This window comes from Rhizobium sp. 1399, from assembly GCF_031455475.1.
Classification (GTDB): Bacteria; Pseudomonadota; Alphaproteobacteria; order Rhizobiales; family Rhizobiaceae; genus Rhizobium.
Genome location: NZ_JAVDSU010000003.1, coordinates 1 through 56416, shown reverse-complemented (window position 1 = coordinate 56416; position 56416 = coordinate 1). Strand labels below are relative to the sequence as shown.

The 56416-nt window shown below is 60.0% G+C and carries 55 protein-coding genes (1 of these 55 cut by a window edge); 32 read left to right on the top strand and 23 right to left on the bottom strand.

All coding sequences use genetic code 11. From position 1 onward, the window contains the following. On the bottom strand, positions 1-558 hold the start of the coding sequence (locus J2X71_RS11640; protein ID WP_310382247.1) for an ABC transporter substrate-binding protein. 1530 nt of this gene lie to the left of the window's left edge; only the first 558 of its 2088 coding nucleotides appear in the window; the start codon lies at positions 556-558; its stop codon lies off the left edge, out of view. Positions 559-683: 125 nt separating this feature from the next. Then, positions 684-2150: an alpha-glucosidase/alpha-galactosidase gene (locus J2X71_RS11635; RefSeq protein ID WP_310382246.1), complete on the bottom strand. Its 1467-nt coding sequence runs from the start codon at positions 2148-2150 to the stop codon at positions 684-686. Positions 2151-2364: 214 nt separating this feature from the next. Here J2X71_RS11635 and J2X71_RS11630 point away from each other — a divergent pair, with 214 nt between their 5' ends. Then, positions 2365-3240 (top strand): AraC family transcriptional regulator, encoded by an 876-nt coding sequence (locus J2X71_RS11630; protein WP_310382245.1) that lies wholly within the window; start codon positions 2365-2367, stop codon positions 3238-3240. A gap of 209 nt (positions 3241-3449) precedes the next feature. After that, positions 3450-4478: a zinc transporter ZntB gene (locus J2X71_RS11625; protein WP_310382244.1), complete on the top strand. Its 1029-nt coding sequence runs from the start codon at positions 3450-3452 to the stop codon at positions 4476-4478. An 82-nt stretch (positions 4479-4560) separates the two neighbouring features. Here the strand turns inward: J2X71_RS11625 and J2X71_RS11620 are convergent, their stop codons facing one another. The 5 genes from J2X71_RS11620 to flgD form a co-directional block, all read right to left on the bottom strand. Further along, positions 4561-5340: a molybdopterin-binding protein gene (locus tag J2X71_RS11620; protein WP_310382243.1), complete on the bottom strand. Its 780-nt coding sequence runs from the start codon at positions 5338-5340 to the stop codon at positions 4561-4563. Beyond that, positions 5337-6191, bottom strand: coding sequence for a cytochrome b/b6 domain-containing protein (locus J2X71_RS11615; protein ID WP_310382242.1), 855 nt, complete (start codon positions 6189-6191; stop codon positions 5337-5339). The genes J2X71_RS11620 and J2X71_RS11615 overlap by 4 nt, the downstream gene beginning before the upstream one ends. Positions 6192-6293: 102 nt before the next feature. Further along, positions 6294-6896, bottom strand: coding sequence for a hypothetical protein (locus J2X71_RS11610; protein WP_405049712.1), 603 nt, complete (start codon positions 6894-6896; stop codon positions 6294-6296). A gap of 121 nt (positions 6897-7017) precedes the next feature. After that, positions 7018-7599, bottom strand: coding sequence for a TetR/AcrR family transcriptional regulator (locus J2X71_RS11605; protein WP_310382240.1), 582 nt, complete (start codon positions 7597-7599; stop codon positions 7018-7020). 320 nt (positions 7600-7919) lie between these two features. Further along, the gene (flgD, locus tag J2X71_RS11600; protein WP_310382239.1) at positions 7920-8354 is read right to left on the bottom strand and encodes a flagellar hook assembly protein FlgD; all 435 of its coding nucleotides are present in this window, start codon (positions 8352-8354) and stop codon (positions 7920-7922) included. Between the two features lie 79 nt (positions 8355-8433). Between flgD and J2X71_RS11595 the strand changes: the two genes are divergently transcribed. Beyond that, positions 8434-8622, top strand: a complete 189-nt coding sequence (locus J2X71_RS11595) for a hypothetical protein (protein ID WP_310382238.1) — start codon at positions 8434-8436, stop codon at positions 8620-8622. Positions 8623-8796: 174 nt separating this feature from the next. Here the strand turns inward: J2X71_RS11595 and J2X71_RS11590 are convergent, their stop codons facing one another. The 3 genes from J2X71_RS11590 to J2X71_RS11580 all read right to left on the bottom strand — a co-directional run bounded on the left by J2X71_RS11590 (position 8797) and on the right by J2X71_RS11580 (position 11441). Beyond that, positions 8797-9090 carry a DUF2934 domain-containing protein gene (locus tag J2X71_RS11590; protein WP_310382237.1) on the bottom strand — a complete coding sequence of 98 codons (294 nt, stop codon included), beginning with the start codon at positions 9088-9090 and terminating at the stop codon, positions 8797-8799. A gap of 298 nt (positions 9091-9388) precedes the next feature. Next, positions 9389-10699, bottom strand: coding sequence for an ATP-binding protein (locus J2X71_RS11585; protein ID WP_310382236.1), 1311 nt, complete (start codon positions 10697-10699; stop codon positions 9389-9391). After that, entirely contained in the window at positions 10692-11441 is a 750-nt protein-coding gene (locus J2X71_RS11580; protein WP_310382235.1) for a response regulator transcription factor, read from the bottom strand. The genes J2X71_RS11585 and J2X71_RS11580 overlap by 8 nt, the downstream gene beginning before the upstream one ends. 35 nt (positions 11442-11476) lie before the next feature. On the opposite strand from J2X71_RS11580, the gene J2X71_RS11575 reads away from it, so the two are divergent. From J2X71_RS11575 to J2X71_RS11565, 3 genes are all read left to right on the top strand, one after another. After that, complete coding sequence (locus J2X71_RS11575) at positions 11477-12523, top strand: MipA/OmpV family protein (RefSeq protein WP_310382234.1); 1047 nt, start codon at positions 11477-11479, stop codon at positions 12521-12523. 109 nt (positions 12524-12632) lie between these two features. Beyond that, positions 12633-13877, top strand: a complete 1245-nt coding sequence (locus J2X71_RS11570; protein ID WP_310382233.1) for an efflux RND transporter periplasmic adaptor subunit — start codon at positions 12633-12635, stop codon at positions 13875-13877. A gap of 9 nt (positions 13878-13886) precedes the next feature. Then, positions 13887-16988, top strand: coding sequence for an efflux RND transporter permease subunit (locus J2X71_RS11565; RefSeq protein ID WP_310382232.1), 3102 nt, complete (start codon positions 13887-13889; stop codon positions 16986-16988). A 190-nt stretch (positions 16989-17178) separates the two neighbouring features. Here J2X71_RS11565 and J2X71_RS11560 read toward each other — a convergent pair whose 3' ends face one another. From J2X71_RS11560 to J2X71_RS11545, 4 genes are all read right to left on the bottom strand, one after another. Next, a complete protein-coding gene (locus J2X71_RS11560) occupies positions 17179-18462 on the bottom strand; it encodes a cystathionine gamma-synthase family protein (protein WP_310382231.1) in 1284 nt (427 codons plus the stop codon). A gap of 172 nt (positions 18463-18634) precedes the next feature. Further along, the gene (locus tag J2X71_RS11555) at positions 18635-19321 is read right to left on the bottom strand and encodes a dimethylsulfonioproprionate lyase family protein (RefSeq protein ID WP_310382230.1); all 687 of its coding nucleotides are present in this window, start codon (positions 19319-19321) and stop codon (positions 18635-18637) included. Between the two features lie 209 nt (positions 19322-19530). Beyond that, complete coding sequence (locus J2X71_RS11550; RefSeq protein WP_310382229.1) at positions 19531-20214, bottom strand: SDR family NAD(P)-dependent oxidoreductase; 684 nt, start codon at positions 20212-20214, stop codon at positions 19531-19533. A 19-nt stretch (positions 20215-20233) separates the two neighbouring features. After that, positions 20234-20911, bottom strand: coding sequence for an SDR family NAD(P)-dependent oxidoreductase (locus tag J2X71_RS11545; protein ID WP_310382228.1), 678 nt, complete (start codon positions 20909-20911; stop codon positions 20234-20236). Positions 20912-21070: 159 nt separating this feature from the next. On the opposite strand from J2X71_RS11545, the gene J2X71_RS11540 reads away from it, so the two are divergent. Continuing rightward, a complete protein-coding gene (locus J2X71_RS11540; protein WP_310382227.1) occupies positions 21071-22000 on the top strand; it encodes a dihydrodipicolinate synthase family protein in 930 nt (309 codons plus the stop codon). Positions 22001-22007: 7 nt separating this feature from the next. Here J2X71_RS11540 and J2X71_RS11535 read toward each other — a convergent pair whose 3' ends face one another. Next, positions 22008-22703: a GntR family transcriptional regulator gene (locus J2X71_RS11535; protein WP_310382226.1), complete on the bottom strand. Its 696-nt coding sequence runs from the start codon at positions 22701-22703 to the stop codon at positions 22008-22010. Positions 22704-22864: 161 nt separating this feature from the next. Here J2X71_RS11535 and J2X71_RS11530 point away from each other — a divergent pair, with 161 nt between their 5' ends. From J2X71_RS11530 to J2X71_RS11510, 5 genes are all read left to right on the top strand, one after another. Beyond that, complete coding sequence (locus tag J2X71_RS11530) at positions 22865-23896, top strand: nitrilase-related carbon-nitrogen hydrolase (protein WP_310382225.1); 1032 nt, start codon at positions 22865-22867, stop codon at positions 23894-23896. Positions 23897-24198: 302 nt separating this feature from the next. Beyond that, positions 24199-25191: an ABC transporter substrate-binding protein gene (locus tag J2X71_RS11525; RefSeq protein ID WP_310382224.1), complete on the top strand. Its 993-nt coding sequence runs from the start codon at positions 24199-24201 to the stop codon at positions 25189-25191. Between the two features lie 68 nt (positions 25192-25259). Further along, on the top strand, positions 25260-26045 hold the full coding sequence (locus J2X71_RS11520; RefSeq protein WP_310382223.1) for an SDR family NAD(P)-dependent oxidoreductase: 786 nt from the start codon (positions 25260-25262) through the stop codon (positions 26043-26045). Positions 26046-26118: 73 nt separating this feature from the next. Next, positions 26119-26937: an ABC transporter ATP-binding protein gene (locus tag J2X71_RS11515; RefSeq protein WP_310382222.1), complete on the top strand. Its 819-nt coding sequence runs from the start codon at positions 26119-26121 to the stop codon at positions 26935-26937. 2 nt (positions 26938-26939) lie between these two features. Further along, complete coding sequence (locus J2X71_RS11510; protein WP_310382221.1) at positions 26940-27758, top strand: ABC transporter permease; 819 nt, start codon at positions 26940-26942, stop codon at positions 27756-27758. Positions 27759-27914: 156 nt separating this feature from the next. Here the strand turns inward: J2X71_RS11510 and J2X71_RS11505 are convergent, their stop codons facing one another. From J2X71_RS11505 to J2X71_RS11495, 3 genes are all read right to left on the bottom strand, one after another. Then, the gene (locus J2X71_RS11505) at positions 27915-28874 is read right to left on the bottom strand and encodes a PDR/VanB family oxidoreductase (protein ID WP_310382220.1); all 960 of its coding nucleotides are present in this window, start codon (positions 28872-28874) and stop codon (positions 27915-27917) included. 92 nt (positions 28875-28966) lie between these two features. Then, positions 28967-30295 (bottom strand): Rieske 2Fe-2S domain-containing protein, encoded by a 1329-nt coding sequence (locus J2X71_RS11500; RefSeq protein WP_310382219.1) that lies wholly within the window; start codon positions 30293-30295, stop codon positions 28967-28969. A gap of 16 nt (positions 30296-30311) precedes the next feature. Next, positions 30312-31355 (bottom strand): nitrilase-related carbon-nitrogen hydrolase, encoded by a 1044-nt coding sequence (locus J2X71_RS11495; protein ID WP_310382218.1) that lies wholly within the window; start codon positions 31353-31355, stop codon positions 30312-30314. A gap of 231 nt (positions 31356-31586) precedes the next feature. On the opposite strand from J2X71_RS11495, the gene J2X71_RS11490 reads away from it, so the two are divergent. Beyond that, positions 31587-32270, top strand: a complete 684-nt coding sequence (locus tag J2X71_RS11490) for a GntR family transcriptional regulator (RefSeq protein WP_310382217.1) — start codon at positions 31587-31589, stop codon at positions 32268-32270. 40 nt (positions 32271-32310) lie between these two features. Here J2X71_RS11490 and J2X71_RS11485 read toward each other — a convergent pair whose 3' ends face one another. Further along, positions 32311-33660 carry an amidohydrolase family protein gene (locus J2X71_RS11485; RefSeq protein ID WP_310382216.1) on the bottom strand — a complete coding sequence of 450 codons (1350 nt, stop codon included), beginning with the start codon at positions 33658-33660 and terminating at the stop codon, positions 32311-32313. A 127-nt stretch (positions 33661-33787) separates the two neighbouring features. On the opposite strand from J2X71_RS11485, the gene J2X71_RS11480 reads away from it, so the two are divergent. From J2X71_RS11480 to J2X71_RS11445, 8 genes are all read left to right on the top strand, one after another. Further along, positions 33788-34402: an NIPSNAP family protein gene (locus J2X71_RS11480; protein ID WP_310382215.1), complete on the top strand. Its 615-nt coding sequence runs from the start codon at positions 33788-33790 to the stop codon at positions 34400-34402. Positions 34403-34404: 2 nt separating this feature from the next. Then, a complete protein-coding gene (locus tag J2X71_RS11475) occupies positions 34405-34884 on the top strand; it encodes a RidA family protein (protein ID WP_310382214.1) in 480 nt (159 codons plus the stop codon). Positions 34885-35237: 353 nt separating this feature from the next. Further along, positions 35238-35669 (top strand): helix-turn-helix transcriptional regulator, encoded by a 432-nt coding sequence (locus J2X71_RS11470; protein ID WP_310382213.1) that lies wholly within the window; start codon positions 35238-35240, stop codon positions 35667-35669. 8 nt (positions 35670-35677) lie between these two features. Beyond that, positions 35678-37519, top strand: coding sequence for a peptide antibiotic resistance protein (locus J2X71_RS11465; RefSeq protein WP_310382212.1), 1842 nt, complete (start codon positions 35678-35680; stop codon positions 37517-37519). Between the two features lie 11 nt (positions 37520-37530). Next, complete coding sequence (locus J2X71_RS11460; RefSeq protein WP_310382211.1) at positions 37531-37749, top strand: hypothetical protein; 219 nt, start codon at positions 37531-37533, stop codon at positions 37747-37749. A 48-nt stretch (positions 37750-37797) separates the two neighbouring features. Continuing rightward, positions 37798-38955 (top strand): YcaO-like family protein, encoded by a 1158-nt coding sequence (locus J2X71_RS11455; protein ID WP_310382718.1) that lies wholly within the window; start codon positions 37798-37800, stop codon positions 38953-38955. Further along, positions 38952-39689: a TfuA-like protein gene (locus J2X71_RS11450; protein WP_310382210.1), complete on the top strand. Its 738-nt coding sequence runs from the start codon at positions 38952-38954 to the stop codon at positions 39687-39689. Before J2X71_RS11455 ends, J2X71_RS11450 begins: the two co-directional genes overlap by 4 nt. 75 nt (positions 39690-39764) lie before the next feature. After that, positions 39765-40016, top strand: a complete 252-nt coding sequence (locus J2X71_RS11445) for a hypothetical protein (RefSeq protein ID WP_310382209.1) — start codon at positions 39765-39767, stop codon at positions 40014-40016. A gap of 194 nt (positions 40017-40210) precedes the next feature. Here the strand turns inward: J2X71_RS11445 and J2X71_RS11440 are convergent, their stop codons facing one another. After that, the gene (locus J2X71_RS11440) at positions 40211-41290 is read right to left on the bottom strand and encodes a LacI family DNA-binding transcriptional regulator (RefSeq protein ID WP_310382717.1); all 1080 of its coding nucleotides are present in this window, start codon (positions 41288-41290) and stop codon (positions 40211-40213) included. A gap of 233 nt (positions 41291-41523) precedes the next feature. On the opposite strand from J2X71_RS11440, the gene J2X71_RS11435 reads away from it, so the two are divergent. The 6 genes from J2X71_RS11435 to J2X71_RS11410 all read left to right on the top strand — a co-directional run bounded on the left by J2X71_RS11435 (position 41524) and on the right by J2X71_RS11410 (position 48447). Then, positions 41524-42477 carry a sugar phosphate isomerase/epimerase gene (locus J2X71_RS11435; RefSeq protein WP_310382208.1) on the top strand — a complete coding sequence of 318 codons (954 nt, stop codon included), beginning with the start codon at positions 41524-41526 and terminating at the stop codon, positions 42475-42477. A 55-nt stretch (positions 42478-42532) separates the two neighbouring features. Next, on the top strand, positions 42533-43762 hold the full coding sequence (locus J2X71_RS11430; RefSeq protein ID WP_310382207.1) for an ABC transporter substrate-binding protein: 1230 nt from the start codon (positions 42533-42535) through the stop codon (positions 43760-43762). 74 nt (positions 43763-43836) lie between these two features. Beyond that, entirely contained in the window at positions 43837-44727 is an 891-nt protein-coding gene (locus J2X71_RS11425; protein WP_310382206.1) for a sugar ABC transporter permease, read from the top strand. Then, positions 44724-45602 carry a carbohydrate ABC transporter permease gene (locus tag J2X71_RS11420; RefSeq protein ID WP_310382205.1) on the top strand — a complete coding sequence of 293 codons (879 nt, stop codon included), beginning with the start codon at positions 44724-44726 and terminating at the stop codon, positions 45600-45602. Before J2X71_RS11425 ends, J2X71_RS11420 begins: the two co-directional genes overlap by 4 nt. 6 nt (positions 45603-45608) lie before the next feature. Next, complete coding sequence (locus tag J2X71_RS11415) at positions 45609-46688, top strand: sn-glycerol-3-phosphate ABC transporter ATP-binding protein UgpC (protein ID WP_310382204.1); 1080 nt, start codon at positions 45609-45611, stop codon at positions 46686-46688. A gap of 73 nt (positions 46689-46761) precedes the next feature. Further along, entirely contained in the window at positions 46762-48447 is a 1686-nt protein-coding gene (locus J2X71_RS11410; RefSeq protein WP_310382203.1) for a GMC family oxidoreductase, read from the top strand. Positions 48448-48465: 18 nt separating this feature from the next. Here the strand turns inward: J2X71_RS11410 and J2X71_RS11405 are convergent, their stop codons facing one another. Beyond that, the gene (locus tag J2X71_RS11405) at positions 48466-49794 is read right to left on the bottom strand and encodes an aminotransferase class I/II-fold pyridoxal phosphate-dependent enzyme (RefSeq protein WP_310382202.1); all 1329 of its coding nucleotides are present in this window, start codon (positions 49792-49794) and stop codon (positions 48466-48468) included. A gap of 100 nt (positions 49795-49894) precedes the next feature. Between J2X71_RS11405 and J2X71_RS11400 the strand changes: the two genes are divergently transcribed. The 5 genes from J2X71_RS11400 to J2X71_RS11380 all read left to right on the top strand — a co-directional run bounded on the left by J2X71_RS11400 (position 49895) and on the right by J2X71_RS11380 (position 54787). Next, on the top strand, positions 49895-50866 hold the full coding sequence (locus tag J2X71_RS11400) for a nitrate ABC transporter substrate-binding protein (RefSeq protein ID WP_310382201.1): 972 nt from the start codon (positions 49895-49897) through the stop codon (positions 50864-50866). Between the two features lie 47 nt (positions 50867-50913). Then, on the top strand, positions 50914-51804 hold the full coding sequence (locus J2X71_RS11395; protein ID WP_310382200.1) for an ABC transporter substrate-binding protein: 891 nt from the start codon (positions 50914-50916) through the stop codon (positions 51802-51804). Continuing rightward, positions 51801-52742 carry an amino acid ABC transporter permease gene (locus tag J2X71_RS11390; RefSeq protein ID WP_310382199.1) on the top strand — a complete coding sequence of 314 codons (942 nt, stop codon included), beginning with the start codon at positions 51801-51803 and terminating at the stop codon, positions 52740-52742. The genes J2X71_RS11395 and J2X71_RS11390 overlap by 4 nt, the downstream gene beginning before the upstream one ends. Beyond that, positions 52739-53518, top strand: coding sequence for an amino acid ABC transporter ATP-binding protein (locus J2X71_RS11385; RefSeq protein ID WP_310382198.1), 780 nt, complete (start codon positions 52739-52741; stop codon positions 53516-53518). Before J2X71_RS11390 ends, J2X71_RS11385 begins: the two co-directional genes overlap by 4 nt. 87 nt (positions 53519-53605) lie before the next feature. Next, positions 53606-54787: a M20 aminoacylase family protein gene (locus tag J2X71_RS11380; protein ID WP_310382197.1), complete on the top strand. Its 1182-nt coding sequence runs from the start codon at positions 53606-53608 to the stop codon at positions 54785-54787. A 73-nt stretch (positions 54788-54860) separates the two neighbouring features. Here the strand turns inward: J2X71_RS11380 and J2X71_RS11375 are convergent, their stop codons facing one another. Both J2X71_RS11375 and J2X71_RS11370 read right to left on the bottom strand, forming a co-directional pair. Beyond that, positions 54861-56045, bottom strand: coding sequence for a GTP-binding protein (locus tag J2X71_RS11375; RefSeq protein ID WP_310382196.1), 1185 nt, complete (start codon positions 56043-56045; stop codon positions 54861-54863). Between the two features lie 92 nt (positions 56046-56137). Further along, a partial coding sequence (locus J2X71_RS11370) for a DUF4082 domain-containing protein (RefSeq protein WP_310382195.1) occupies positions 56138-56416 on the bottom strand: 279 nt, incomplete at its 5' end.

Below are 56416 nucleotides of genomic sequence, written 5' to 3'. Positions count from 1 at the left end.
CGCGCCGTCGGACCACTTGGCGCCTTCGATCAGATGCATGGTCAGCTTGTGACCGTCCTGCGACCATTCCCAACCCTTGGCGAGGTTCGGCAGCGGCTCGGTATCCTTTGCTTCCACCTGGAAGAGCGGCGCCGTGCGTGTCAGGCATTCGGAGAGGCCGATATCGATGCCACCCCAGCCCTGCGTCTGGCCGGCGCCATAATTCCAGCCTTCCGGCCGACCGCCGATGACATGGCGCATCACGTCGCCATAGCCGCCGATACCGTCAGGCATGTTTTCGGTCTTGAAGACCAGCGGCTCCTTGGGCAGGCGATCCTTGACCGCCGGCAGCTTGCCGCTGTCGACGAAATTCTTCGTGACCCAGTCCGGCTCGTGATATTCCGGCAGCGCCTTGAACTCCAGGATGGAGTCGCGGGATACATATTTAATCTTGCCTTCCGCCGGGAAAGCCGGCGGTGCCGGCGGCACTATCGGCTCGGACGCATAGGCATTCAGGGCCGCGACTGAAACGCCAAGCGCCAGTCCTGCCAGGATGCCGATCTTACGGAAATTCGTCATCGTCTCTCCCTCTTGTTCCGGAGCGCTTGTACGCGTCTCCGCTTCTCCTCAAACGACGATGAAGGAAGCTTGTGTGCGGGCGACCTTCCTCCCGAAGAGCCGCCGCAGCCTCCCTCATCCTGATTTTAGACGGCCTGCTTCAGCGCCGCCTTTTCAACACGAAGCTCCTCGATTGAGCGGACATTGCGGCGCGCGGCCCCTTCCCACTCTCTCGTTTTGACCTTGGAATTGGCGAGCCGCTCCTTGGCGGCTGGCACGGCATGCGCATATTGCGGCAGCCAGCGGGCCTGGGCAACGACCATCTCGTCGACCATCTGCCAGACCTCTTCCGGCGTCGAGACGGCACCGACCAGCGGATCGTGCAGCACGGCGAGCTTCAGGAGATCGATATCGCCGGAAATCGCTGCATGCACCGACATGCGTTGGACATTGATCGACGAGATACAGGTCGCAGCACAGGCTTCCGGAATGGTGATGCCGGAGACCATGTTGATGCCGAAGCGATCGACGAAGCCGGGCGACTCGATGATGGCATCGGATGGCAGGTTGGTGATAACGCCTGTATTCTTGACGTTGAAGTGACCGCGATAGACGCGACCGGTTTCCAGCGCCTCGAGAATGTGGCTCGCGTGCTCGTTGGAGCGCTTGGCCGGATCGATCGGCTTTTCGGCCGAAGCGAGGAATTGCGGGAATTCGGTCTCGAACCAGTTGCGGGTCTCGGTCGAGTGACGCAGATAGCCGCCAGTTTCGCCGTGGATCCAGTCGGACATGTCGATCCAGCGGGTAATTTCCTCCGGCCGCTTGCGGTACCAGGGCAGGTATTCGGAGAGATGGCCGTTGCTCTCGGTCGAATAGACGCCGAAACGTTTCAGCACGTCGATGCGCAGCTTCTCTTGTTGCGAATAGACGGGATGGGCCTCGAAGGCGGCGATCAGTTCGTCCTTGCCGATCTTGCGGCCGTTGAGACGCAGATCGACGAACCAGGTTTGATGATTGATGCCCGAGCAGATGTAGTCGAGTTCGCTCTGCGACTTGGCGCCGAGCACTTCGGCAATCTGTTCGGCGCCATGCTGGACCCCGTGGCAGAGGCCGACCGTATCGACCTTTCCATATTCGATAGCCGCCCAGGTGTTCATCGCCATCGGGTTGGCATAGTTCAGGAACTTCGCACCCGGTGCAGCGACCTCACGGATATCCTTGCAGAAGTCGAGAATGACGGGGATGTTGCGCTGGCCGTAGAGAATGCCGCCGGCGCAGATCGTATCGCCGACACACTGGTCGATGCCGTATTTCAGGGGAATTCTGATATCATCGGCATAGGCTTCTAGGCCGCCGACACGTACGCAGCTGATGACATAACGCGCGCCTTCCAGCGCCTTGCGACGATCTGTCGTCGCCGTCACCTTCGTCGGCAGCTTGTTTGCCTCGACGATCTTGTCGAGAATTGCCTTGATCATCTGGAGGTTATGTTCGCTGAGGTCGGTCAGCGCGAATTCAATGTCCTTGAATTCCGGCACACAGAGAATGTCCGTGAACAGCTTTTTGGTGAAGCCGACGCTGCCTGCTCCGATAATAGCGATTTTGAAACTCATATCCTTCACCTCGATCCGATCAAATGCTAGGTAGAAAGACAGCTAAGGAGGGCCAGGCGGCGTGCTTGCGCATACCGTCTGAAAATACCGGAAAATGGTACCTGTATTCCTCCCGGCCGTTCTTTCGACCGCGATCTCTTCCTCTTGTGGAAAAGGATTATGCGCATATTCGCAGGAGCGGCCAGAGAAGGATTATGCTTTCGAGGGTAATTTTGTGCTGCAGGATTTGATCGCCAACGGCCAGTCGATGAGAACCGTTTCGCTGCCGCGCGGACGCCAGCGCCTGCATGCGATGCCGACAAGCGCCGGTTACGAGGTGCGTGAAAACGAGACCTATGATTGGGATGGCAGAAAGCGCGGCCTGACGCCGTTCACGGTGATGCAGCATACGATCAGCGGCACCGGCCGCCTGCGCTACCAGAATCGCAACTACAAGCTCCAGAGCGGAGACACGATGATGGTGCTCGTGCCGCACAATCACCGCTACTGGCTGGAAAAGGGCGAGCGCTGGGAATATTTCTGGATCTCAATGAACGGCGAAGAAACGCTGCGCATCCACAAAATGGTGCTGGCCCTGGCGGGCCCGGTCTTTAAGCTACAGCAATCGACCATCGATCATCTGGCGGACTGCAGCCTGCGCCTCGTCAAAGGTGCAAACACGCCAGGGTCAGCCTCGGCGGTCGCCTATGAAGCCGCCATGGCGCTCTATGATGACATCTTCGGTGCTTCCGCCTCCATGGCCGAACAAAGCGCCATGCAACCGGTGACAGACCATATCAACGCCAATCTGGAAAAACCGCTGCCGGTCAGCGAGCTTGCAGCGATCGTGGGCCTCAGCCGCGCCCATTTCTCGCGCAGCTTTGCCGAAAGCGAAGGCGTGCCGCCCGCCGAATATGTCCTGCAGCAGCGCCTGCAGCGCGCCGCAAAATTGTTGACCAAGGCGGATTTCCTGCCGGTCAAGGAAGTCTCAATCATGTGCGGCTTCGAGGATGCAAACTATTTCGCCAAGGTCTTCCGGCGCGTCTACGGCATCACGCCGACCGAATTTCGCACGACCGGCATGTATGCGAGCATCAGCCGCGGCCGGTAAGAGATCGGTTGAAGATAGAATGTATCCGGCGACAGACCCAGTCACCATGACCGGTCACGGAAGAGATCGCACCGATCCGACCGGCCCGAAATTTTGTGATGCCGGCAGCTTGTTCTCAAGACACTGGACCGTCTTGCCGCCCGGCAGCAACTCGCTAAGCTGTTGCTCTGCGCTTACGGGAGGTGGGCTTTGGCAGCTGGAGGTTACTCATGCACGAGCAGGTCGTGAGCGTTGCAAGTTACGGCGCCGAGCCGGGTTTGCGTTTTGCCGTGCTTCTTGACGGCAACGGCGGCTGTCGCACCCTTGATATGGAAGCAGTGCGTCGGTGGACGCCGGATGACGGCGTCGTCTGGTTGCATTTCGAGCGGGATCATCCGGCCGCTGCCGAATGGGTCACGACGAGAGGCGGCTTCGATCCGCTGGTCGCCGACGCCTTGCTGCAGGAGGAGTCACGCCCGCGCGTCGAAAATATCGATGACGGACTCATGATCATTCTTCGCGGCGTCTGTGCTGCGCCGCCGGAAGAAGCGAAAGCCGGGCCCGCCGAAATCGATCTCGTTCCCCTTCATATATGGGCCGACGAACGCAGGCTGGTGACCCTGCGCGACAGCGGCCACTATATAACTGCCTTGCGCGATATTCGCCTTGCCCTGGACAAAGGCAAAGGCCCAAAACAGACGGGCGAACTTCTTGCTCTCGTCAGCGAAAAGCTGGTCCGCGACCTCGAGCCGGTGCTCGACACGATGGACGAAGAGGTCGACGAGTTGGATGAATTGATCTTTCACGGCGAAGCGAGCGAAGTACGCGAGCGGCTGAAACAGCTTCGCCGCCGCTCCGTTCAGCTTCGCCGCTACCTTGCCCCTCAGCGCGACGCCTTGAACCGTATCGAACATGACGACGCGCCGTGGCTGAAGGAGCGTGATAAGCTGCGTTTCCGCGAGGTCATCGACAAGCTGATGCGCTTCATCGAGTATCTCGACGCCATCCGTGACCGTACCGGCATTCTTCATGACGATCTGTCCACGGTCATCAGTGAGCGCATTGCCCGCAATTCCAATCGTCTCGCCGCGCTCGCCGCTCTGCTGCTACCGCCAAGCGTGGTGGCCGGCCTTTTCGGAATGAATGTTGGCGGTATCCCTGGCGTCAACGACACCTGGGCTTTCATCATCATCGTTGCCTTCGTCGCGATCACTTCCGCCGCAACGCTGATGGTCCTCAAGCGGATCAACTGGCTTTGAGTGGCTGAAGGCAAAGATCCAACGTCCGCCCTTCCGGACGGCTTCAACACAAGGCGATCATCGTATGAGCGTAATGGATCGCTCAAATCCCTGCGTACCACTCATAGCCGCGGTCTTCCCAGAAACCGCCATTGCCGCCCCACAGACCGGCAAAGCTGTCGACGATCTCAATGCGCATGATGTATTTGGCCTGCTTGTAGCCGAGTTGCCGTTCGACTCGCAGACGCAGGGGCGCGCCATGTCCGACGGACAGATCCTTCCCGTTCATTTCATAGGCAAGGATGGTCTGCGGATGGAACGCATCGATGAGGTCGATGCTCTCATAGTAGCGGCCACTTCCATCGAGTGTCTTCTCCAACTCGTCGGCGCAGTGAAAGACAGCAAATCGCGCGTTGGGCCTCAGTCCTGCCGAGCTTAAGACAGCCCCAAGCGGTACGCCCGTCCATTTCCCGATCGCGCTCCAACCCTCGACACAGTCGTGACGGGTGATCTGAGTGCGGGCCGGAAGCCTCTTGAGGTCAATGAGAGAGAATTCCTGGGGCCGATCGACGAGGCCGTCGATCTTCAATCGCCAGTTTGCGAATTTGCCTTCGACGAGTTCGGCATAGTCCTCACCATCCGGCGCGCTCGTGCCGTTCACCCTGAAAGACGGAGAAATATCCGTCTCGGCAAATTCGCGGGCGAGAGCATCGCGCCCCTGCAGCAGCCTTTGCGCCTTCATCGTCAGATTTTCAGCCGAGCGGATAACGCTACTCACAGCCGTATTCTGTTCCAGTATGTCGCAGCCCGAGAGCGTAAGTGCAGAGGCGCCGAGCGTGCTGCCGATCAGAAAACGCCTGCGGGTAAGGAAGCTACGCGTCATGAATGCGGACCTTTCTCTCTGATGGCATAGCGACCCGTGATCATCGAGCGCATGTTGTTCCAGGTTCCCGACAGCACGACCATCGCCACATGCACGAGCACGAAGAGAACGAGAAGCGTTGCGGTCATGAAGTGGATCGTGCGCGCCGACTGGCGCCCACCGAAAATATCCACCAGGCTCGGCACGATGGCATCGAAGCCGGGGGACATTGTCAGGCCGGTCAGCAACATCGTCGGCAGCAGGATGACGATCACAGCGAGATAGGTGAGCTTTTGGAGCACGTTATAGTGCTTTGCTTGTTCCCCTTCCGGGAAACGCAGACGCGCGTGGTCGAGGATTTCGTGCCACAGATGACGCGGGGAAAGGTCCCTGCGCGCTGGGGCCAGGTCACGTCGAAAATGGCCGGTCAGCACGCCGAAGCTGAGATAAAAAATGCCGTTGACGAGAAATAGCCAGGCAAAGAAGAAATGCCAACGGCGGCCGGTTGCGAGATCCTGAAACGACGGGATGGTCACCCAGACCGGAAACGCCCGCGGCGTCGGATCTCCCTCAAAGGTCGAGACGCCCAGGACACCGGTCGTCGGCACCTCGACACCTGCGATCCGGACGAAACCGCGCATATCCTCGCCCTGTCCGCTCGAGCCGATCGTCAGGACAGATGGATCCCCGTCTGCACCATAGTGCCCCCAGTAAAGTTCGGGATGAGCGTTGAAAATCTGCAATCCGCTCAAGAGCAGGACGCTCACGCAGATCACGTTCAGCCAATGCGTCAGCCGCGTGACCAGGGAATGACGATGGATCATCAGGGTCCGGGGATATTGCATATTGTCGATGTCGGGACTGTCGCTCATGGATGCTGCCCTCCGGTCGGGCTGAATTGTTGGGGTTTTGCGATGAACAGCTGGATGCCGCCGGTCGGCCAATGGGCGGAAGCTGACCGGCGGCGACGTGGCTCACATAGGGGGCACCACGCCATTCTTGCCAACGATAACGCGATGCGCGACTGTCCCGCTCGAAGCCTTCTCGGCCGGGATGAACACGACCGCTCCTGCGACCAGGTCCTCCTTGGTTGCCGGGGCGATGGTCACGACCGGCGTACCGTCCGGAATGGAGATCTTCTTTTCCTTGCCGTGGTAGGACACGGTAACGGTCCGCCCGTCGACGTCCTTGACCGCATCGGCGACAGTGGCATTGGTCATGCTGCTGTTCGGCTTGAGGTCCCAGCCGAAGCTTCCCTCGCCGGCTCCCCTGAGTGCAGGTGGAAAGATCAGAACTTCAAGAGCGCCGTCTCCACCCTGCTCCTTCGGCAGGGAGGCGATGCCCACATAGTCTCCGGGCTTAATATCGGAGACCTTCGCGTTGGCGACACTGGCGACCTGCCAGTCGTCGGCAAGAGCGACGTCAACGGTTTCTCCCTCGCGCGTCTTCACCTTCAGGGTAGAACCGGCGAGGTTGACAACACTGCCCCGGATGTTGAGTACGGCCTTTTTTTCTTCTGCCTGGGCAGACGCCGGCGAAACAAGCGTTACTGGAACGCCAGCCAAGCCAGCGACCATGATGACTGGAAGAAGTCTGCGCAACATTTGAGGTTCCTTACCTACTAGTTGGGAGTTTCGACGACGCTGTTTTACCATGCATTTTTCCCATCGACGCGCCGCCCCGTCGCCGGGAATTAGATCACCGCGGCCGCAGCCGTTGAAGACTTGGCTCAAGAATCAGCTCAAAGATAGCAGGCGTTCCATAGGCTCGGGCCGACAGCATTGCGCCATGAACAGTGGCCATGAAAGCCTCTGCCTCTACGCGCGCCGGGCAAGAGATCACCAGGGCTCCTTGCTGATCACCACGCTCGATGACCGATGTCAGCCATCCTGAGAGATGGTGGAAATAGGCACGCACTTCGACCGCGACCTCCAAAGGAAGGGCCGGCAGCTCGCTTGCAAGAAGCGCGCAGACACAAAAGGGACGGCTTGCATCCTCGATGCATTGGGCCCAAAAACCTGCATAGGTCTTCAGCAGTTCGAGCGGATCGCTAAACTTGTTTTCGACCTCGGCCAAGCCAGTCTCGGCGTTTACGCGGTAGCGGGCAACGAGAGCACGCACCAGATCGACCTTGCTTGGAAAATGATGATGGATGCTGGCCTTACGGATGCCAACAACGGCAGCGATGTCGGCATAGCTGAACCCGTTGTAGCCGCCTGATACGATCAGCTTTTCCGCACTGTTCAGGATCTCGTCATAGGTATTCGAAAGACCGCTCATACGCCCTTGTCTACCTTCTAGTAGGAAGATCGTCAACCGTGCATTCTATTCTAATTTCGGAAGGTGCCCCAAAACTGATGAACGGCGGCAGAGAGCCGCTGTGGCCGCATCGATCACGGCAACAAGCATGGCTGGCCGGGTGATCTCCCGTAACCTTGGCTATCTGCTCGAGGAGGAGGCGCCCGATGAGAAAGGCCCCCATGTCTTTACCGGAGGCAACCGTTCAACGATTAACTTCGCAGATCTATCGGGCACTCCCGCAAAGGCTTGCCCGACATATTCTTCCCCCGGGGTGCAAAGAACCTCGATGACGGTCAGGATCATTCGATGGCTGCAGCGCTACTGCCGCTTGGCTGCGAGAGGCTGACACCCGGCTGGACGAGAATCTTTCCGCCCTCCGTCGTTGTGGCTATGATCCCGTCGCTATAGATTTTGACGGAAGCAATCGTACCTTTGACCGTACCGTCTGCGCTTTCGATGTAGCTGCCGATGTAGCTGCTGGCCTGGGCGAGATTGGAGCCTGTCAGCAGGGCATCCAGTTTCTGATTCGTCTGGATCGTCTGTTCGACCTGCGAGAAGCTGGCGAGCTGCGCCAGTTGTTCACTGGCATCCACGGGGTCGGTCGGATCCTGGTTTTTCAGTTGCGCGATGAGAAGTTGCAAGAAGTCGTCATAGTTCACCATCGCCTTCTGCTGCGCGGTAGCTGGGCTACCCGCCATGGAGGAGCCGAGGCCTGTGAGAGAATTTGTCGTCATAGTCGATCTCGGTTGTTTGGGTTAAGTTGGAAGTCCACTCTGCAAAGCTTGGGCACATCTGCCTACTAGTCGGTAGATAATGAAGCACGTCTTCGGCGTGAAGGCAGTGTTGGCTCAGTTCCTTCGCGCAAACGAACGACGCGCCGATGATGGGGATGACGCGCCAGATTTTGTGAAGCGCGCCATCACCTACCTTCTAGTAGGTTTTCTGTCAATGCCGATTATCGCGGCCGGATGCTCCGCGTTCCTGCCGCTGTCGAATGGCTGACAGCCACATGTGGAAGAGCTCAGGTTTCCTGGCGAATTCACTTATACACGGTGGTCGGCAACCGCATTTCGGGACCTGAGTTCACGACTTCCGACAAGTGCCGCTTATCGGAAACGATCTGTACAAACGCGTTGTACGCACTCCAGATCGGCGCATGATATCGGCCAGATCGGATCAGTGCCTGGTGACGCTCCGGGATGCCTTGGTCGGCTTTGGAGGCGGGGTTGTCGTCGGAACGCTCTGGGCACCGCCCTTAGCCTTCGTTGCGCCTTTCGGCTTCGCCGGAGTGTCAGCCGTCGTGGCTTTTCTGGAGCGAGGCTTCTTGGCAGACTGACCGTCCGTCTCAACACTCGCGGCGATTTCCTGAAACGCCAGCAGCCAATGCTTCAGATCCTCGCCGTGTGGCCGACCTTCCTGTTCCCAGATTTCGTAAGCACGTTGTCTGATGCGACCCTCGTTCGATGCCATCTGTCTCTCCTGTGAAGCTGTTGCCAGGAACAATCAGATGGCGCATCGCGCCCGAAGGACAATGGCTGCGTGCGCATTTCCCGACGCCACCGAGTGAAACTGCTGCCAGCACGTCTTTCGAAGACCAGTTCCCGTTGTGGCGTTTGTACGGAATGCTTACGAAAAAGATCGGCCATCGCCGGCCAAGGGCTCATAATGATACGCGCGGCAACAGGGTCGCCCGGAAGAGCGGCAGCGATTGCTTTCACGCCGTGGTGGAGATTTGAAGAACCTTCGATAGAAGATTACCGCTCGCCCTTCATTTCGGTATTGCCACGACAACGCTGAGACCGCGCGGGTTGCGCTGCCGCAGTTCCAATGTGCCTTGGTGGGAGTGAATGATGTCTGCGACGATCGACAGACCGAGGCCGAAACCGCCTCCAGCGCGAGACTGGTCCGACTTGAAGAAAGGCTCGAGTACCCGCTCTCGAAGCTCCTGCGGAATGCCTGGGCCGTCATCTTCGACAGTGATCAATACGGTCTCCAGTCGCTCGGCCATCGTCACGTCGACCTTGTCTCCAAATTTAACGGCGTTATCGCAAAGATTGGTGACCGCGCGCGTGATGGAAAGCGGCCGGCATCTGGCAAGAAGCCGGTTCGGCCCGGTGTATCGGACGGCGTGGCCGATATCGGCAAATTCGCTGCAGACCGTCTGCAGGATGCTTGCGACGTCGACGAGCTCGATCGTCTCGGTCGCATAGTCGTTTCGAAGATAGTTCAGGCTCTCGACGAGCAAGCTTGCGATCCGATCGATGTCGGAGAGCAGGGCGTCCTTCTGACCGCTCTCCCCCATCCGCTCCACGCGCAGCTTCAGCCGCGTCAGCGGTGTGCGCAGATCATGGCCGATGCCGCGCAGCATGCGGGTGCGGGCTTCGATCATCAGACGGATCCGCCGGCGCATGCCGTTCAATGCCCGGGCCAATGCAACGATCTCGACCGTTCCCCTCTCCTCGAAGACCGGAGAACCCGTGGTGATGTCGGAAACCGCCGCCGCTTGGGCGATGCGCTGTATGGGTTCCGTGATCGCCCTGATCGCGAACATGAAAAAAAAGACGATCAATACGAAAAAGGCGACGAAGAAATAGGGGCCGCGTCCCAAGAACGCGCTGCTCAGCATGGAATCCGGAAAACCCGCGGTGATGACGATCGAGTCGTCGTCGACGCGTGCGGCGATCACGCGCCGGTCGTCGAGAAAGGTCTGCCAGCCGCCGATTGGCGGTTCGTTGTCTGGCGGAAACAACCGGGCAGCGACGATGTCCAGAAAGCTCTGGTGGCTCGAAGACTGCGCAAACCGGCTCGCGGTCGCCGTCGGCGTGAGTTCGATGTCCCAGCCGGCGCGACGTGCGTTGGCGAGGATGATCTGTCGGTCTTCAGGAGAGGCGGGCCCGAGAAGCTCGGCGATGGCGTTCAGCTTTTCGGCGATGTTTTCGAGATCCGGGGCGGCAAGATCTTCCCTGGCCCAGCGCTCCACCGCATCGCCCATGCTGATGATGGTCACCAGCGCCACCAGAATAATGATGGTGATCTGTCCGCGGATCGTCATCGTGACACGACGCAGGCGTCTAAACATCGGCCTCTTCCACCTGCGCGGTAAAGACGTAGCCGCCGAGCCGGACCGTCTTGATGAGGAGCGGATCGCGGGGATCCTTCTCGATCTTCTGCCTGAGCCGGCTGATATGCACGTCGATGCTGCGCTCGATCGGACCGGCAAGGCCGGCATGCGTCACTGCAAGCAGCTGCTCGCGGGTCAGAACCCGGCCGGCGTTGCGGCAAAAGGCCAAGAGCAGATCGAATTCATGGGTCGTCATGGCAATCCTGGCCTGGGCCGGATCGTGGACTTGACGCCGCGCCGGATCGATCCGCCAGCCCTCGAAACGTAAAAGCCTGTGTGCGGGCCTTACCTCCCGCTGCGCAGACAAGCCCGACCGGCGCAGGAGGCCTTTGATCCGGGCCAGGAGCTCACGCAGAACGAAGGGTTTGGTGACATAGTCGTCCGCGCCGATCTCCAGCCCCACGATCCGGTCGATGTCGGTGCTCAAGGACGTCAGCATCAGGATCGGGATGCCACCGCCTGCGCGCAGGCGCCGGCAGAGACTGAGACCATCTTCGCCCGGCAGCATGACATCGAGAACAACGAGATCGCAGGGCATCATGCGCATCTTCGCGTCCATCGCTGCGCCATCGGCCGCGACCTCCGCATCCATGCCTTGCTCGACAAGACTGTCCCGCAGCATTTCGGCGATCTGACGATCATCCTCGACGATTAGTATCCTCGGCCGCTCGACGGCCGTTCGTGCGCGCTCATCAACCAATCACGCCACCTCCGTTCTTCCGTCTCACCCTTATCATGGCAGGCGAGGCCGTCCTCGCCCGCGATTATGAAGAAATGTTTCTACAGCGCAGAACGGCCGCCCAGGCAGAAACAACTCTTAACAACATCCAACACGCGGTGCCGGCCGCGCATGGCACTGCTGAGGCGTGGCGTGCTTCCAGGTCGGTCTCGGGGGATGCGCGCAAAGTTAACCTCGGAGCATTCATGTCTGCCTCTTTAAAACTGACCGCCGATCGGTCACGGCTGTTTTCCATCGCCGTGGCGTCGCTGTTCCTATCGCCCTTTGCCGCGCAAGCCGCCGACTTCACAAGCGACGGGCAGACCGCGCAGGAACCGCCACCGCCGGACCCGGAGCGTTTCGGCCCGGTTCGCCAGGCATTGCACGATTGGCACGTCGTCATCGGTGCCGGTGCTGTCTTCAAACCGAAATACGAGGGAAGCGACGAGTTTGAAGTCTCTCCCTTCCCCTTCGTATCGGCCGAATTCTTCGACCGGATCACCATCGATCCAAGCGGTATCGAAATAAAGGCCTTCGAGAAGGATGCTTTCCGGTTCGACGTCAATGTCGGCTACGACTCGGGCCGCGACGAAGACGATGCCGACGCGCTGCGCGGTATGGGCGACATCGATTTCGGCGTGACGGTCGGTGGCAAGGCCACCTACACGTTCGGGCCTGCCAGTCTCTTCGTCTCGGTCGACAAGACGATCGGCGGAAGCGAGGGCCTGCTCGCAACCGCCGGCGCGGCAATCTCGCAGCCCCTGTCGGAGCATCTCATCCTCGGCGCCGAGGCCTCCGCCACCTTCGCGGACGACAACTACATGGAAGCCTATTTCGGTGTCGACGCCGCCCAGTCGGCCCGCTCCGGTCATGCGCAGCACAAGGCTGGGGCCGGGATCAAGAGCGTCGACCTCTCCGCCTCGGCCACCTACCTGATCAACGAGAACTGGGTGGTCAGGGGCGAGCAGGGCGTGAGCTTCCTGGTCGGAGACGCTGCAGACAGCCCAATCGTCAAAGAAAAGGTTCAGGCGAAAACCATGCTGATGCTGGGCTACCGTTTCTGATCCCAGTCGGCCAAAGCATCATTGCCAGCTGTTCAAAACCAAAAGAGTCGCCAACGCGGCGGCTCTGCACATCCCGCAATTAAACAAGAATCGCGCAGGGAATGAATTGATGACCTCCTTCACGCCGCTCTCTCGCATGCGCTGCCTGCTACAGGGCGACCGCCCGTCGCCAAACGCCAGAACGGGTCGCCTTGTATCGATCTTCCTGCTGTCTGCGACCACCGGGCTCCCAATCCACGGTCTCGCCGCCGACATGGAGGGGCCGAAAGTGTCGGTTATCGCTGCCAGAAACCAGGTACTCCAACAGAGCGTGTCCGTCGTCGGCACGGTCGTTGCGAGGGAAACGACACTGGTCAACACCGATCTCTCCGGGGCCCGAATAGTCTCTATCGCCGCCGAAGAAGGCGATCTCGTCAGCCGCGGACAGCTGCTTGCGACACTGGATACGTCGAGGATCGATGTCGAGCTTCAGCAAAACGATGCGCAGGCGGCGAGCGTGGCAGCACAACTCGGACAGGCCTCAAGTGCGCTCGACAATGCCCAGATTTCAAAAGAGGAGGCCGAGGCGGATCTTACGCGCGCACAAAAGCTCGTTCCCAAGGGATTGATGTCACAGGAAGCGCTTGAGCAGAGACAAAAGACGCTCGCCCGCGCGGAGGTGAGCGTGCGGGCGAGCCGGCAGGCCGTCCAATCGGCAGAAGCTGCCGTCAAGACCGTCGCTGCGGCGCGCAAGGATATTGAATTGCGACTGAGCTATACGAGGATTGTCGCGCCGGTGGCAGGCCGGATCATCAACCGGTCCGCCAAGGTCGGCGCGACCGCCTCCTCATCCGGCGAGCAGCTCTTCATCATCGCAAATGACGACCAGTTCGAACTGGAAGCAGAAATCCCGCAGGCTCAGTTCGATGCCGTGCCCGTCGGCGCCGTCGCCCATGTTTTTCTCGGCGACGGTGGTGACGGTTTGACAAGCTCCGTTCGCTTCGTCGCACCGGCGCTCGCCGACCGGACACGGCTCGGACGCGCACGGATCACCCTCCCCCGTGGATTGATGGCCCCGATCGGTGCCTTTGCCTCGGCGCGCATCGAGATCGGCAGCAGCAAAGGCATATTCCTGCCCGCTTCGGCGATTGCCAACTCCGGTGAGGAACCATCGATCAAGATCCTCAGGGACAACCGCATCGAGCGGAAGCCGGTTTTGCTCGGTTTCCGCCAAGCCGGTTTCGTTCAGATCCGCTCTGGCGTCGACGAAGGCGATCTGGTGGTGACGAAGTCGGGCGGCTTCATGGAGGCCGGTGACCAGGCGGTCCCGGTCATGGAGCAAGCCGATGCAAGCCCGGTCTTCGAGGGCAACTGAGGTCATCCGATGAACATCTCCGCATGGGCGATCCGCACGCCGCTGCCCGTCATCCTCCTGTTCGTCATCCTCACCGGCCTCGGACTGAAGAGCTATGCAACGTTGCCGGTCACCTATTTTCCGGCCATCAACGTCCCGGCAGTCGGCGTGACCGTCGAAGAATCCGCTGCAGCACCCGACCAGATCGAAATCCAGATCACCAGGCTCGTCGAGGACAGCGTCGCGGCCCTTCCCGATATCAAGCACATCGAGTCCACAATTTCGGAAGGTCGATCGGAGACCACGGTCGAGTTTGAAATCGGCGTGCCGGTCGACCGGGCCGTCTCCGACGTCAGGGACGCGGTCACGAAGATCCGCGATCGACTGCCAGCGGCCATCGATGAACCTGTCATCGACAGGATCGATTCCGAAAACCAGCCGGTCGTCACCTATTCGGCCCACAACGGCTCGATGTCGGCCGAAGATCTGTCCTTTTTCATCAACGACGTCGTCGTGAGGAAGCTCCAGGGGCTGGCCGGTATAGGCCGCGTCGAACTCGTCGGCACCGTCAACCGGGAAATCCATGTTCTCCTGAAGGCGGAAAGGCTTGCACCTCTCGGCCTGACGGCGGCCTCCGTCAGCGACCAAATCGCCGCAAGCCAGTTCAATCTGCCATCCGGGCGGGGCAATGTCGACGCGCAGGACATGACGGTGGCGACCAAGGCAGCCGTTTCCTCCCTCGACGAGCTCAGGGCCATTCGTCTTACCCTGCCGCAGGGAAAAAGTGTTTCGGTCTCCGATGTCGCCGTGGTTGCCGACAAGACGGAGAAGCGGCAGGATTTCGCGCGTCTCGATGGCGAGCCGGCGATCGGATTTACGGTCTACAAGGCGGCGGGCGCAGGAGATGTCACCGTTGCCGAAAAGGTTGCCACGGCTCTTGAGGAAATAGCGGGCTCGAGGCCCGGAACGCAGTTCAAAATCGTCGACGACAGCGTCACGCTGACACTGGCAAACTTTCTGTCTGCCCGCAGCACGCTGATCGAAGGGGCCATCCTTGCTGTGGTCGTCGTCTTCCTGTTCCTGCGCGACTGGCGCGCCACGCTCATTGCCGCCGTCAGCCTGCCGCTTTCGGCGATCCCGACCTTCTGGGTGATGGAACTGGCCGGCTTTTCGCTCAACATGTTGAGCCTGCTTGCGATCACGCTGGTGACGGGGATTCTCGTCGACGATTCCATCGTCGAGATCGAAAACATCGTCCGTCACAAGAGGCTCGGCAAAAGCGCCTACAAGGCTGCGATCGACGCGTCCGACGAGATCGGCCTCGCTGTCATTGCGATCTCGGCCGCCATCATTGCCGTCTTCGCCCCTGTCGGGATGATGGCTGGCGAAATAGGCCAATATTTCCGCCAGTTTGGCCTGACGGTCGCGATTGCCGTCTTCTTCTCGCTCCTCGTCGCACGGCTGGTAACCCCGCTGATCGCTGCTTATTTTCTGACCTCGCCAAGCAAAGCGCACGTGGAAGGGCGACTGGTTGCGCGCTATCGCGCGCTCGTTGGCGTCGCCATCAGATGGCGGTGGATCACAGGCGGACTGGCAGCCGGCCTCTTTGCCCTGACGATCCTGCTTGCCGATTCCCTGCCGAGCGCCTTTCTGCCGGCGCAGGATACAGGCCGGATCACGGTGTCGATCGAGTTGCCGCCAGGCTCGACGCTTGCCGACAATGAGGAGGTGAGCGATCTGGTTGCCCGTCGTCTCAAGGGGATCGAGGATATCAAGACCGTGTTCGTGCGCGCCGGATCAGGGTCCGACGGCGTGCGCGACATCCGCAAGTCGACCATCGTGATGTCCATTGCAGACCGTAGCCAACGCAAGCTTCCGCTTGAGCAAATCCAGGAAAAGGCCGAGGTTCTATTGAAGGCCGTTCCCGACCTTCGCTTCGAATTCATCAACGACCGCGGCGGTCGGGATGTGTCGTTCGCAATCCTGAGTGCCAATGGTGAACAGGCGTCGAAGGCCGCCCGGGCCATCCTGACCGAAATGCGCTCCAACACGATGTTTGTCAATCCGGCTTCGTCGGAGGCAACGCGCCAGCCGGAACTGGGGGTGCTCGTGTCGCCGGAGCGGGCTGCCGATCTTGGCGTCAGTGCGAAAGAGGTCGCGACAGCAATCAGGGTCGCGACGTTGGGAGATGCCGATTCCAGGCTGCCATCATTCAAGGACAGCGGCAGACTAATCCCGATCCGCACGCTCGTCGAGGATGCCGGAATAGACCGTTCCGAGAAGCTGCGCCAGTTGCGGGTCATGACGTCGTCGCGGGTGCTTGTGCCGCTCGAGGCAGTCGCACGCCTGGAGGAAAGCGAAAGCGTGTCCGTCATCCATCGCATGGAGCGTCAGCGTCGGGTCGAAATCGGCGCGGACATTGCGGCAGGGATCCCGCAAGGCGAAGGCATCGCAGCGCTCAAGAACTTGCCGTCCGTCAGGGCGCTGCCAGCGGAGGTCGAAATGCGGGCAACCGGCGATTCCGATTCCAAGGACAGCGTTTTTACGAGTTTTGTCTTCGCCATGATCGCCGGGCTGAGCCTTGTGGTGGTCGTGCTCATCTTGCTTTTCGGCAGCCCTCTTACACCGCTGACGATCGTCACCCCTCTTCCGCTTGCGCTTTCAGGTGTCGTTGCCTCCCTCATCCTCACCGGCCATCCCGTGTCGCTGCCGGTCGTCATCGGGATCCTCATGCTGATGGGCATCGTCGTGAAGAATTCGATCATGCTTGTCGATTTTGCAATCGAGCTCGAGCGGTCGGGCCTGTCGCGCATCGAGGCGACCATCGAAGCCTGTGCCGAGCGGCTGCGCCCGATCATCATGACGACGCTAGCGATGGTAGCTGGCATGGTGCCGGCGGCATTCGGCCACGAGATCGGTGGCGAGTTCAGAGCACCCATGGCTGTGGCAGTCATTGGCGGACTGATGGTTTCAACGGTCCTCTCCCTCGTCGTCGTTCCTGCATGCCATGTCCTGATCGCCGACCTCGGTGATGCGGTCAAACGCCTGGCGCAGAAGATGCCGGGTGGCGAAGCTGCCGTCGATGGCACAGGCGACGCCTTCCTCGAAAGCCCAGACAGTTTGCGCGGCTAGTGCTGTCGGACAATTCGACAGCCGGGATTCCTCGGCGACCCGAGATCGATGGCATAGTCGATGACCGTATGCAGATGGCGGCACCATCTGCACCTCAAATTCCCGGCGCTTCAGCCAACCAATATCGGGCTCGGCACTGACGCCGCCATCGCATGGTTGCGGGGGCGACGACGAGGCTTACGCTAACGACTTACGCTGCGTCGAGTGCCAGGGTGAGATCGGCAATAAGGTCGTCTGGATGTTCGATGCCGATCGACAGCCTGATCGTTGCATCAAGGACGCCAATACGCTGGCGCACCTCGGCTGGCACGCCGGAATGCGTCATGGTTGCCGGATGCGATGCCAGGGATTCCGTTCCGCCGAGGCTGACGGCAAGCTTGAAGATTTTCAACGCGTTCAGAAACCGGAACGAGGCTGGCTGGCCGCCGTGGATATCGAAGGAGAACGTCGAACCAGCGCCGCTGCATTGGGCCGCGAATGTCCTGCCGACGGCGGAATCGGGATCGCTGTATGGAAGGTAATGGATTGTCTCGACCTTGGGATGCTGCTTCAGGAAATCCGCCACCGCCTTGGCATTGCTGTTGGCCCGCTCCATGCGGATCTGTAGCGTTTCGAGCGAACGCCCGAGCATCCAGCATGAATGTGGATCGAGCTGAGTGCCGATGGCGCCGCGAAGCGCCTTCACCTGCTTGATGAGCGCCCGGCTGCCGAGCGCGGCCCCAGCGATCAGATCCGAATGACCGCCGACATATTTGGTCAGGGAATAGAGGGAAATGTCTGCGCCGTGCTCGATCGGGCGCTGAAAGACCGGGCCGAGCAGCGTGTTATCGCAGGCGACCACAGGCTTATGGCCTTGCTTCTGACCGATCGCATCGGCAACCCGCCGGATCATCGCGACGTCGACAAGGCTATTGGTCGGGTTTGCGGGCGTCTCGATGAGGATGACCGAGACGCGGCCCCTGGCCATTGCTTCCTCGGCCGCGGCCCTTACCGAGATTTCGCTGACGCCATCGGCAAAACCGACGGCGGAAACGCCAAAATTGAGGAAGGTCTTCGCAAGCAATGTTTCCGTCCCGCCATAAAGCGGCTGTGAGTGGAGGATGGCATCTCCCGGACGGACGAAGGCAAGCAGGACCGTGGCGATGGCGGACATGCCCGATGAAAATACCGCGCCGCTCTCGGCTCGCTCGTAGACCGCCAGACGATCTTCGATGATCTCGCTGTTTGGATGATTGAAGCGCGAATAGACGAGGCCCGCCCCCTTGCCTTCCGGCGGTTCTTTCCGACCAGAGACGTAATCGAAGAAATCGCGACCGTCTTCGGCGGAGTTGAAAACGAACGTGGACGTCAGGAAGACGGGCGGCTTGACCGCGCCTTCGGAGAGTTCCGGATCATAGCCATAGTTCAGCATCTGGGTTTCCGGATGCAGGGGATGATTGCCGATATGGGTTCTTGGAGGATGCGGTGCAGTCATGGAACGTCTCCCTCAATTAGCGGCTTGCAGGCATCAATGTGCCCGCGCCTTGTTATTATCTGGAGCGCTGCGGCGACAGAGAAACACCCGTTGGCAGATGGCCAGGTAAATTTGCTGAATTGAACGGCCTGGCGCGCGAGGTGTGCAGGTTCGCAGGCGCCTGCATTCGCTATCACCTTCCGAGCTCTTCAACGTGACACCAGACCGCAAGAAGCGGGGTGGTGGTGCAACGCATGGCAAATGACTGTCCCGCTTCCGCAGCAAAGACGCCGCCTATTCCGGTCGAAAACCAGCTCTCTCCGGCTATTGAAAGTTCGCATGGAGAAAGCAGCAGGAAGGCCCGTGAAAACCGCTGTACGTGATCCGGAAAGCGGCTATAGGGTTCCATATAGGTGAGGCCGACCCGGATATCCGCCCGGTCTTCCAGGCCGCCGGGACCGACAATCACGCTGTGTGCATGGGCCCTCTCAAAGTTCAGACTGGCAAATGGTCCACTTCTGCCTCTGATCCACACGAGTGATTCAGCCAGGCGCCAAACGCTCTGCGCTACCTCGGCGTAAATGTCTCGAGCGGCGATTGCATTTTGAAGAGCAGCCTCAAGGCCGGAAGGGATTCCGGTATCGTGGAGCCGCTTGTCGCGCAGCGTTCCCGTACGTTCAAGCTTTTGAAAGACTTTACCTGCGACAAAGCTCGCCATCGTCGAAGCCGATGGATGCAGCATCGCGCGGGCCAGCAAGTTCAGGAAATTGTCGAGCTCCACCGGGCGTTCCGCGGCGCCTCGTTCGCGCAGCCTGTGTTTCACCGGCTCTTTCTCATCGGTGATGAGTAGATCTGCGTCTCGTTTGATTGTCCTGCCCATGACGTTCTCCGTGCAGAACCTTCCCTACAGTGCCCCGCCTAGATCCGGCAAGGACTCTGATCAATCTGCAGAGCGCCTGTTAATCTCATCCGATAGTTTCGTCTTGAAGACTTCCTCTCAAAACTTCGCGCCAAGTCTGCATGAGGGCTCGACGATGTCTAGAATTGGCAGAATCGCGCTGGAACGGGAACGGGATCGGGCAGCAGGCCTCACCACGGTATCGGCGTTCCGTCATAGGCCCAATGTCTGCCGCTGTGTTCTCGGTTTGCTGCCGTTATGAAGGACCGAAAACCGGCTGCAACGCTATCAGTATCGGGGAGGCCCTGATCGTCGGCGTTCGAAACGCGAAACTTTCCAGGTTCGAGGAGCAGGCAGATGCAGCCCCAGGATCTCCATTCGACCGACAGGTTGCGCCACATCTGGTTCAGAGCGGATTGGGATGCGCGATAGGCGAAGCGGCGCGGCTCCTGGAACCTGCTGATCGAGGCAGCATGGCTCGACACCGCCGTAAGGATCTTGAGCTCGCCTTTCCTAAGGTTTGGTTCCAGCAAGCTCGCGAGATGAAGCGGCGCGAACGTGTTTGCGACCATGATCGGCCGCCAGTGCGCCAAGGTGATCGCTTCGGGCAGCAGGCCGTCTTCGTCGGATATGCCTTCATTCAGAATGACGACGTCGATGGCGCGACCGTCAAGGCAGTCGACCAGGTTTCGCGCCGAGCCTTCCTCCAGAGCGTTGTAGCACAAATCGATGATGAGCTCTCCGAATTTGTCAGACAGGCGCGTGTCGAGGGGATCGCTGCAGGCGGCCATCACCTCCCAGCCGATCGTCGCGTATTGGATCGCAAGCTGCAGACCGAGCCCTTCATTCGCTCCGGTAATCAATACAGTTGGCATCGCGTCGCTATCCTCCTTCTCACCAGGGCACATCGGTACCGTCATAGCCGATGATGCGGCCGGAATCGGCAATCGTCAGCCCCGAGACGACCTTCTTCATGCCGGCCACACTCGTTTCCACGGCGATGCCGTTGAAGTTCGTCATCCGGGTCGCGACAAGACCCGGCCGCAACAAGGTGCAGATAATCCCGTCGTCCTTCCATTCCCTCGCCAATGCCGACCAAACTGCGTTCAGGCCGGTTTTGGAAGCGCGGTAGGTATATTGCGTTCCCCAGTCATTGGCGCCGATCGAGCTCATCAGGCTCGACATGGCAGTGGCGATCCTGAGCTTTCCCGCAAGCAGATTCGGTTTCAGCGCCGCAGCAAGCGCAAGCGGTGCGAAGGTGTTCGTCTCGACCACCTTCAAAAAGTCCTCCTGCGTCACCTCTGCCGGTTTGGCTTCGAGATTGACCGCAATACCGGCATTGGCGATCAACGCATCGATCGGAACGCCATCGAGATCGACATAAAGAGCCTCGATCGAGCTCTTCTGCGTGACATCCAGGGTAAACACTTCTGCGCCCGATATGCTGGCAAGTTCGGACGCGGTGCACGGATCTCTGGCGGTTCCGAGGACCGTCCAGCCGTCTGCCGCAAACTGCCGGGCAAGCTCGAGGCCGATGCCCCGATTTGCGCCTGAGATAAGGATCGTTGACATTCGATTTCACTTCATGCGATTGGAATATCAACGGTATACCAAAACAAGAATCGCGCAACTCCCTCCGACAATTTTTTCGTTGAGACGGCGTGCAGCATCAGCGACACGCGTTCACAGAAGACGTCAGAGGCCTGCCACTCGCTAAAAACGGATCATCCAATGTCCCTGATCAGTACCAGCAGCAAGGGCGTTTACGTCATCGCTGTAACCCCATTTGCCGAAGACGGAGCGATCGACAGTGCGAGCGTCGACAGCGTCACCGACTTCTATCTCGAGGCAGGCGCCGACGGGTTGACCATTCTCGGCATGATGGGTGAGGCGCCGAAGCTGACCTATACGGAAGCCCTGGCCGTGACGAGACAAACACTCGCACGCGCCGCAGGCAAGCCCGTCGTCGTCGGCGTATCGGCGCCGGGGCTTGCGGCAATCAGCGAATTGACCAAGGCTGTGATGGATCTCGGAGCGGCGGGCGTCATGGTGGCGCCGCCCGGCAATCTGAAAACCAACGAGCAGATCATAAGCTATTATCAGCAGATCGTGGACGCGCTCGGCAGCGACGTTCCCGTCGTGCTGCAGGACTTTCCACTATCCACTGGCGTGTCAATCAGCAACGATAGCCTTGGCCTCATTATCGAAACCTGCCCGAGCATCGTCATGATCAAACATGAAGACTGGCCGGGGCTTGCAAAGATCACTGCGCTCCGCGAAGCCGAAGTCAATGGCCGCCGCCGCGTCTCGATTCTCTGCGGTAATGGCGGCATCTTCCTGCCTGAGGAAATTGCGCGGGGTGCGGATGGTGCGATGACCGGCTTCGGATACCCTGAAATGATGGTCGAGGTCTGTGCACTTGCTGCTGCGGGAGACATTGACCGGGCACAGGACATATTCGATGCTTACCTGCCGCTCGTTCGCTACGAGCAGCAGCCGGGCATCGGGCTCGGCGCGCGCAAACACGTCCTTGCGCGACGCGGCGCAATCCGCAGTTCAGCGCAGCGCCGCCCCGGCACACCGCTTCCCAGGACTGCGATCGAGGAGATCGAGCGGTTGATCCTGCGGCAGGAGCAACGTCTGGCCGCGCTTGGTCGATAGTCTGGTGTCAGCCTCTCCGCCGCCCGAGGATGAAGTCGATGATGGCATCGCGCACATTGTCGAGATGATCGCCCATCAGCCGGCGCGACAGTTGGGGATCATCGCCGGCAACCGCATCGATCAAGGCCATATGCTCGCTGCCGCCCGGCTGCAGGCGATGGGGCATGCGCGCCGTATTGAAGATATGGGTGCGGCGGCGCAGGTCTCGGATCGCCGCGGCAACCATCGGATTTCCGGCAGCTTCGGCGATCGTTCCGTGCACGAGATCATCGACGGACCAGTGGTCGGCCGGCGTGATCTTAGGAAGCTGCAGCAGCCCGCGGATCGCGACGCGCACCTTCTCCGCTTCATCAGCCGCCAGTTGCCCAGTGGCGCGCGCGGCTGCCTCAACTTCGAGAATCCGGCGCATATCAAGCAGGTTCATGTAGGTTTCGATGCTCACATCCGCAACGACGAGCATCCGGCCCTGCCGGCGCATGGCAAGCGATTCCGTTTCCAGCCGGCCGAGCGCCTCGCGCACGGGCGTACGCGAAATCGACAGCATCTCGGCGAGCTTGCGTTCCTGCAGGACGGCACCGGCCTGGAGGCGCCCGGACAGGATCAGATCCAGGATCTGCGCATAGGCAAATTCGCTGAGGCTGGGCTCGCCTTCTGCTGAAAGCGGGAAGACACGCCCCGCCGCCGCCGTATCGGAAAATGTCATTCGAACCCCGTTAGTTGGTGGACCGGCGATATACCAACCTTGCCTGTGAAGCAATCGATTTTGCTTGCACAGTCTCCGCGCGTGGAAGCCAACGAACCATATTGACGACTGCGTGCCATTGGTATTCCATTGGAACACCCAAATCACTAAAGGAGATATTAATGTCGATTCAACCGTGGAGGGCAACATGCATCCAAATGGACAGCAAGATCGCCAGCAATGCGAAAACGCGGGAAGAAGCATGGCAGATCATTGAGGAGAACCTTGATGAGGCGGTCCGGCTGATCGAAACAGCATGCAAAAGCGAACTGCCGCCCAGGCTCGTTGTTCTGCCGGAATTCGTCTTTCAAGGCCCGCCGCGCGCAACGCCCGTCAGCGAATGGATCGATCGCGCCTGCACCACCATTCCGGGACCGGTCACCGAGCGCCTTGCGGCCATCGCACGCCAGCACGACATTTACATTGCCGGCAATCACTTCGAGGTCGATCCGCGCTGGCCCGACCGCTATTTCAATTCCTCCTTCCTGCTCGATGCCAAAGGCGAGATCATCCTGCGCTACCGGCGCATCAACACGGCAAGCTGGACCTCGCCGCATGATATTCTCAGCCAGTATCGCGAGGCCTATGGCGAAGACGGGATCTTTCCTGTCGCCGATACCGAACTTGGCCGGCTTGCCATCTTCCCCTGCGGCGAGGTCAGCGTGCCGGAACTCTCACGCGTCTTCATGATGCGGGGTGCGGAAGTCCTGCTGCATCCTTCCAATGAACCAGCCAATGCGCGGGCCGACGCCGCCAAGATCTGCCGTGCCGCGGAAAATATGTGTTATCTCATCAGCACCAATGTTTCGGGGCAGATCGGCTTTTCGGACCAGGAGCGCGGCGGGCATTCGCAAATCATCGACTTCAACGGAAACTATTTGGCCTTTGAGGGATCCGACGCCGAAAGCCTCGCGGCAAGTGCCGTGATCGATATCGGCGCGCTGCAATCAGCCCGCCGGGATACGAATATGGGCAATGCCCTCCTGCGAACGCGCTGGGAAATGTATCGCGATTATTTCTCGGCTGCTGCATTCTATCCGGTCGATGCGCTCGCTAAGAAGGCTTTCGAAACCTATTCCGAGCTCTCGCCCGTCCACGAAAAGGCGATTTCCAACCTGACGGCCGCACGGATCATTCGCAATATCGACGCCTGAGCGTCGCCGCCATCACGACGGGGACGGCCAGACTTCTGGCTGCACCGGTATAAAGTCCATGGAGGGCTCATGAGGAGAGCGCTGAGGCGCCAACCTCGCTGCCCCTACTTCAGAACCCGACACGAACAATTGCGGGTCGCAAACTCGGCCACTTTGCGGCCCTTCAAACGTTGCTTTGCATATAAAATAATCACAAAGTGATGGTGCTTAATATTGCAACATCGACACATTGACACGCGATATTCCCTTGGCATACCATCTGAATGCCAACATAAGAAATGGGGATCGAGATGAGGAAAAAAATGAAGCATCTGGTGATGCCGCTCGTCGGATTGACGATGCTCTGCGCGCCCGTTGCGAGCAACGCTCTCGCACAGGATCATGAGAAGATTAACCTCCGGCTGGCCTGGGTCGCCGGCGGCGTGGATGCGCCGATTTTCGTTGCAGCCGCCAAGGGATACTTCGCCGAAAAGGGCCTCGACGTGAACATCGTCGACGGCAATGGCAGCACCGGCACCATTCAGGCCGTCGGAAGCGGTGATTTCGAAATCGGCATTGCCGGCCTCGGCGCGCTGGCGCAGGCGCAGCAGGCAGCCGGCGCCGATACAATCGTTGCCGTGGCCGGTCTGCTCCAAAAGGACCCGACATCGATCATCAGCCTCAAGGGCTCCGGCATCAACAGCCCGAAGGATATCGAGGGCAAGCGGCTCGGTACCGATGCGGGTAATTTCGAGGACGGCATGATCAAAGCCTTCGCCGAGGCCAATGGCGTCGATATGAACAAGGTCAAGGTCATCATGATCAATGGCGGCGGCGACCGGGTCGCGCTTTTGAAGGGCGATGTCGACTTCATCAACGGCTGGGCCAATCCGGATGGCGACAAGGTCGCCGAACGGGCCGCCATCGAGCCGCCCATGCTGTTTGCCGATTACGGTGTGAACATTTTGGGTTCGAGCGTCATCGTTCGAAAAGACTATCTGACGAAACACGGAGATGCCGTTCGCGGTTTCCTGGCCGCTCTGCAGAAGGGCAAGGCCGAAGCTGCGGCCAATCCCGACGAAGCGCTGAAGATGTTGATGGAAGCCCGCCCTGACTCCAACGAAGAAGGGATCAAGGGCGAGATTAAGAACATGCCGAAATACGAGCATACGGCCGCTTCCGAGGGCAAGCCCTATGGCTGGGTCGCCGAGCAGGACATTACTCTGACGATCTCGCTTCTTGAGAAATACAGCGGCATGGCCCCCGGCCTGACCCCCGCCAAGATTTATGACGGATCCTACCTGCCGGCCAATTGATGCGCTCCCGGGTGGCGCGCGCGCCACCTTCATCTCATCGAAATGCCCGCAGGGGCGCGGACTTCCCCATGGATCTCGGACTGAACAACAAACACGCGTTGGTACTTGGCGCCAGCCAGGGGATGGGCCTTGCTGTCGCCAAGGCGCTTCTTGCCGAAGGCGCGAGCGTCACGCTCAGCGGCCGCTCGCCCAATCGTCTCGAAGCCGCGCGACAGAGCCTGCCCGAGGATCAGCAGGCCAGGTGCTATCTCGCAGTAGCGGATCTTTCCGATCCCGATGCTGCCAGCAAAATCAGCGAAGCCGCACGAAACAAGGGTAGGGTTGATATCCTCGTCAACAATACCGGCGGCCCGCCACCTGGCATTCCCTCGGGAGTCGATGTCGATATCGTTTCTGCGCAGTTCGACGCCATGGTTCGTCCCGTCCTGTCGCTGACACTCGATCTCGTACAGGCAATGCGGGCGCAGAAATGGGGCCGGATCATCACCATTGCTTCCAGCGGCGTCGTCCAGCCCATCCCGCATCTGCCGATTTCCAACGCGCTTCGTTCGACGCTCGTTGGCTTCATGAAGACCCTCGCCGGTGAAGTGGCGAAAGATGGCGTGACCGTCAACATGCTGCTACCGGGGCGGATCGCAACCTCAAGAACCCGATCGCTCGACGCGGCCCAGGCCGAACGCAGCGGACGACCGGTCGAGGATATCAGCGCAGAATCAGCCGCAACCATTCCGGCCGAACGCTACGGCACCGTGGAAGAATTCGGCGCCGTCGCAGCATTTCTCGCCGGGGTACCGGCAAGCTACGTCACCGGCAGCATGCTGCGTGTCGACGGCGGCGCCATTCGCTCGATCTGAATGGGCGGCTCGCCCGTACGGAATTTCTCGGCCCCGGGGCCTCACAGGAGATGGGTCAGACCCAGATGCAGAGATGAACGCCATTCCATCACAACACAGCATTCCCAAGGTGACGTCGAAGCACATCGCCATTTCCGGCGTCTCGAAAACCTTCGAGACCCGCAAGGGTACGGTGCATGCGCTTCAAGACATCAATCTGTCGATTGGTAAGGGCGAGTTCGTCTCGGTGCTCGGACCGAGTGGCTGCGGCAAGAGCACGCTGATGATGCTGCTTGCCGGCCTGACATCGGTATCGCTCGGCCGCATCATGGTCGGCGACAAGCATATCGACGGACCCAACGCAGAAGCAGGCGTCGTCTTCCAGCAAGACGTGCTGCTTGAATGGCGCACCGCCCTGCAGAATGTTCTGCTACAGGCGGAAGTCCGCAAATCCGATATGGCCCAGGCGAAAGACAGGGCGCGTCAGCTGCTCAAGATGGTTTCGCTCGAAGACTTCGAGGACGCCTATCCGAAGGAACTGTCCGGCGGCATGCGCCAGCGCGTATCGATCTGTCGGGCGCTCTTGCACCGGCCGCCGCTTCTGTTGATGGACGAACCTTTCGGTGCGCTCGACGCCATGACCCGCGACCAGTTGCAGATCGATCTCCTGCGTCTCTGCGCCGATAACGAGATGACGGTCTTCTTCATCACCCACTCGATCCAGGAAGCGATTTTCCTCAGCGACCGGGTGGTCGTCATGTCGCCGCGTCCGGGCCGCATCGAGCGGATCATCGATATCGACCTGCCGCGCCCGCGGCGACTTGCCATGCGCGAGGATCCGAAATTTTCCGCCTATACGCGGGAGCTGACGGCGATCTTCAAGGGACTTGGCGTTTTTCGCGAGGAGTATTGATCATGGCACCGATTGCCGACACTCACATCGAATACCGCCAGAACCTGGTTTCACGCGCCCTCGGCGCAGTTCCTCCGGCACTCTGGGCCCTTGCCGGCCTCCTTATCATCTGGGAGCTCTGCGTCCGTATTGCTCAGGTTCCCGCTTTCATTCTTCCTCCACCCTCGGACATATTCGAGGAAATCGTCAAAAACGCACATCGCCTGGCGCCGAACGCGCTGGTTACAATGAGCGAAGTGCTGCTCGGCTTCCTGTGTTCCGTCGCCGTCGGCGTGCCACTGGCGGTCATGATCGTCTATTCACGCTTTATGGAAAAGGCGATCTATCCGCTGATCGTCGCCAGCCAGACGATTCCGAAGGTTGCCATCGCGCCCTTGATGCTGACCTGGTTCGGCTACGGAATGGCCCCGAAGATCGTCATCGTGGTCCTCTTGTCCTTCTTCCCGATCGTCATCAATTCGGTCATGGGACTGAAGTCTGCCTCGCGGGAGATGATCTACCTGTCACGCTCCATGGGTGCGAGCGGCTGGCAGACCTTCTGGAAGTTCCGCCTGCCGCAGGCACTTCCCAGCATCTTTGCAGGTCTGAAGCTTGCAACGGCGCTGTCAGTCATCGGCGCCATCGTCGCCGAATTCATCGGTGCGGATAAGGGTCTCGGCTACCTGATCCTGATTGCCGGCGCGAATTTCGACATTGCTCGCCAATTCGCCTCCGTCGTGGTGATCTCGCTCATCGGCGTCGTGTTCTTTGCCGTGCTGGAACGGATCGAGCGGATCGCCATCCCCTGGAAGGAGAGCACGGCCGTTGCGGACAGGGGATAGGGCTGCAAGCTAGGTGTAATGAGCGCGCCGCCCAACGGGCGGCGTTTTCTTTTCGGCTGCACTGATCGCGGATCGCCAGTGACCGACGAAGCACCCAAACGACGAAGCCCAGCTCTCTGGCCGGGCTTCGTCGTTAATGCTCATCGGATTATGGAATCAGAGATCGAGAACAAGCCGGCCGCTCCTAGCGCCCGAGCAGCAGATCATGATGAGCTTGTTGGAAGCCTGTTCGCGCGCTGAGAGAACATTGTCCTTGTGATCCGGCACACCCTCGACAACACGAGTTTCGCAGGTACCGCAGACGCCCTCCCGACAGGAATAGGCGACGCGAATGCCGGCGTCCTGCAGGACGTCCATGATCGTCCTGCCCGCCGGGACGAGAAATTCCTTACCAGAACGCTTCAGAACCACCGTGAAGGAGGTGGTCGACTGCTCGACCGTGGCCGAAAAATGCTCGACATGAACCGTCTCGTCCCGACGTGCTGCCGCCGCATTCTTGAAGGCGTCGATCATCGGGGCCGGGCCGCAGCAGTAAAGATGCGCATCGTCAGGAGAGGATGCGACGAGGTCCGCAATCTGCAGGGCTGCACCCTTCTCGTCGTCGAAATGGAACAGGACGCGGCCGGGCTCGATTGCCTCCAGGTGCTCGAGTTCTCTGACGAAGGCAGCGCTTCGGCGGCTGCGTCCGGCATAGATGAGCTTCCAGGTCTTCGAAAGCGCTTCCATGCGACGGATCATCGCGACGACAGGTGTAATGCCGATACCACCGGCGAAGAAGACGGTCTGATCCGCGTCTTCTTCCAGAGCGAAATTATTGCGTGGCGGCTGAACCGTGACGATATCGCCGACCCTGGCGGTCTCGCAGAGATAGGCCGAGCCACCACGGCTCGACGCGTCCCGGTTGACGGCGATCACATAGCTTTTCGGCCTATGGCCGTCGCTCGTCAGCGAGTAGCTGCGGGAGAGATCGCCGGGCAAGGCAAGATCGATATGGGCGCCCGGCGCAAAGGAAGGCAGCAACCCACCATCGGGCGAGACGAGTTCGAAGGAGCGGATCGTTTCCGCTTCATAACGGATCGCCAGGATCCGCAGGGAAAGAACCGCGGGTTCAGCCATATCGCTCCTTTGCTCCTGAACGGGCTCGCTCGTCGGGATGGATGGGACCGGCGCGTTTGCCGCACCGCTCACATGGGGGTAGCTGCCGTCCATCATTCGGCGGCCGACAGCTTCGGTCGATAACCCTTGATCGCAGCCATCTTTTCCTCATAGCCCTCGAGCCAATCGGTACCGTGGGGCACGACGATGTCGCCGCCGCGGGCATCACGCGCCAGTTCCGGCTGGCGGACGATATCTGGAAGCTTGCCGCTTTCGGCATATTCCTTGGCTGCGTCGAGCATGACGCGGCGCGTCAGGATGACCATGCGGTCTGAAGCGGCGAGATGCTCCATATCGCGATCGACGACAAATCCCATGGACTCCTGGATGGCCTGGTCCTGCAGCGGCACACCGACGATGCCGGTATAGCTGTCGCCATTACGCTGCCACTCGCGGTCGATCCCGTAATCGTTGGAGCGATCCTTGACCGGGCGCCAGCGACCTTTCCAGTCGGTGGTGTTGGGATGGTATTCAAGCGGCCGGGCAAGGCCGCCGACCGGCGTCCCATCCTTGTATTTCAGGTTCTTCTTCCGGCCATCCTTGCGACCAAGATCGATGTTGAAGATCATGGTCGAGGTGTCGTCGATCGGAACCCAGGCGTTGGCGGTAATATTGCCTTCGATCTCGCCACCCGGATAGGTGACCCAGAAGGGGAAGACATAGCTCGCGAAACGGTGGTGTTCGGTTCCCTCATAGGCGTTTCGCTGCGCCGAATACATGGTCCCGAACGGCATGACCGAGACGTTGATCTTCGGCGCCTTCTCGGTGACGGTGAAGACTTCCGGATCGCTGAGATCGAGCTTCTCTCCATCGATACCGCCGACATGCAGGAAGCCCAGATGCGATGTGTCGATATCGCCTTCGAGCGCCTGCATGTAATTGCAGTCACGGTGGGTCAGCGCGATGTTGCGGTCGTCGCCCTCGGCCATGATGGCTTCGAGCTCCGGCAGTTCCGGCGGGTTGGCCTGCTCCTCGCCCATATAGGCAAAGACGAGACCGCCGGATTCCTTGACGCGATAGGCAATCGCCGGCGTACCGGCCGGATATTTCGACTTGTCCTCGAGGTTCGGCTGGTCGAGACATTTGCCGGTGACGTCGAATTTCCAGCCGTGATAGGCGCAGCGAATGCCGCCCATTTCATTGCGCCCGAAAAACAGCGATGCACAGCGGTGCGGGCAGCGATGGTCGAACACGCCAACCCTGCCCTCGCTGTCGCGGAAGGCGACGAGCTTTTCGCCGAGGATCATCAGGCGTATCGGATCGCCGTCCGCCTTCAGCTCCGACGACATGCAGACCGGTATCCAGAACTGGCGGAAGAAATTGCCCATCAACGTGCCCTTGCCGACGCGGCAGAGCTGTTCGTTTTCCTCGGCAGTGATCATGCTTGTCTCCTTGATGTCATCGGCTGGAAAGAGGTTCCAGAACGCGCACGCGTTCCAGGTTGGCCCGCGAGATGTCGACGGCCGCTTTCGTCTCCGCAGCATTCATCATGGGCACATCGCGAAAGTGGTCAGGCGGATAGAAGGTCGCCTGCCGGTAGTAGGGCCGGTACATCTCGAAACGGGCGCGCAGCAGCGGATTGTGAGTTCCGGTATCGGTGCGGCGATCGAGGCGGAGCCTGTCGATGTCGATTATGCCGGAAACGCCGACACCTTCCGCAGCACTTTCCTCAAAGGCGATGGTGTCGCCGAAATGATCAAGAATATGCGAGCGGCCGCCGAGGATGGAGTTGTCGGGCGAAAAGCCGATCGGTCCTGCGACATTGGCGCTGATCAGATAACACATGTTCTCTGTCGCGCGCGCGACCTTGGCCGCCTCTTGGCCCGTCGTGAACTTGGAGTTGGTCGGATGCAGGATCACTTCAGCGCCCTGCATCATGTAACAGCGGGCCACCTCAGGAACATTGATTTCGCCGCATGGGATCAGCGCCAGCCGCCCCAGTTCGGTATCGGCAATCGGGAACACCTGGTCCTGGGGTGTCGCACGTAGATAGTCGGACATGAAATCATGAACCGAGGGAAAGGCCGCCGTATTGACGCGGCGGTAATTGACGACGATCTCGCCGTCGCGTCCGATCAGAAAGGACGAATTGAAGTAACGGCCGGGCCACTCGGGCGGCGCTTCGAACATGTTGCCGGCGATATAAATTTCTTCGCGCCTGGCAAGCGCCTGCAGCGGGGCGGTCAAAGGACCGGGGATCGTCGAGCAGGCTCTCTGGATCCAGGGGGTCACGGTCATGGAAAGCGGTGGCCCCTGCAGGGCAAATTCCGGAAACACGACGAGATCCGGCTTCTCGTTCGACGCGCAAGCCGTCTCGATCAGGCCGATCAACCGGTCGAGATTGCGCCTAATGACGGCACGCGCCGCCTCGTCGTCGGATGCCTGTGTTGCCCGTTCACTTCGCATTTGGATACTGGTTGCGCGCCAGGGTTTGACAGCCACTATCGATCTCCATTTGTTGGCAGACACACTGCACGCCATTGGTATACCAAGCTTTTAGCGCGGCTTTTACCGTTTGCCAAGCCCTGTTTCACAACGGATTTTCGCGAAAAGGCGCAGGTTGGTGGGATCCTTCGCAGAAAACAGGGGTTTGGAATACCAAGATTATTCCTATCGTCTTCCAGTCGAGCACAAGCTGGGTTAGTGGATAGAAGACTTTGATCGGGGGTGAGCATGACCGAATCTGACCATGACCAGTTTGCCGAAGCGCTTTCGTCAGAACGCGCGAACCTGACCGGGCAGGTCTACGAGCAGCTGATCGACATTCTGATCCGCGGTGAGCTGCGGCCGGGCGATGTCATCGTCGAACGGCGCATGGCCGATCGATTGAACGCCTCGCGCACGCCGATCCGGGAAGCTCTTGGCCGACTTGAAGCGGAAGGTCTTGTCTACAAGCAGCCGGGCCGTGGCGTCACCGTCAGCCCGTTTTCGACGGAAGCTTTCGTCGAGCTGCTGCATGTGCGCCAGCTCCTGGAATCGGAGGCTGCTCGACTTGCCGCAGGCCGCATCCCCCAGGCACGCATCGAGGAGATCCGCGCAGCACTCCAGGAGCTCGGCAACAAACCGGCCCCGTCACTCAGCGAGATCTGGGAAATCGACGACATGCTGCACGGCGAAATCGCCGACGCGGCGGGCAACGCGCTGCTGGCCGGCATGATCCGCGACCTGCGCCGGCGCACCCATGTCTTCAACGCCTATCGTAATCCGTCGAAGTACAAGTTCGGCGTAGAGGAAAATGCGGCACTTCTCGATGCCATTTCGAGTGGCGATCAGGAGATGGCCCGCAAGGCGATGGCCCACCACATCGAAAGCGTCAAACTTGCCATCATCGACCGGTTGGCAGGCAGCGCCCGCTAGCCTGACAATCGCCCCAGAATATGTGGTGCCTGGTATCGTGTCATCCTCGACGCGGTATATAGCGGCCGTAGCCCGGCGTTTCGGTTACGGCGGCGCCGTCGAAGACCTTGCGCCCGCGAACGAAGGTCGCCGAAGGTCTGACCGAGAATATCATGCCCTGATAGGCGCTCCAGCCAGGACCGTCCGGATTTGCGTTGGCGTCGTAGACATAATTCTCTGGCGCGAGCACGGCGATGTCGGCATCAAAACCCGGAGCGATGCGCCCCTTTTTTGAAAGCCCGAAGAACCGCGCCGGGCGATCGGCAAGATAGCTGGCGGTCAGCAGCGCAGCTTCGACATCGCCCTTGCGCTTTGCCGCCGCAGTAAAGAAGGCCGGCAACATCACTTCCAGTCCCGGCATGCCCGCTGCCACGTCGAAGATCGAATCATTGGTCTTTCGCTCCAGCGGCCAGGCGCTGTGATCGGAAGAGACGAAGCTGCAGAGCCCCTCCTCCAACACGCACCAGAGCGCCTCGATCTGCCATGGGCGGATCGGCGGGTTGACCTTGAGCAGCCCTTTCAGGCGCGGCATGTCGATATCGGCGTCGAAGAGGAGATAGTGCACGCACATTTCGGCGGTCGCTTGAACACCTCTGTCGCGATAGGCGCGCACCATCTCGAACCCCTCAGGTACGGAGATGTGAACGATATGGGCGTGGGCGCTCGTCGAGGCAGCGAGTTCGAGAAAGGTGCCTGTGGCAGCAAGCTCGGCCACCGGCGGACGGCTCTGGCTGTGAAATTCGGCACTGATCTTACCCGCCTCCTTCAGGGTTTTCGTCGCATGCGCCACGATTTCCTGATCCTCATTATGCAGGCCGAGCGGAAGGCTCGTGCCCTCCAGCGCATGCAGCAAGGTTAGCGTCGCGGCATTGTCGATGCGGGGAAAGCGATCCGGGTGCGCCTCGAAGGACGAAATCTTGAAGGCGCAGACCCCGAGATCGACAAGCCCTCTGATATCGGAAAGGTCAGGTATCGGCGGGACCGTGCCATACAGGGCGACGTCGCAGACGGCATGCTGGTGGATGGCGCTGACCTTTTCCTGGAGCACTGACGCTGTCGTGACCGGGGTTGGATGGTCGTATGGCATATCGACGATCGTGGTGACGCCGCCGATCACGGCAGCCTTCGTCGTCGGCGCCATGCCGGGAAAGCCGATCTGGCTTCCTGCATGGGTCTGACCGTCGACCGCTCCCGGCAAAAGCCAGGCCGCGCCAAAATCCTGCGTTTGAGGCGCCGCTGGCGCCTTGCCGGTCCCGACCGCCGCGATCATCCCGTCGGCAACGGCAACCCAGCCGTTCTCGATGAGACCCGACGCCGCTACCACCCGACCTTTTAGAACCAGTTCCGTCATTTCGCCGACTCCTCTGCTCTTCCGCCGCGTTTTATTTTTTGGCGTGCAATTGGCATTCCTTTGGTGTACCAACTCGGAAACACCTTTAAAAGACCCCTTCAAAATTTCAGGAAGAGCGAGACTGAAAATGATCTATGACCTGACGATCCTGTCGCTGCAGCCGAATACACTCGGCGTCGTCATGCCCGTATTGCCGGAGACCTACGCGAGCTTTTCTGCGACCGGCAGGCCGCTCGGGGCCTTTGCCTGCGAGTTCGGCACACTGAATCGCTTCGCCTTCTTGACGGCCTATGAGGGGGTAGAGGCGATTGCGGAAGAGCGCGCCAGACTGATGACGGCAGAAGATCCCTATAAGATCGGCGCGCATCTCGCGGGTGTGACGAGCACGGCCTTCAAGCCGCTGTCCTTTGCAAAGCCGATTTCGCCGGGGACCTACGGTCCTTTTTATGAGTTCCGCACCTACACGCTCGCCCCCAACGGCCTAGCCGAGACGGAAGCTGCCTGGGCCAAGATCATCGATCGCCGCTATGAAATGTCGCCGCTCCTAACCAACATGGCATCCATCGAGGAAGGACCGCAAAAGATGGTACATATCTGGCCGTACCAGACGATCGAAGCCCGCATGGCGGCGAGAGCGCAGGCGAGTAAGGAAGGCATCTGGCCGCCGCCAGGCGGCTCCGGCAGACTGACCAACCTGCGGTCGGAACTGTTTGTCGCAACCTCGTTCTCGGATCTGAAATAGGCATGGGCATCGCAGGTCGTCTCCGCGAACTCGGCATCGAACTTCCCCCTCCACCTGCTCCGATTGCCCGCTTCCTTCCGTCCGTGGAAGCGGGCGGGCTTCTGTTCTTGTCCGGACTTGCTCCCCTCGATGAGAATGGGAAACCCTACACAGGCGTCGTCGGCCGCGATTATAGCGCCGATCAGGCCCAGCACTTTGCAAGGCTGGTCGGCATCAACCTCCTATCGGTTGCCCATGCCAGTCTCGGTAGTCTCGATCGGGTCGCACGGGTTGCGAAAGTCTTTGGCATGGTCAATGCAGTACCCGATTTCACGTGCCACCCCTTCGTGATCGACGGATGCTCCAATCTCTTCTTCGAGGTCTTCGGTGAGCGCGGCATGCATGCCCGTACCGCCATGGGAGCTGGTTCGTTGCCGGGCGGCATTCCGGTCGAAATCGAAGCGGTGATCGAGGTCCTGCCGTCTTCGCCTTTTTATGCTTGAGCAGCAGGCAGCTGGAGCAATTTGCCTCGAAGGCCCTCGCAAGCGAAGTCTATCCGCAAATGAACTTCAGGCAGCTTTCTTCCGCATTTATCCAGCGAGAAAAACGCTTTGGCTCTCCCCGTTCGAAAGCGGACCAGGGAGAGCTTTTCCCAGGCCTTGCGGTTTTCCAGGCCGAGCCTTTTACTCTCAGCTTTATTCGGGCATTACCAATCGAATGATTGCGATACAGAAAATCTAAATTTCAGCAAAATGTTACTAGCGTCGCAGCGCTGTTCACGAAAATTATTATATTACTTTCGGTTGCATTTTGACGCAAACCTCGCAATGATCATCCGTGACCGGAGGTTCCAGCCATGAAGGCCAAGTCGCCCACATCGATCGATGCCTATGTCGGCAGCAGAGTGCGGGCGCGCCGCAAGCTGCTCAGGCTATCACAGGCCGGACTTGCCGAACGGATCGGCGTCACCTTCCAGCAGATCCAGAAGTATGAAAAAGGCATAAACCGCATTGGCGCGAGCCGGCTGCAAACGATCGCCGAGACATTGGGCGTACCCGTTCAGTTCTTCTTCGAAAATGACACCGAGCCGACCACCTATAACCTTGTCAGCAACGGCAGGGATGATCTGAATGCGTTTTTGGCGTCGAAGGACGCCCAAGCTCTCAATCGCGCCTTCATGGCGATCGAGAGCCCGGCTATCCGCCAGAAGCTCGTCGCCCTTGCCAAGAGCCTGGCCAGGAACACCCACCCTGATATCGATGTCATTCGTCCAGAAACCGGCGCCTGAGGGCTTTCGTGATCCATCTCCAGACCTTTGGCGAATTGCGACTGACAGACGGCCTGGGAGCGCCGATCCGCTATCCGGTCAAGGCTCTGGTGATGCTCGCCTATCTGTATTGCTCGCCGGATTACCAGCGCAGCCGACAAGAGCTCGCGCGATTCTTGTGGAACGAGACCGGAGATCATCTTGCCGATCTCAATTTGCGGAAGTTGATTTCACGCATTCGCGACACAGCGACAGGACCCGACGAACAGATACTGAATTTCGGGCCACCTTTCGTCAGCCTGAACAAGAACGTCCTGTCGGTTGATCTCGACATATTGCGCAAGGAAGAGCAGCCGGTGGCGCAATTGGCGGCCGTCAGCGATCTCGTACAACGTGGCTTCATTGCCGGTCTCAGCGCATCGACCAAGGCAATCGATGGATGGATTGAGCGCGAACGGCAGCTGCACCTGCTCACCTTAAGGGATATTTTCGTCAGGGCTGCAGATCATATTCGTGATGACGAGGAACGTCGCCTTCTGCGCCGCTCGGGACTTCAACTTCTTGAAGTCTTTCCCGGTGACGAGCAAATCCGATCGATCCTTCGTGGCACGGCAGAGGATCATCCGCAACGCCGCCCGCAGGCGGCGAGAGCCGTGGCAATGGCACGCAGTCTCATCGCCGAGCAGCAAGACGCCGGCATGCCGCAAATCATAACGGCGACATCTGTGCCGCGGCTCGTACTGCTGCCCCCCGGTGCGGCGGCCCTGACACGGGAGTCGGCAATTGCCGACGCCCTTATCGAGGACGTCACGATCGAGCTCTGCGCCCTGCGCAACATATCCGTCGTCGCACCCCATACAGCCGAGCAGATCCGCCGCGACTCCGACAAGGCTACCATCGTTCAACGGCATTCGATTTCCTACCTCCTGGACACACGGCTTTCCGGAGAGGGGCTTTATGCACAACTCATCTATTTTCCAACCGACGAGATCTTGTGGGCAGCCCGATTTGACATGGCGGTCGAAACGCTGCCGACACAGAGGCGCTTGATCGCCCAGAAACTTGCCGACGCCGTCTCAGGACAATTGAAGCGGAACGAAAGCATTCGCCTTCGCAACGAAGCGGATCCGCAGGCCTACCATTCCTATCTCCTCGGTGCCGGTCTGCTTACCAAGCTGAGCTTACCGGATATCCGGCGTGCACGGAAATCCTTCAAGCGCGCACTGCATTTTTCTCGAGACTATGCCCCTGCTTTCACAGGCCTGTCGCGGACATTCACCAGCGAGTGGCTGTTGACCACGCAAGGCGATCCCGCCCTGCTGCAGCTTGCGGAAAATCAGGCACTTCGGGCGATAGAGAGGGATTCAGGATCGGCAGCCGGGCATCGGGAACTTGGCGTAACGAAACTTTACCAGGGTGCTGTCGATGACAGCGTTGCAGCACTCGACCTCGCCGAAAGCCTCAGCCCGCATTATGCCGATGTGATCTATAGCCATGCGGACACGCTGGTCCATGCATCGCGGCCGCAAGATGCGCTGGAGAAAATCAAGAAAGCGATCTCGCTCAATCCGATCGCACCCGACGCCTATCTCTGGTGCGCGGCTGGGGCGAGCTACTTCCTTGAACAGTACGAAGAGGCGCTCGCCTATGTCGATCGGATGAAAGACAAGGCACCGGCCTATCGCATCGCGGCCGCCAGTTGCGCGATGATCGGCGATCGAAAACGGGCACAGTTTTATCGGCAACGCGCCGAGCTCCTCAATCCTGCTTTCGAGGTCGAGAAATGGCTCGCCTTGGTGCCCTTCAAGGAGCAGTGGCAAAAAGAGCTTTACCGAGACGGTCTTTTCAAGGCCGGTTTTTCAAAAACCTGAAGGAGAATATTATGGCAAAAGTTGTTGTACTGGGTGTATCGGGCGACAAGGGGCTCTGGCTCGTGGATATCGACGCGGGCACCGTAACGCCGGTCCAGGTGCCTGCCAGCGGCGATCTGGCGGCAGCCGTCAAGCAGCGCGACGCCGGCGGCGTATTCATCAAGAATGTCGATTTCGCAATTGCCGTCTCCTCGGCTGATACGGTCTTCTCCGGCCACGTGGATGGCTGAAGGCGCGCGACGCTGACTTGTCATTCCGATCTTTATTCCGACCGAACAATTGCGCCGCGGGACACATTGTCCCGTGTCGCTCCTTATTTAAAGGCAATGGGCATCACGCGCCTGTCACGACAGACTGATCTCGATTGTGTCGGTCTTCCGGTCTGGTGCGCCTATACACCGAACTCCCGCTCCATTGTCATCGCGCAAGGCAAGGGACTTGAGGATATCGACGCCAAAGTCTCGGCGGCGATGGAGGCCCTGGAACGCGCGGTGGCGGGCGAACCCGTCACCATAACTACGGTTTCGTCGGCACGAGACCTGCGACGCCGGGGCGATTGCGTCGAACCGCTCGATTGCCTGATCGCAAGCGGCGAGCAGGTCGTGGGCGAAGACGAGGAATTGGCCTGGAGCCTGGCAAGCGAGTTGCTTCACGACCAGCCGATCCATGTCCCGCAGGATGCCGCCCTCCTCGATCGAACGCGGCAGAACCGGTTCTGGATGTCGTCGGATGGTCTTGCCTCGGGCAACACCGTGGAAGAAGCAATCTTCCATGGCATTCTGGAGCGCATCGAACGCGACGCCCATGTGCTTTGGCAGATTGCCAGCGATGACAAGCGCTGCGCATGCTGCGTCGATCCCAGGAGTTTTGCCGACGCCGCGCTCTCGGGCCTGATCGACAGGATCGAGGCCGCCGGGCTCATCTTGAAACTCTTCGAGATCACGAGCGATATCGGTATCCCCTGCTATACTGCACTCGTCGCCCCATCAGCGATCGACGGCAAAGTGCCGCTCCGGTTCGTCGAGGTCACCAGCGGCAGCGGCGCACATCCCTGGGCCGTGCGGGCGGCAATCCGCGCCGTAACGGAAGCGCTTCAGTCTAGACTGACCTATATCAGCGGCGCCCGCGACGATGTCTGGCCCGAATTGTTCACAACGCCGCTTCCGGCACAAACCCGCACCACCTTTCTTGCCGTCCCTGCTTCTGTATCTGCGGCCACCATCACAAGACCGGCTGGAAACATATCCGTCCTGCTGCATGACCTGCTGACGCGACTTCGCGCCGGCGGAATCGGCTCGGTGATTGCCCTTCCCCTGACACCTGCAAACCTGCCATTTTCGGTGGTGAAGATATTCATACCCGATCTTGAGAACCCCGGGGGCAACAGGCTCCATCGTTTCGGCCAACGGGCCCTTGCAAGGGCGATGCGCTGGTGAAGGTCGTCTTCATCGGCCCGAGCTTGCCTGACGCAGCAAGCCACGCCGCGACGGATATCGTTCTGCGGCCGCCCGCTGTTCAGGGAGATGTGTTAAGGGCGGTGGAAGATGGCGCAAACGTCATAGGTTTGGTCGACGGCGGCTTTGAAAATACCGCACCGGTTTGGCATAAGGAAATTCTCTTCGCTCTCTCCCTCAATGTCACGGTTCTGGGCGCGGCCAGCATGGGTGCCTTGCGCGCCGCCGAATGCCAAGCATTTGGAATGATCGGTGTTGGCCGGATTTTCAACGACTATGTCAGCGGAACCATCGTCGATGACGCCGATGTCGCGCTTCTGCACGAACCGATGGAGCTGGGCGGCAGACCGCTGACCGTGCCGATGGTCAATGTGAGAAGCACTTTGGACGAGATGGAAAGGCTGCAGCTCTTTGATAAAGCCTTTCGCCTGGCTCTCGAACAAACCGCGGCAAATCTCTTCTTCAAGAAGAGAAGCTGGGCTCTCATCGTTTGCACATGCGCGGCAATACCGGCATCGCAAAAGCCGCATTGGCTGAACATGGTGAAGACCCACGCAATCGATCAGAAGCGGCTCGATGCCCTGGCTCTCCTCGAAGTTGTTCGCAATGCGGATGATCAGCGCGTGCCGATAAATCGCCATTGGGAATTCAGGAAAACCACGCTTTGGTCCGAACAACTAGCCCGCTCAAAAGCCCGGATCCAATTGCACCCATAAAGTGTTTCACGCGTTTTTCACGCACTTTAGTACCGAACTGTCCTTATGGTCATCTATGCAATCTGGAGAATTGATATGACGGTCATAGGGTCGGGAAAACTTCAGCACGCAGCGGCGGCAGACATGGATGATATTGACGAGCTCATGGCTTTGGCTCGGATGATCAGTTATGCAAAGGCGTTGGCGGAAGATTTGAAGATCGAACTGGGCGCTCAGTCTCTCGATCTGGCATTGACGGCGGTTACGCGGGAGCTGCGCAGGGCGACGGATGCCGATCTTCCCGGTCTGGAGCCGTTGCTCGCGGACATGAATATCGAGCTGCACTGATCAGCCCTGTGGCCAATGCCTCAGTCGTTGTTTCACTAAAGGTCGTTGAATGTCCTCTCATCCAAGATTCGTAGGCGCGGAAACAATGTTCGCAGAAACGAACTGAGACTCGGCAGGTGATTTCGCGCCTGTCGATGCGGTCAGCCGAAAGCTGCACCCAAACAATTCAGAGAGAGCCGATCGCGAGAATAAAGTCAGGTTGTCAATTTCGAGTTCACCGCGATACTTTCACGGCGAATGAACCGGCTCGGAATGACGACGCGCAGTTCTCGCCTTTCATCCGACTTTTCCATCCTGGCAATCAGGAATTCTGTCGCGGTCTCCCCGAGAGCCTCCATGGGTTGCTCGATCGTCGAGAGCGGGGGCGCACAATATTCGCACACCGGAGATCCGTCGAACGAGACGATCGACAGGTCCTCTGGTACGCGCCATCCCATCTTCTGAACCTTGCTCATGAAGGAGATTGCCATGTCGTCGCTCGTCGCCACGACAGCGGTCGGCTTTTCATCGAGCTTTGCAAAGTCTTCGGCAGCCTGCAGACCCGTTTCAAAGCCAAACTGGAAGGTGAATTGGCCACCGGCGCGCGTGACATGCTGTTCGGAAAGCCCCGCTTCCTGCAAGGCTTCGACGAGACCGGCATAGCGTTCGATGTCGTGATAGTTGCCCGTCGGGCCGGCGATGTAGAAGAAATGGCGGTGCCCGAGCGCCAGGAGCTCCCGACCAGCCTCTTTCACAGCCTGTCTGTCATTGGTGATGATGCTCGGAACAGAAGTATCGCTCATGTCGAGCAGAAGCGAAACGATCGGCAGTCCCGCCTCGGCAAGCGATCTGTTGGCGACTACCGGCAGCTGCGATGACAGGATCAGCGCGCCCCTCACCGTCCCTCCGAAGGCAAGATCAAGGATATGCCGCTCGGAACTTTCGTCACGATCGAGGTTGGCGATCATCAGATTGTAGCCGTTGCGGATAACCGTGCGATTCACGGCCTCGAGAACCTGGGGAATGATCTGGGATGCGCCATAATGCAGCGAGCCCGGCAGGATGATCATAATGACGTTCGACTTGCCGACACGCAGGTTGCGGGCAGCGGCATTAGGCGTATAGCCGAGTTGTTCTGCTGCGGCTGCAATCCTTGCTCTGGTCTTTTCGTTGACCCGCCCCGGATTGGCCAAAGCGCGGCTGACTGTGGAAGTTGCGACGCCCGCCAGACGTGCGACATCGGCCATCAGGGCGGATGATCCCTCTGTGGATAGGCTATCTTCGGTTTTCTTCATCATTCCATCCACTTAGCCCAGTGCAACCAAACTCTGTTCGGCTCACGAATCCCGTTATAGCAAACGATTGCCAAAAACTCGAAGAAAAGCGTTGCATATTTTATCGGCTTGACTAATATCCAGGCATGGCAATCGATTGCCAATTGCCAAAACATTGAATTCACTGGATAAAATTCGACGCGTGAGACACTCTTCGCGACGGATGAGCTATGCCTGGATGAAGGGGCTGAATAATGGCTGAGAGTGACAATCTGCGTTTTGGTGTGGACCTGGTCACCTTCTTTCACCCGGGCTTCTGGGGCGTCGACAGCTATGACGCAATCGTGGAACACGCGAAGTCTCAGCCGCGGCAGTTCTGGGACAAGATCCTCGATAGCATCCAGGCCTCGGGCGTGACCGGTGTCGAGCTGACCTTCTCTCCGTTCAACTGGCAGGATGCGATCAAGACCTACGGGTCTGTGGAGACCTTCGGCGCCGAGCTTTCTGCCCGCGGGCTCCAGCTCGCATCCGGCTTCTTCGCGGAGCTGGAGGCATCGGGCGACTTTACCGAGGCCGCCGCGCAGGCAGCCATCATCGCCAAGGCCGAACAATATGCCGATTTCATCAAGGCCTGCGGCGGCGATATCATGGTCATTGGCGCACCGATGCGTCAGACGCCAGGCGAAGAGCCCGTGCGTTTCCGCGATTTCGAACAGGCCAAGATCATCGCCGATTTCCTGAATCGGCTCGGAGCCATCCTTTACAAGAAGGGTGTCAAGCTCGCCGTGCATACGGAAGCGCATTCGATCTTTGCCGCTGCCCGCGACGTCGATCTTCTGATGCTGCTGACGGATCCGGCTTATGTGCACATGTGCCCGGACACGGCGCATATCATTCTCGAGGGTTCCGACCCGATCCAGCTCGTCGATCGCCATCACGAGCGCATGATCATCGCCCACTGGAAGGATGCGGTCGGCAAAATGCCGGCAGACACGCCGATCGGCACCGACATCCACGAGCGCCACCGTCCCTTTTTCTGTGGCTTCGGCCTTGGCCGCGTCGACTGGCCGGCCTGGATCCGCCTCTTGCGGGATCGCCAGTTCAATGGCTGGGCAATTCTCGAACTCGACGCCGCAGTTGATCCCGTTGGCGACATTGCCAACGGTCTGACCCTCGTGCGGCAGGCGCTGCTGCCGATCTATCGCTAACCGTAGCTTGCAACCAAACGGCCCCGCAAAGAGGGCCTATTCAAGAGGTGGAACAATGAAGAAAATGACGCTCCTGCTCGCCGGTACCATGCTGCTTGGCGCTGCCGGCCTTGCGAATGCAGACGACAAGCTGAAGGCCGAGGTCTTCACCTCCTGGACATCAGGCGGCGAGGGCCGCGCCGTCGAGGCCATCAAGAAGGAATTCGAAAAGCGCGGCGGTGTGTGGGAGAGCTCCACGATTGCCGGCTTCGAAAATGCCAATGCCGCATTCCAGAACCGCCTCGTCGCCGGTGATCCTCCGACCGCAAAACAGGTCGTCGTCGGCAAGGATCCGGCCGAATTCATCGAGCAGGGCCTGATGAACCCGATGGATGAAGTGGCGGCTGCCGGCAAGTGGAAGGATGCGCTTCCGAAGGCACTCTATGATTACATCACCTATGACGGCAAAGTTTATCTGACGCCGACCGGTATCCACGGTGAAAGCTGGATGTTCTATTCCAAGGACGCCTTCAGCAAGGCCGGGATCACCGAAGAGCCCAAGGACTGGAACACCTTCTTCGCCGACATGGACAAGCTGAAGGCCGCAGGCCTGACACCGATCGGCTGGGGCGGCCAAGGCTGGCAGGAGGTGAAGGTCTTCAACATGGTGCTCCTGTCCCAGGTGGGCATGGACGGTTTCATGAAGATCTATGCCGAAAAAGATCAGGCAGCCCTGACCTCCGACGGCGTCAAGAAAGCTCTCGAAATCTTCGGCAAAATGCGGGCCTATGTCGATGAAGGCTCTGCCGGCCGCAACTGGAACGACGCCACCGCCATGGTTATCACTGGCAAGGCCGGCGTGCAGTTCATGGGTGATTGGGCCAAGGGCGAATTCACGGCTGCCGGCAAAGTCGCCGACAAGGATTTCGGCTGCGCCATCTCTCCCGCTTCCCCAGGCCTGATCTATATCTCCGACGCTTTCGCTTATCTGAAGACGAACGACGCCAACCAGGACGCAGCGCAGAAGCTGCTTGCCGAGGTCGTCATGGACCCCGCAGTTCAAGTCGAATTCTCGCTGAACAAGGGCTCGATCCCCGCACGCATCGATGTCGACAAGTCCAAGTTCGACGCCTGCACCCAGAAGGGCATGGCCTTCATGGGCGAGGGCAAGATCGTTCCCGAACACGCCATCACCACGACGCCGGAGCAGGTGGGCGCTCTGACAGACTTCATCGGCGAATTCTGGGCTAATCCGTCCGCCGATGTCGATGCATCGGCTGCGCAGTTCGCCGCGATCTTCGAGTAAAATCAAACAAGCCTGTCGCCTGCACCGCACCACTGGTGCAGGCGACTTTCGAAGCCCCTTGCAAAGACGCTCTGATGAAACGGAAGCATAACCGCTCGAAGGCGGCGCTCATCGCTCTCATCCCGACCTGGGCTGCGGTGGTCGTCGTCTACCTCGGCACCATGGTCTGGTCGGTGACCCTGTCCTTCACCAATTCGCGGCTGTTCCCGTCGTGGAACTTCGTCGGGTTCGAGCAATATTCCAAGCTGTTTCAGACCGCCAAATGGCTGGTCTCCTTCCAGAACCTCATCATCTTCGGCGTGCTTTACGTCTTTGGCTGCCTGTTTGTCGGCTTCCTGCTTGCCGCCGCCCTCGATCGCAAGGTACGCTTCGAAAGCGCCTTCCGGACGATCTTCCTCTACCCCTATGCCATGTCCTTCGTCGTCACCGGCCTGATCTGGCAATGGATGATGAACCCGACGCTCGGCGTTCAGGCAAGCGTGCGTGCGCTTGGCTGGCAGGGTTTTTCCTTCGACTGGATCATCAACCGCGATCTTGCGATCTATGCGGTGGTGATCGCGGCCCTCTGGCAGGGCGCGGGCCTCGTCATGATCCTTGTGCTGGCCGGCATGCGCGGCATCGATGGCGAGCAGTGGCGCGCTGCCCGCATCGACGGCATTCCCGTCTGGCGCACCTATGTTTCGATCATCCTGCCGCAACTGACGCCGGCCTTTGCGGCGGCCGGCACGCTGCTCTCCATGGGCGTGATCAAGACCTATGATATCGTTGTGGCGCTCACCAATGGCGGACCGGGATCGGCAACAGAGGTGCCGGCGAAGTTCATCATGGACAATCTGTTCCAGCGTCAGAATCTCGGCCTTGCGACAGCAGCGGCGACCGTCCTGCTTTTAACCGTGCTGATCATCGTCGCACCCTTCCGCTATGCCCAACATATCCGCGCCCGGCGCCAGGCAGGTACGCTATGATCCATCCCCGCGGCCCTAGGCCGACGCAGATCACCGTCGCGCGCATCGGCCTATACGCCTTCCTCATCTCCGCCGCGCTGTTCTTCGCCGTGCCGCTTTACGTGATGATCGTCACGTCGCTGAAGACCATGGACGAGATCCGGCTGGGGCAGATTTTTGCCCTGCCGCTGCACCTGGATTTTACCGCCTGGAAGACGGCCTGGGCCGGCGCCTGTGCCGGGAGCGAATGCACCGGCGTGCGCATGGGCTTCCTGAATTCGGTGAAGATCACCGTGCCGGCCGTTGTCATCTCCGTCCTGATCGGCGCAATCAACGGTTATGCACTTTCCTTCTGGCGCCCGAAGGCAGGACGCCTGATGTTCGGCCTGCTGATGGCCGGCGCTCTGGTGCCCTACCAGATCTTTCTCTATCCGCTCGTGCGCGCCATGGCGGTGATGGGCTTCTACAACAGCCTCGGCGGCATTATTCTCGTGCATGTGCTGTTTGGCCTGCCGCTGGTGACGCTGCTTTTCCGCAACTATTTCGTCACCATTCCAGAAGAACTCTTCAAGGCAGCGCGCGTCGATGGCGCCGGCTTCTGGCGGATTTTCATCGAGATCATGCTGCCGATGGCGCTCCCGATGATCGTGGTCGCCTCGATGTTCCAGTTCACGGGCATCTGGAACGACTTCCTGCTCGGCGTCGTCTTTGCCGGACGCGACAATCTGCCGATGACAGTACAGCTCAACAACATCGTCAATACGACGATGGGCGAGCGCAACTACAACGTCAACATGGCGGCCACCATCCTCACCGCCATCATTCCGCTCGCCATCTATTTCCTGTCCGGACGCTGGTTCGTCCGCGGGATCGCGGCCGGCGCCGTCAAGGGGTAAGGCTGAATGCACTCTGCTGTTTCCATCAAGGACCTGAAGATCAGCTACGGCGACCATACGGTGATCGAGCAAATGTCGCTCGATATCGCACCGAAGGAATTCCTCGTCCTGCTCGGCCCGTCCGGCTGTGGCAAGTCGACCTTGCTGAACGCGATCGCCGGTCTTTCCGACATCACCGACGGGGAAATCTGGATTTCGGGGGAAAACGTGACCTGGGAAGAACCGAAGGACCGTGGCATCGGCATGGTGTTTCAGTCCTATGCGCTCTATCCCCGGATGTCGGTTCGCAAGAACCTCTCCTTCGGCCTCAGGGTCGCGGGCCTGCCGAAGCCGGAAATCGACAGCCGGGTCGAGCGAGCGGCATCGCTCCTGCATCTTGAAAAGCTGCTCGACCGCCGCCCGGCCGAGCTTTCCGGCGGCCAGCGCCAGCGCGTTGCGATCGGCCGCGCGCTGGTGCGCGAAGTCGACGTCTTCCTGTTCGACGAGCCGCTGTCGAACCTCGATGCCAAATTGCGCAACGAGCTGCGCGTCGAGATCAAGAAGCTGCACCAGCAGCTCGGCAACACGATGATCTACGTCACCCACGACCAGGTAGAGGCGCTCACACTTGCCGATCGCATCGCCATCATGCGCGATGGCGTAATCCAGCAATTGGGCACACCTGCGGAGATCTATCACCGGCCTGCCAATCTCTTCGTCGCCGGCTTCATCGGCGCGCCCTCGATGAATTTCATTCAAGGCAGCATCGAACGGGACGGCGATAAGGTGCTATTCAAGGCGGGCGACCTCACCCTCGACATGTCTGGTTACGCTTTTGCCGCAAGGCCGCAGGCCTGCCCGGTAACGCTTGGCGTGCGTCCGGAACATCTGAGTATCCGACCGGAAGCCGGGGACACCGCGCTTCATGCAGCCGTCTCAGTCCTGGAGCCGATGGGTTCCGATACGGTTGTCTGGCTCACCTGGAAAGACACGACCCTGTCGCTGCGGGTGATGGGCGATCTCTCGCTCCAACCGGGCAATGTCATCGGCATCGGTCTCGATCTCTCCAGGGCATCGCTTTTTGCAGGGGACGGCAATCGCCTCTGAGCCGTGCTCTCCCGGCAGCAGAGAGATCGCGCTGCCCGTCCCATTCCATTGATGAAGTCAGGTTTTGAACGACATGTCTGAGAAAGTGTATGATGCGCTGGTGATCGGCTCCGGCGCGGCCGGCTCCTTTGCTGCCATGGAATTGACGGCCAATGGTCTATCCGTCCTGCTTCTCGAAGCCGGCCCTGAGATCAGCAAGAAAGATTTCGATCCCACCCGCAAGAAACCGCCCGCAAGCGCCATCAATATCTGGGAGCGCGCACGGGCGACCATCAAGGGCCAGCCGGTGCAGGCGCGTGCCGCCTTCTTCACCGAGCGCTTCAGCCGCTTCTTCGTCAATGACCGGAATAACCCCTATACCACGCCGCGCGGCGAACCCTTCCTGTGGATCCGCGGCCGGCAGTCGGGTGGGCGACTGCACAGTTTCGGGCGCGTGCTGCTGCGCTGGAGCGACGACGATTTCAAGATTGAAAGCCGCAGCGGCCGCGGCGTCGACTGGCCCGTCTCCTATGACGAACTAGCCCCCTTCTATGCCGAAGCCGAAAGCCAGCTTGGCCTCTACGGCAATCAGGATCATGTCTCGACCTTGCCGGACGGCGTCTATTCCCGCCCCGCCAAGCTGACACCGGCCGAAGAGCTCTTCAAGAAGACTGTCGAAAGCCAGGCGCCCGAACGGCATGTCGTATCCTGGCGTTATATCGCGCCGGACGCCGAGCGCGTGCCGCGCCCGCTGCGGGAGGCGCTCGCCAGCGGCAAGTTGACCATCCGCCACGATGCGATCGTGCGCCGCATTACCACGGATGCGAAGACAGGTCGGGCGACGGGCGCAGAATACGTTGATCGCAATTCCGGCAGCGTCCATGCGGTCAAGGCCGAAAACGTCGTCCTCTGCGCCTCGCCGATCGAAAGCGTTCGCCTGCTCCTGAATTCGGCATCGGCAAGGCACCCGAACGGGCTTGGCAATAGTTCGGGCACGCTCGGTCGCTATTTCATGGACCAGCTGCCTTGTCTGGCCTTTGGAACCTTTGCGCCTGCCCGTGGCTGGTCGCATGACGATTCGGCGCCGCAGGATCCGTTCTACAATCCGTCGGGCGGGATCTTCGTCCCGCGCTTCGACAATGTGGAAGGAAAGGCGCCGCGCGGCGACTTCGCCTATCAGGGCAGCGTCGGCCGCGCGCCGGTCGGCGATAACGAGCCATCGAGCCTTGCCTTCTTCGGCTTCGGCCTGATGCTGCCGCACGCCGACAATCGCATTACTCTCGATGCCAGCCACAAGGATGCCTGGGGCATTCCGGTACCGCATATCCGCTGCGTGATGCATGAGCCCGAGCAGGAGCTGATCCGCAAGCAGGAAATGACCCTGATCGACATGGTGAAGAGTGCCGGCGGCGAGCTAGACTTCATCGGATCCCCGCTTGGCCTGAGAGAAATGGGCCGTGGCGCCTTCCCGGATGCCGACCCTTTAAGCCGTTTCCTGTTCCGCAAGTGGTTCCGAAAGACCATGTGCATGGGTGCGGCAATCCATGAAAGCGGCGGCGCGCGCATGGGCACTTCGCCGGAAAACTCCGTCCTCAACGAATGGAACCAGAGCTGGGACGTGCCCAATCTTCTTGTGACCGACGCGAGCGCCTTTGCCGGTGGCGGAACGGCGGGTACGACCTTGACCGTCATGGCCCTGACTCTTCGCGCCTGCCGGAAGCTCGCGGCGCAGTACCGCGGATCTGCCGGCGTCTCCAAACGCCGTGAAGTGTTGGGATGACTGGAGCGACACCGAAGACTAGGCCGGGCTGGCGGCCAGCGCGATCGAGTCGGCCACGTCGTTTAGCCGATCAGACAATATGGCCGTCGCCACGCGGAGATGTGCGCTTGGAAGGATGGAAAATTTAGCACCGGGATGAACCGCAATACCTCGCGCCGCCAGCGTGACCATCGCGAAAGGTTCGGATGCGACCGGCACCCAGGCACACAGGCCGCTGCCATGTTGCACTTCGATCCCACGTCCCTCCAGGGCGTCGACCAGATCGGCCCGACGCTGGAAATAGATATCGCGAGAGTGTTGCAGCGAGGTTTGCGTCACGGGATCCCGCAGAAGCCAGGCGGTGGCCGCCTGAAGGATGCGGCTTGTCCAGCCGGCGCTGAAGCTACGGTAGGACTGGATCTGTTCGACGATCGCCCGCGAGCTTGAGAGCACAGCAAGCCTGAGATCCGGACCATGCGTCTTCGAATAGGAGAGAATGTGAATGGTCCGATCGGCAAACCGGCCACCGAGCGAATGACGCGGAGCCGTGGAAATGTCAGCAATGCCGTCATCTTCGACGATCAAGGTGTCCGTGCCGTCGAGAATGTCTCCAAGTCGTTGCAACCGCTCGCTGCTGACGTGCTGGCCAGTCACCGAATGAAGCCGCGGCTGGAAAATGAAGGCGACCGGCCGCAGCTTCATTGCGGCCTCGAGAGACGAAGGCAGCGGCCCTTCCCGATCGCACTGGACGGGAATGATCTGCACGCCGCGGTCCTCCAGAATATCAAGAAGCCGCATGGCGGTCGGATCTTCGATTGCAACGGACGCACCGGGCATGACGAGCGCCTGGATAAGCGTGTAGACCGCATTATAGCCTCCGTTCGTCGCCAGCAATGCCTCCGGTTCGTATGGCCAAGTCTTTCGGACAGCCTCTTCGAGTTCCGGAAGAATGCGGCTTCGCTCGTAGCTGTTGAGATTTTCGGCCGACGCTCCATAGGCCATGGCTTCGGTAAGCTTTGGCAAAAGCCGGACATCCGGCACGGCCGATGTCAGGTCGAGGACGTCGGCTCCATAACGGCCGGAACTGCCGAGCCGTTCGGGTTTCGCCACGAAACGATCGCCGCTCACCCAGGTGCCGTTCCGTCCCCTGCCGGTAATGATTTTCTGGCGTCTCAGCTCGCTCCAGGCCTCGGAGATCGTCGCCGGACTGATCCCGAGCGCAAAGGCGAGATCGCGGATCGGTGGCAGCTTCGTTCCGACGGGGAGCGCCCCGGCGCGGATCAAGGCACTGGTTTCAATCGCAATTCCTCGAATTGTCCGATCGGTCAATTTTTGGGCAAACCATGCCGCGTCGATAATATCGCTCATTTAATCGCCACTTTTAATGTTCAATAACGTAATAACATTTGATCAGATAATTTTGAACATTTAATTGTTCCGAAAACAAGGTCTTTGCGAGTGAATGCCGATGCCCCTTAGCCTCCGACTTGCCCTGCGTGACTGGGACTACATGACGCCCCTGGTTCTCGGCGATGTCTCCTCTCCCAAGCTTGACATCAAGGTCGACCGCGTCGGCACATTGCTCTCGCATCTCGGAAAAAGCGACCACTACGATGTCGCGGAAATGTCCTTCAGCCGCTATACACAGCTGCGCATTGATGGCGACGAGAGCGTCGTCGGCATTCCGAACTTCATCATGCGCGGCTTCCGTCACCGCTGCATCATCACCCGCAAGGACGGCCCCATCACCGAACTCGGCCAACTGGCCGGAAAGCGTATCGGCGTCACCGGATGGCGCGACTCCGGCAACACCTGGACCAGAGCAGCACTGCGCCGCGAGGGCGTCGGCGTCGAGGATGCCATGTGGTATGCGGGCCGCCTGACGGAAGCGCATCCGGTCGTCGATCGCCTAGACGGGTTCGGCCGGCCCGGCCGCATCGAAGCGGCTCCTGGCGAGCGCCCCATGGTCGACCTGCTCAAGGAAGGCTTCCTTGATGCGATCTTCACGCCTTTCATGCCTGACGGCTACTTCGGCGGAGGATCGCCGTTCCGGCAAGTCGTTTCCGATTTCAGAGGTGCCGAACGTCGATATTTCGATGATGTGGGCTATGTTCCCGGCATGCATCTGATCGGCATCAAAGCGGACATCGTCGCGCAGAACCCGTGGGTGATCGAGGAGCTCAGCAAGCTGATCGATGAATCGCAGCGGATGTGGCTGAGCAAACGCCGCAAATACGCCGACACCTCGCCCTTCATGATGGACGAACTGTTGAAGTCGGCAGCCGAGCTTCCGGTCGGCTGGGAGGCCAGCGGCTTTGCGGTCAACCGCAAGATGATCGCCGACTTCGCCAGCGAGCTTCACGTCCAGGGCATCCTGCCGCAGCTGATGACGCCGGAAGACCTCTTCTCCTTCGATGTGGACGGTAGCCGCATCGGGTGAACGCAACACGAAACGCATAAATTCGAACCAAACAGGGGAAATGAACAATGTCGATCAGGAAAATTGCATGCCTTGCTCTGACGAGCGTGGTGATCTCGGGAACGGCCTTCGCTGAAGATGCGGCCCTGCCCAAGCTTTCCGTCAACGACGCGCTTCATGCGCAGTTGCCCGAAGCGATCCGCACATCTGGCAAGATGATCTCCGTCAACAATGGCTCGTTTCCTCCCTATGAAATCGTCACGGGCACCGAGATGAGCGGCGCCAGCGCCGATCTGACCGACGCGCTCGGCCAGGTTCTCGGCGTCGAGATCGAGCATGAGACCGTGGGCGGTCTGCCGGCGCTGCTGGCTGGCGTCAACTCGGGCCGCTATCAGTTTGCCTTCGGTCCCGTCGGCGATTTCAAGAGCCGCGAAGAGTCCAACGACTTCGTCGATTGGGTGCAGGAATTTGTGGTCTTCTCGGTGCAGAAGGGCAATCCGAAGAGCATCACCTCGCTCGATACCGCCTGCGGCAACCGCATCGCCGTCATGGCCGGCGGTTCGGCCGAAAAGGTCATCCAGGTGCAGGCCGAAAAGTGCAAGACCGATGGCAAGGGCGCGATCGAGGTACAGTCCTTCACCGACCAGCCGAGCTCTATCCTTGCCGTCCGCTCCAAGCGGTCTGATGCCTTCTTCTCCTCCCAGGCGCCGCTCACCTATTTCGTGTCGCAGGCCAACGGCCAGTTGGAACTGACCGGTGTCGGACAGAAGAACGGTTTTGAGAATCTCTATCAGGGCGCGGTTGTCGCGAAGGGCTCGCCGCTTGGCCCAGTCCTGCGCGATGCAGTGAAGGTGCTGATGGACAATGGCACCTATGCCGCGATCATGAAGAAGTGGGGCCTTGAGAACAACATGATCAAGGAGCCCGGCATCAACCTCGGTGGGACGCTTCCGAAATGAGCACACAAATACAAACACTCGCATCGCCCCCTGGCGATGCGAGAAGCCGGGATGTGGCCCATGCCCACAAGCCCTTCCCCAAAGGCCGCGTTGCGGCCTGGGCCATCACGTTTGCGATCGCCGCCTACTGGGCTTGGTCGGTCGCGCTTAATGAGAATTTCGGCTGGCCGGTCGTCGCACATTATTTCTTCGACCCCACCGTCATCAGCGGCCTTTACGTCTCGCTTGGCCTGACGGTCGTCGCGATGATCATCGGCATCGCGCTCGGCCTCGTGCTGGCCGTCGCGAGAATGTCCAGCGATCGCCTGGCAAGTTCGCTTGCCTCGCTGTTCATCTGGTTCTTCCGCGGAACACCGCTCCTGGTGCAGCTGATCTTCTGGTACAATCTTTCGACGCTCTTTCCGACACTGTCGATCGGCATTCCGTTCGGCCCGACCTTCATGAGCTGGGATACGAATTCGGTGATCAGCCCGATGACGGCTGCGATTGCCGGTCTCGCACTCAATGAGTCCGCCTATATGGCCGAAATCATCCGCGGCGGGTTGCTTTCGGTGGACAAGGGTCAGTTCGAGACGGCGGAAGCCTTCGGCATGACGCGCATCCGCGCCCTTCGCCGCATCATCATTCCACAGGCCATGCGCTCGATCGTTCCGCCGACCGGCAACCAGCTGATCAGCATGATCAAGGCGACCTCGCTCGTCAGCGTCATCGCCATGGCTGATCTCCTCTATTCGGTGCAGTCGATCTACAACCGCACCTTCGAGATCGTGCCGATGCTGCTGGTTGCCGTCCTCTGGTACCTGCTCATCACGTCGGTCCTGAATGTCGGCCAGGCCTATATCGAGCGCTACTACAGCCGCGGCGATCGCCGCACGGGCGCCGCCAAGCCTGTAAAGGAAGCGGCTGTCATGGCACAGGCAACGGAGGCAGGCGTATGAACGAGATCTCCACTATCGAGCCTCTCGTCAAGGCACGCAACGTCCACAAGTCCTTCGCAGATCTGGAAGTGCTGAAGGGTATCGATCTCGACGTCGCGCCCGGTGAGGTCGTCGTTGTCCTTGGCCCCTCCGGCTCCGGCAAATCGACGTTCTTGCGCTGTATCAACCACCTCGAATCCATCAACCAGGGTTCAATCGAGGTGGACGGTGAACAGATCGGCTACCGCCTGCACAAGGACCGGCTGCTGCAGCTGTCGAACCATGCGATCGCCCTGCAGCGGCGAAAGATCGGCATGGTGTTCCAGCAGTTCAATCTCTACCCGCATATGACGGCGCTGCAGAACATCATCGAGGCACCGGTCGGCATACACGGTGAAAGCCGCAAGGCCGCGACCGAAAATGCGCTGAGGCTCCTGGAACGGGTCGGGCTTTCAGCCAAGGCCGACAGCTACCCGCGCCAGCTTTCCGGCGGCCAGCAGCAGCGCGTGGCGATTGCCCGCGCGCTCGCCATCAAGCCGAAGCTGATGCTCTTCGACGAGCCGACCTCGGCACTCGACCCCGAACTGGTCGGCGAGGTTCTCGCCACCATGCGGGATCTTGCAAACCAGGGTCTGACGATGATCGTTGTCACCCACGAGATCGGTTTCGCGCGGGAAGCGGCCGACCGCGTCGTCTTCATGGATGACGGCAAGGTCGTGGAAGAGGGCAAGCCGGAAGACGTGATCGGCAACCCGCAGCACCCCCGCACCAGAAGTTTCCTGTCGCGCTTTATCTAGCGCGGCGGCTCCTCCATGCTCTTGCCCTGCGGGCTGGTTCTACCGTGAGCCGGCCGGCGATACCGCGCCCATGAAACTGGAATTGCCATGTCCCTCGATAATGATTTTGCCCGCCTCTCCGATTTCGAACCGATGGAAGCCGAGCTGACGGCCGTCCGCCGGCATCTGCACGCTCATCCAGAGCTCTCCTTCGAGGAGGCCGAGACCGCGCGTTTTGTTGCCGAAAAGCTCGAATCCTGGGGGTATGACGTCACCCGCAACGTCGGCGGCCATGGCGTGGTTGCGCGCATGACGGTCGGCGCCGGAAAGAAGAGCATCGCCATCCGCGCCGACATGGACGCTCTGCCGATCACCGAGGAGACCGGCCGCCCCTATGCCAGCACGGTTGCCGGCAAGATGCATGCCTGCGGACATGACGGCCACACGACGATACTTCTCGGTGCAGCCGAATATCTGGCACGCACGCGCCGCTTCAACGGCACCGTCAATCTCATTTTCCAGCCCGCCGAGGAGGCAGGTGCGCTGAGTGGTGCGCCCGCAATGATCGCTGACGGGCTGTTCGAACGCTTTCCCTTCGACGTTATCTTTGGTCTGCACAATCATCCCGGCGCACCCGAAGGCACCTGGCTGATGCGGTCGGGCCCCCTGATGGCGGCTGCCGACAGCGCTGAGATCATCATCAGGGGCAAGGGTGGCCACGCCTCGCGGCCGCATCTGACCGTCGATCCGGTGGTCGTTGCCTGCAACCTCGTCGTCAGCCTGCAATCGGTCGTTTCCCGCAGCATCGATCCGACACAAACCGCGGTCGTCACGGTCGGCGCGATCCATGCCGGCGAGGCCGCAAACGTCATCCCCGAAAATGCAAAACTGCTGCTCAGCATTCGCTCCTTCGACCCGAAGGTGCGCGAGACGCTGGAGGCCAGGATCCGCAGGCTCGCCGAGACGATCGCCGACGGTTACGGCGCAACCGCCGAAATCGAATACACTCGCGGACACCCCGTGGTCGTCAATTCGGAGGCGGAAACCGAATTCGCCCGCATGGTCGCAGAAGAGCTCGTCGGTGCTGACAAGGTCGCTCTCTGCAACCTCATTCCCGGCAGTGAGGACTTCTCGCATTTCCTCGAGCACAAGCCCGGCAGCTTCCTGCGGCTTGGCAACGGTGTGGAATCCGCGATCCTGCACAGCGCCAAATACGACTTTGCCGACAAATCCCTGACGGTGGGTGCCGCGATGTGGGCGCGCTTGACCGAACGCTATCTCGACAACTGAGGCATCTCGGCGACAGGCCGTGAACTCTCGCGCCTTTGCGTTCGCGGCGCAAACATTGCGAAGCCGTCCTGCGCTACCAGGCCGGAAACGGATCTTCGAGGCCGGCCCAATCACGCGGATCGGCGCTGGCGAGGCAATCGTCCAACGCGGTCCGCACACCTGTCTCGTCCATACCAACGCCAATGAACACCAGTTCCTGCCGGCGGTCGCCCCAGGCGCTGTCCCATCGGCTCTGCAGGTGCTGATGAAACTGCTGATGGCTCGGCCAGTCCTGCCGGGGAACAGCTGCCCACCAGAGCCCCATGGGTTCGCAACGCCGCTGCACCCCTGCAGCCGACATAAGGCCTACGTGACGCGGGCGCGTGGCAAGCCAGAAATGGCCCTTGGCGCGAAGCACCCCTGGCCAGGGCTCGTCCAGGAATGCCCGAAACCGCTTGGGGTCGAAGGGGCGCCTCGTGCGGTAGACAAAGCTCGATACCCCGTATTCCTCCGTTTCCGGAACATGCTCGCCCGGGCTGTACAATTCCTTGTGCCACAAGGGATGTGCGGCGGCTTTTTCTTCATCGAAGAGGCCGGTATTGAGAACGGTTGCCAGAGAAACTCTGCCGAGATCCGTCTCTACCTGACGCGCATCCGGGTTGAGAGACGCAACAATCTTGCGGACCTCGGCGCGGACCTCTTCAGTCGCATCCGAGATCTTGTTGATCACAACGACATCGGCAAACTCGATCTGGTCGACCAGCAGGTCGATTAGGGTGCGCCGGTCCTCACCGTCCCGTTGCAAGCCGCGGTCGGCAAGCAGATCGGCGCTACTGTAGTCGACTAACAGGTTTGCAGCGTCGACCACCGTGACCATCGTGTCTAGTCTGGCAAAATCGGAAAGCGAAACGCCGTTTTCATCGCAGAAGGAAAAGGTTGCCGCGATGGGGCGCGGCTCGGCAATGCCGGTCCCTTCGATCAACAGATAGTCGTATCGCCCTTCTTCGGCCAGTCGCCGCACTTCCGTGAGCAGATCGTTGCGCAGGGTGCAGCATATGCAGCCATTGCTGAGCTCGACCAATGTCTCCGTCGTATGCGACAGGTTGCAGCTACCGTCTCGAATGAGGCTTGCGTCTATGTTCACTTCACTCATGTCGTTGACGATGACGGCAACCCGCAGGCCTTCACGATTGTTCAGGACGTGACTGAGAAGCGTCGTCTTACCAGCGCCGAGAAAACCGGCGAGCACGGTTACCGGGAGCCGCTCGATGCTGTTCATCGGCATGCCCTGAATGTGAGCACTCGGAGCGGTCGGTATTTGCGTCGTATGAGCCTCATTCGAATCCCGTTCGTAGCCTCCTTCCCGATGCGTCATGCGGCAAGCTGAGGGCGGAAGACCACATCGGCATAGTAATTCGCTGAATCATAGGTGTTGGTCGGGAAGAGCCCCGCGGTGGCGGACCCGCCATAGGCATAGACGCCATTGCCACCGGCCAAAGCGCTTGACTGAGCCGTCAGCGGCCCATTTGTCACCGCACTGTTGAAGAAGCCGTCCGTCGCCACATAGGCACCTGTCGTGTGGTAGGAGGCGACATAGTTGGTGTTGGCGGTGATGGTAACCGGTGTTGTAAAGTTCACGGTTTGCCAGCC

Bases quoted from the DNA above. Each gene is read 5' to 3' on its own strand.
- J2X71_RS11635 (WP_310382246.1), bottom strand. From the start codon at position 2,150: ATGAGTTTCAAAATCGCTATTATCGGAGCAGGCAGCGTCGGCTTCACC.
- J2X71_RS11625 (WP_310382244.1), top strand. From the start codon at position 3,450: ATGCACGAGCAGGTCGTGAGCGTTGCAAGTTACGGCGCCGAGCCGGGT.
- J2X71_RS11620 (WP_310382243.1), bottom strand. From the start codon at position 5,340: ATGACGCGTAGCTTCCTTACCCGCAGGCGTTTTCTGATCGGCAGCACG.
- J2X71_RS11615 (WP_310382242.1), bottom strand. From the start codon at position 6,191: ATGAGCGACAGTCCCGACATCGACAATATGCAATATCCCCGGACCCTG.
- J2X71_RS11610 (WP_405049712.1), bottom strand. From the start codon at position 6,896: ATGGTCGCTGGCTTGGCTGGCGTTCCAGTAACGCTTGTTTCGCCGGCG.
- J2X71_RS11605 (WP_310382240.1), bottom strand. From the start codon at position 7,599: ATGAGCGGTCTTTCGAATACCTATGACGAGATCCTGAACAGTGCGGAA.
- flgD (WP_310382239.1), bottom strand. From the start codon at position 8,354: ATGACGACAAATTCTCTCACAGGCCTCGGCTCCTCCATGGCGGGTAGC.
- J2X71_RS11595 (WP_310382238.1), top strand. From the start codon at position 8,434: ATGAAGCACGTCTTCGGCGTGAAGGCAGTGTTGGCTCAGTTCCTTCGC.
- J2X71_RS11590 (WP_310382237.1), bottom strand. From the start codon at position 9,090: ATGGCATCGAACGAGGGTCGCATCAGACAACGTGCTTACGAAATCTGG.
- J2X71_RS11585 (WP_310382236.1), bottom strand. From the start codon at position 10,699: ATGTTTAGACGCCTGCGTCGTGTCACGATGACGATCCGCGGACAGATC.
- J2X71_RS11575 (WP_310382234.1), top strand. From the start codon at position 11,477: ATGGCAGGCGAGGCCGTCCTCGCCCGCGATTATGAAGAAATGTTTCTA.
- J2X71_RS11570 (WP_310382233.1), top strand. From the start codon at position 12,633: ATGACCTCCTTCACGCCGCTCTCTCGCATGCGCTGCCTGCTACAGGGC.
- J2X71_RS11565 (WP_310382232.1), top strand. From the start codon at position 13,887: ATGAACATCTCCGCATGGGCGATCCGCACGCCGCTGCCCGTCATCCTC.
- J2X71_RS11560 (WP_310382231.1), bottom strand. From the start codon at position 18,462: ATGACTGCACCGCATCCTCCAAGAACCCATATCGGCAATCATCCCCTG.
- J2X71_RS11555 (WP_310382230.1), bottom strand. From the start codon at position 19,321: ATGGGCAGGACAATCAAACGAGACGCAGATCTACTCATCACCGATGAG.
- J2X71_RS11550 (WP_310382229.1), bottom strand. From the start codon at position 20,214: ATGCCAACTGTATTGATTACCGGAGCGAATGAAGGGCTCGGTCTGCAG.
- J2X71_RS11545 (WP_310382228.1), bottom strand. From the start codon at position 20,911: ATGTCAACGATCCTTATCTCAGGCGCAAATCGGGGCATCGGCCTCGAG.
- J2X71_RS11540 (WP_310382227.1), top strand. From the start codon at position 21,071: ATGTCCCTGATCAGTACCAGCAGCAAGGGCGTTTACGTCATCGCTGTA.
- J2X71_RS11535 (WP_310382226.1), bottom strand. From the start codon at position 22,703: ATGACATTTTCCGATACGGCGGCGGCGGGGCGTGTCTTCCCGCTTTCA.
- J2X71_RS11530 (WP_310382225.1), top strand. From the start codon at position 22,865: ATGTCGATTCAACCGTGGAGGGCAACATGCATCCAAATGGACAGCAAG.
- J2X71_RS11525 (WP_310382224.1), top strand. From the start codon at position 24,199: ATGAAGCATCTGGTGATGCCGCTCGTCGGATTGACGATGCTCTGCGCG.
- J2X71_RS11520 (WP_310382223.1), top strand. From the start codon at position 25,260: ATGGATCTCGGACTGAACAACAAACACGCGTTGGTACTTGGCGCCAGC.
- J2X71_RS11515 (WP_310382222.1), top strand. From the start codon at position 26,119: ATGAACGCCATTCCATCACAACACAGCATTCCCAAGGTGACGTCGAAG.
- J2X71_RS11510 (WP_310382221.1), top strand. From the start codon at position 26,940: ATGGCACCGATTGCCGACACTCACATCGAATACCGCCAGAACCTGGTT.
- J2X71_RS11505 (WP_310382220.1), bottom strand. From the start codon at position 28,874: ATGGCTGAACCCGCGGTTCTTTCCCTGCGGATCCTGGCGATCCGTTAT.
- J2X71_RS11500 (WP_310382219.1), bottom strand. From the start codon at position 30,295: ATGATCACTGCCGAGGAAAACGAACAGCTCTGCCGCGTCGGCAAGGGC.
- J2X71_RS11490 (WP_310382217.1), top strand. From the start codon at position 31,587: ATGACCGAATCTGACCATGACCAGTTTGCCGAAGCGCTTTCGTCAGAA.
- J2X71_RS11485 (WP_310382216.1), bottom strand. From the start codon at position 33,660: ATGACGGAACTGGTTCTAAAAGGTCGGGTGGTAGCGGCGTCGGGTCTC.
- J2X71_RS11480 (WP_310382215.1), top strand. From the start codon at position 33,788: ATGATCTATGACCTGACGATCCTGTCGCTGCAGCCGAATACACTCGGC.
- J2X71_RS11475 (WP_310382214.1), top strand. From the start codon at position 34,405: ATGGGCATCGCAGGTCGTCTCCGCGAACTCGGCATCGAACTTCCCCCT.
- J2X71_RS11470 (WP_310382213.1), top strand. From the start codon at position 35,238: ATGAAGGCCAAGTCGCCCACATCGATCGATGCCTATGTCGGCAGCAGA.
- J2X71_RS11460 (WP_310382211.1), top strand. From the start codon at position 37,531: ATGGCAAAAGTTGTTGTACTGGGTGTATCGGGCGACAAGGGGCTCTGG.
- J2X71_RS11445 (WP_310382209.1), top strand. From the start codon at position 39,765: ATGACGGTCATAGGGTCGGGAAAACTTCAGCACGCAGCGGCGGCAGAC.
- J2X71_RS11440 (WP_310382717.1), bottom strand. From the start codon at position 41,290: ATGAAGAAAACCGAAGATAGCCTATCCACAGAGGGATCATCCGCCCTG.
- J2X71_RS11435 (WP_310382208.1), top strand. From the start codon at position 41,524: ATGGCTGAGAGTGACAATCTGCGTTTTGGTGTGGACCTGGTCACCTTC.
- J2X71_RS11430 (WP_310382207.1), top strand. From the start codon at position 42,533: ATGAAGAAAATGACGCTCCTGCTCGCCGGTACCATGCTGCTTGGCGCT.
- J2X71_RS11425 (WP_310382206.1), top strand. From the start codon at position 43,837: ATGAAACGGAAGCATAACCGCTCGAAGGCGGCGCTCATCGCTCTCATC.
- J2X71_RS11420 (WP_310382205.1), top strand. From the start codon at position 44,724: ATGATCCATCCCCGCGGCCCTAGGCCGACGCAGATCACCGTCGCGCGC.
- J2X71_RS11415 (WP_310382204.1), top strand. From the start codon at position 45,609: ATGCACTCTGCTGTTTCCATCAAGGACCTGAAGATCAGCTACGGCGAC.
- J2X71_RS11410 (WP_310382203.1), top strand. From the start codon at position 46,762: ATGTCTGAGAAAGTGTATGATGCGCTGGTGATCGGCTCCGGCGCGGCC.
- J2X71_RS11405 (WP_310382202.1), bottom strand. From the start codon at position 49,794: ATGAGCGATATTATCGACGCGGCATGGTTTGCCCAAAAATTGACCGAT.
- J2X71_RS11400 (WP_310382201.1), top strand. From the start codon at position 49,895: ATGCCCCTTAGCCTCCGACTTGCCCTGCGTGACTGGGACTACATGACG.
- J2X71_RS11395 (WP_310382200.1), top strand. From the start codon at position 50,914: ATGTCGATCAGGAAAATTGCATGCCTTGCTCTGACGAGCGTGGTGATC.
- J2X71_RS11390 (WP_310382199.1), top strand. From the start codon at position 51,801: ATGAGCACACAAATACAAACACTCGCATCGCCCCCTGGCGATGCGAGA.
- J2X71_RS11385 (WP_310382198.1), top strand. From the start codon at position 52,739: ATGAACGAGATCTCCACTATCGAGCCTCTCGTCAAGGCACGCAACGTC.
- J2X71_RS11380 (WP_310382197.1), top strand. From the start codon at position 53,606: ATGTCCCTCGATAATGATTTTGCCCGCCTCTCCGATTTCGAACCGATG.
- J2X71_RS11375 (WP_310382196.1), bottom strand. From the start codon at position 56,045: ATGAACAGCATCGAGCGGCTCCCGGTAACCGTGCTCGCCGGTTTTCTC.